Source organism: Frateuria flava (assembly GCF_017837635.1).
GTDB lineage: Bacteria > Pseudomonadota > Gammaproteobacteria > Xanthomonadales > Rhodanobacteraceae > Frateuria_A > Frateuria_A flava.
This window is the reverse complement of record NZ_JAGJRS010000021.1, coordinates 288,358-338,023: the sequence shown is the minus strand read 5'-3', so window position 1 is coordinate 338,023 and position 49,666 is coordinate 288,358. Positions and strand designations below refer to the sequence as shown.

Sequence of the window (49,666 nt, the reverse complement as noted above, 5' to 3'; positions counted from 1 at the left end):
TTGGAGACGTCTAAGGTATCGGTCAAGGAGAGCGGGCTCCACGGAAACCTACGAAGAACCTTTTTTTTCGCGCCACGCTTCATGAACAGCCTGGGACCTAGCCTGCGACGAGCTTGACCCGTGCGAAGTTGCGCTTGCCTACCTGCAGCACACCTTCGAATCCGACACCGAACACGTTCTGCGCATCCTCGACCACAGCCGCATCGATGCGCACCGCGCGCTCCTTGAGCTTGCGGTTCGCTTCGGAATTGCTGGCGGTGAGGCCCGCAGCCGTCAGCAAGGCCGGAAGACGAAGGCCTTCGGCAGGTACGGCGATCTCGCTGAGCGGCAACAAGGAAGTATCGCCCTCGCCACGCACCACCGCATGCCAGCCCGCGATCGCCTGTTCGGCTGCCCCCGCGTCATGGAAACGCGTGGCCAGTTCGCGGGCAAGCCGCAGCTTTGCGTCGCGAGGGTTGAGCGCACCGCTCCCCACCTCCTGCTTCATGCGTGCCAGCTCGCCGAGCGACACCTCGAAGCTGAGTAGTTCGAACCAGCGCCACATCAGGGTGTCATCGATCTTCATCGTCTTGGTGACGATGTCGATCGCCGGCTCGGCGATGCCGATGTAATTGCCGAGCGACTTGGACATCTTGTGTACGCCGTCCAGGCCCTCGAGCAGCGGCATGGTCAGCACCACCTGCGGCGGCTGGCCGTGGTGCTCCTGTAGAGCCCGCCCCATCAGCAGGTTGAACTTCTGGTCTGTGCCGCCGAGCTCGACGTCGGCCTTCAGCGCCACGGAGTCGTAACCCTGCACCAGCGGGTAGAGGAACTCGTGGATCGCGATCGGCTGCTGCCCGGCGAAGCGCTTGGAGAAATCGTCGCGCTCGAGCATGCGCGCCACGGTGTGCTGCGCGGCGAGCTTGATCATGTCGGCCGCCGACATCTTGCCGAACCATTCGGAGTTGAAGCGCACCTCGGTGCGCTCGCGATCGAGCACCTTGTAGACCTGCGCGGCGTAGGTTTCGGCGTTCTTCAGCACGTCCTCGGGGCTGAGCGGCTTGCGGGTGACGTTCTTGCCGGTCGGGTCGCCGATCATTCCGGTGAAGTCGCCGATCAGGAAGATCACCTGATGGCCCAGGTCCTGGAACTGGCGCATCTTGTTCAGCAGCACCGTGTGGCCCAGATGCAGATCCGGGGCGGTGGGATCGAACCCGGCCTTGATGCGCAACGGGCGCCGGCTCTTCAGGCGTTCGATCAGCTCTTCCTGCTTGATGACTTCGTCGGCGCCGCGGGCGATGGTCGCCAGCGCCTGCTCGAGCTCGCTCATGAGTGTCCTCTAATGCCGATCGGTCGACAGCCACAAGGGGCCGCCGTTCACAAAATGGCGTTAATTGTGCGTTAATCAGAAAACTAGCGCAAATGCTTGAAAGGAAAGGCGTTGACGCCCTTTATACGGGGCCGCTAAGGTACCCCGCCTGAGTACTTTGTAACGCGGGGCGAAGAGCATGGGTGAGGGCGACCGGATCGCGCGGGCGGCGCGCAAGCAGGCAATCCGCCGCAAGGCGCAGCGCCGCCACATGCATTTCTACGAGCGTTGTGCGCACTGGTCGTTCAGCCGCCTGGGCGAGTCCGAACCGCTGCGCTGGCATCGCGAACGCTGGATTCTTGCCGGTACCGCGCTGCTGTTGACTGCCCTTTCCGGATTCTTCCTGCCTGCCTGGGCCAGCGCTATGCGGCCCGACCCACAGCCGATGGCGCATACGCTGCTGCCGCTGACCCTGCCCAAGGCCGCGCCGATCGCCGCACCCGCCCGCGCGATGGAAGACTGGCACGTGGTGCAGGTGCAGCCCGGCCAGACGTTGTCCGACATCTTCCAGGACCAGGGCCTGACCCTGACCGACCTGCAGCGCGTCATGGAGGCGGCCGGCGCTGCCAAGGGCGCCTTTCACAATATCCGCCCGCACCAGGAATTCGACTTTCTTCTGGGCGGCGACGGCAGCCTCAAGGGCATCCGCTTCGACAAGGACGAGGCCAACCGCGCCGTGGTTCGCTTCGACGGCGACCACGCCTCGCTGGACATTCAGCCCCGCGCCATGGAAACCCGTGAGCACGTGGCGCACGGCACCATCACCAGTTCGTTGTATGCCGCCGCGGCTCGCGCCGGCATGAGCCAGGGCATGGTCGGCAAGCTGGCCGACCTGTTCAAGTACGACATCGATTTCGTGCAGGACCTGCGCGATGGCGACAGCTTCACGGTCATCTACGACGACGTGTACCGCGACGGCAGCTACTTTGCCGAGGGCGACATCGTGGCCGCGGAGTTCGTCAACCAGGGGCACCGTTATACCGCCTACCGCTTCAAGAAGGCCGACGGCCGCTACGGCTGGTTCAGCGAGGACGGTCGCCCGATCCAGAAGTCGTTCCTGCGCATTCCGGTGGATTTCACCCGTATCTCCTCGCGGTTCAGCGCCGGCCGCATGCACCCGATCCTCGGTCGCATGCGCGCCCACAAGGGTGTGGACTATGCCGCGCCCAGCGGCACGCCCATCCATGCCGCCGGCGACGGCGTCATCAAGTTCAAGGGCTGGATGCGGGGTTACGGCAACTTCGTGGTCGTGCAGCACAACAAGAACATCAGCACCGCCTACGGCCACATGTCGCGTTTCGCCAAGGAGCGCGTCGGCCAGCATGTCAGCCAGGGCCAGGTCATCGGTTACGTGGGCATGACCGGCCTGGCCACCGGCCCGCACCTGCATTACGAATTCCGCGTCAACGGTGTGCAGCGCGATCCGCAGACAGTGACCCTGCCCAAGCCGCAGCCGCTGCCGGCCGCACAGCTGGCCCGGTTCGAGTCACAGGTCGTGCGCCCCCAGCTGGCGCGCCTGAAGGCGATGGATGCCAACGTCAAGCTCGCCCAGCTGCGCTCGGCCACGCGCAACGACGATTGACGGTCGCTCTTGAGTACCGCGGATGATGCATCGGCCCTTTACCTGGGGCTGATCTCCGGCACCAGCGCCGATGGCGTCGACGTCGCACTGGTGTCCTTCGAGCAGGGCCTGCCGCAATTGCGTGCCGCCCTCACCCACCCCTGGCCCGAAGCCCTGCGCGAACGCGTATTGGCATTGGCGCAGGACCTCACTGCCTTCAACCTGGATAGCTTCGGCCGGCTGGATATCGCGGTCGGGCGCCACTTTGCCGACGCCGCGCGGGCGCTGCTTCAGACCAGCGGCACGGCCCCGTCCGCAGTACGCGCGCTCGGTTCACACGGCCAGACGGTGCGGCACCGCCCTGGCGGTGAGGCGCCTTTCACCCTGCAGATCGGCGATCCCACGGTCATCGCCGAAACCTGCAGGATCGATGTGGTGGCCGATTTCCGCCGCGCCGACGTGGCGGCGGGCGGCCAGGGCGCGCCGCTGTTGCCGGCAGTGCATGCCATGCTGCTTGGCCAGCCGGGCGCCTCCCGCGTGGTGCTGAACCTCGGCGGGATCGCCAACATCACGGTGCTCGGCCCGGAGGGACAGGTGCTCGGCTTCGACACCGGGCCTGCCAACGGTCTTCTGGATGCATGGTGTCTGGAGCAACGCGGCGAGCCGTTCGACCGCGATGGCGCCTTTGCAGCGGCCGGCAAGGTGGACGCACCTCTGCTCGAAGCCTTGCTGGCTGATCCCTATTTCACGCTGCCGCCACCCAAGAGTACCGGTCGCGAGCACTTCCACCTGGCGTGGCTGGTACGCCAGCCACGCGTGGCGCTGCTGTCGCCGGCCGACGTACAGGCTACGTTGCTGGAGTTGACCGCGCACACCGTGGCCGATGCGATCGAAGCTTGCGCGCCCACCGCGACGGACGTCCTGGTATGCGGCGGTGGCGTGCACAACTCCCGCCTGATGGCGCGTCTGGCCGAATGGCTGGCGCCGCGCCGCGTAGCGAGTACCGCCACGCACGGTATCGATCCGGACTACCTGGAAGCGGCCGCGTTCGCCTGGCTGGCGCGCCAGCGCGTACTCGGACTGCCGGGCAACCTGCCGGCCGTTACCGGCGCGCGCGGGCCGCGCGTGCTGGGCGCGCTGTACCTGGCTCCACGGGAATGATCGCGGCGGCCTAGCTCAGCTTGGCGACGCGCACGGGCGCCAGCTGCGTCGGACGGGCCAGCGACAGTGCCTGCAGGGCTTCCTGGAAAACCGCCTTTTCGGTCAGATCCCAATGCCCGCCCAGCACCAGACTGCCTGGATCGAACATGGTCTCGCTGGAAATCTGCCCGGCGGCGCTCAAGCCCAGGCCATGCCGCAGGGCGTGGAGTACGACGTCGTTGATGGACCAGTGGCGATCCTTCGCGAGCGTCTTGATCCGCTCGGCCATCAAGCTGTCGATATGGCGTATGACGAGGTCCGGCACGTGCGATCCCTCCAATCCGGCTCATGGGTCCTTGCGGGGGCATTGTGGCATTTTTCCAGATCGCGCGGCGGAGCCCGCTTTGCGCGACCGGCGGGCCACCGCGGGAGCGGGTGCCGGGCCGCGAGGCTTCCGCTGCCCTGCGCCGCGCACGTAGCATGGCGACCATGAGCACCCCCCCTCCCCGAGGCCTGCGCGCGCTGGTCGCCTCGCTTCACCCCTACCTGGAAGCGGCGCCGATCGGCGCGCTGTTGCTGGGCATTTCTTCCGGGTTTCCCTACGCGATGATCGGAGCGACCCTGACCACGCGGCTGGCCCAGCAAGGCATCGACAAGCGCAGCGTGACCGAGTTTTCGCTGGCGTTCCTCGTCTACAACCTCAAGTTCCTATGGGCGCCGTTGGTGGATCGGCTGCGCCTGCCGTTCCTTTCGCGGTTCGGTCAACGGCGTTCCTGGCTCTGGTTCTCCGCTGCGCTGGTGGCCGCGGCGGTCGCGTTTCTGGGGCTGACCGATCCGTCTTCCGATCTTGTGGCCACGGCGCTGGCGGCGATTCTCGTCGGTGTGGCCGGGGCGACCTTCGACATCGTCATCGACGCGTATCGCATCGAGATCCTCGAGCCGCGGCAGCTCGGCGTCGGCTCGGGCATGTCGCAGTACGGCTGGCGTATCGGCTCGGTCTGCGCCGGCGGGCTGGCGTTGCTGCTCGCCGGCCCCGCCGGGTGGACCCGCGCGTATCTGGCCTGTGCCCTGTTCGCGCTGCCAGCGGTCATCGCCGGCCTGTGGCTGGGCGAGCCATCGCGCCATCGCGCGCCGGTGCGGCTGCAGGGGTTGGCGGCGCTGCGCGAAACGGTGGTCGAGCCGCTGGCGGAGTTCTTCCGGCGCAGCGGCGCGTGGCTGGTCCTGCTGTTCGTGCTGCTGCACAAGATCGGCGACACGTTGGCCAACCTTACGGTGCGCCTGCTGCTGGACGATCTGTCCTTCAGCAACCAGGAGATCGCCACCTACGACGTCGGCTACGGTTTCGTCGCCTATCTGGTCGGCATTTTCGTCGGCGGCGCGCTCTACACGCGGCTGGGAATAAAGCGCTCGGTGCTGCTGAGCCTGGTGTTGATGGCGGTGTCCAACCTGTCCTTCGCCGCGCTGGCCCAGATCGGGCATAGCAATGCGATGCTCGCCTTCACCATCGGCTTCGAGAACATTGCCAGCGGTATCGGTGGCGTGGCAGTGGTGGCCTACCTGTCGGCACTTTGCAACCTCACCTTCACCGCGACCCAGTACGCCTTGCTGTCGGCCGCGGCCTCCGTGCTCGGCCGACTGATTACCGGCACCTCGGCCGGCGCGCTGATCGTGCAGATCGGCTACGTCGATTTCTACCTGTTTACGACCGTGGCCGCGCTGCCGGGCATCATCCTCTTCGCGTGGATGATGCGTACCGGCCTGGTCGACCGCGCCATCGCGGAAACGGACGTGCGGCGCAGCGCCTGACCGACGTCTTCAGTCGGCATAGTCGACCGTGTACGGCGCATGGTCGGAGAAGCGTTGCTCGCGGTAGACCGAGCAGGCGCGCATGCGCTCACGCAAGCCTGGCGTGCAGACCTGGTAGTCGATGCGCCAGCCGACGTTGTTCTCGCGCGCCCGCCCGCGGTTGGACCACCAGGTGTATTCGACCGCCTCGGGCTTGATCGCGCGGAAGCTGTCGACCCAGCCGCGGGTGTGGAAAAGCAGGTCCAGCCAGGCGCGCTCGGCCGGCAGACAGCCGGAATTCTTCTGGTTCGAGGTCCAGTTCTTGATGTCGTTCCTGGTATGGACGATGTTCCAGTCGCCGCAGATCACGTAGTCGCGACCGCTGTTGAGCCATTGATCGAATATCGGCGTCAGGAAGTCCATCACCTTGAACTTGAACTGCTGGCGCTCCTCCCCCGAGGAGCCCGACGGCACGTACAGCGAGACCACGGACAAGTTGCCGAAACGCGCCTCTATGTAGCGCCCTTCGCAATCGAACGGCTCCCAGCCCAGCTCGGTGAGCACCGCGTCCGGCTCGCGCCGCGCGTAGATCGCCACGCCGCTGTAGCCCTTCTTGCAGGTCGCATCGCGGTAGAAACAGTGATGGCCGTCCGGGCGGAACATCGCATCGGTGAGCTGGTCTTCCTGCGCCTTGGTTTCCTGCAGGCAGACCACGTCGGCCTGCTGCGTGCGCAGCCAGTCGAACACGCCCTTCGTGGCGGCCGAGCGGATGCCGTTGGCGTTGAGCGTGACGATTCTCATGCGAAAGCGGGCTCTGGGGATGGGGAACCCATGGATAATAGCGGCCGCTTCCCGAATCTCCATGCCGGCTATCCATGCAGCCCTATCAACGCGACTTCATCGAACTGGCGCTCGCGCGCGACGTGCTCCGCTTCGGCGAGTTCACTCTCAAGTCCGGCCGCCAGAGCCCCTATTTCTTCAATCTGGGCCGGATCGATTCCGGCGCGGCGCTGGCGCGGCTGGGCGAGGCCTACGCGGCTGCGCTGGTGCGCGCGCAGCTGCCGGTGGACATGCTGTTCGGCCCCGCCTACAAGGGCATCGCCCTGGCCGCCGCCACCGCCATTGCACTGGCGACGAGTCATGGCCGCGACCTGCCTTGGGCGTACAACCGCAAGGAGGCCAAGGACCACGGGGAAGGGGGCGTGCTGGTCGGCGCGCCGCTGGCCGGTCGCGTGCTGATCGTCGACGACGTCATGACCGCCGGCACCGCGGTGCGCGAATCGCTGGCCCTGATCCGTGCGCACGGCGCCACCCCGGCCGGCGTGCTGATTGCGCTGGACCGGCAGGAGCGTGGCCAGGGCGACCTCTCCGCCGCGCAGGAAGTGGCGCGCGACCACGGCATTCCGGTGATCGCCATCACTGGCCTTGACGAGGTGCTGGCCTATGCCGGCGAGCGTCCGGAACTGGCGTCCGAACACGCGCGCCTGCTCGATTACCGCAGCCGCTACGGCGTGTCCGCATAACCTTGAGTGGCGACCGGCGTCACAGGCCCGTGGGCGCCCTTCATTCACGCTGTAGGCGGTCGCCGCACGATGGCTATACTGCCCGCCAGGAGGGGGTATCCATGCGCAAGCTCGTTTACGCCGTTGCCACCATTCTGGCGACGACGGTCCTGACCGCCCATGCCCAGAAGGCCACAGGCGTCCGCTACCACTGGCGTGATGGCAAGGGCCTGTCGCACTACAGCGACAGCCTCACCGCCGAGGCGATGAAGTACGGCTACGACCTGGTCAACGACCAGGGTTACGTGGTGCGCCACGTCGAGCGCCAGCTGAGCCCCGAAGAACGCGCCGCGGCCGACAAGGTCGCCGCCGAGCGCGCCGCGCAGCGCCGCGCGGAAGAAGCGCGCCGGCGCGCGGACCTGCAGATGCTCAACGCCTACGGCGACGAGGTCTCGCTGAAGCAGGCACAACAGGCCGAGCTGGATAGCATCGACCAGCAGATCAACACCACGCGCCTGAACCTGCACAGCCAGGAAAAGACGCTCGCCGACCTGCTCGGCCGCGCGGCCGAGCTGGAGCGGGCCAAGGAAAAGGTGCCCAAGTACCTGGTCGACAGCATCGCCGACCAACGCAACGTGGTGTCCGGCCAGCGCGGCACACTGGAGCGGCTGCAGGATCGGCGCGACACGGCCGAGAAGGATGCCGCCCGGCAGCTGGAACACTACCGCGCGCTGAGAAAGGCCCAGGACGAACAGCGGCAGTAGAGGCCGCCCAGGTAAGCCCGGATCCCAAGGGTCCGGTGTGCATCCTGCGCAACCTCGGAGCGATCACCGTCGAGTCCGGATCAACGCTCCAGGGAAAACCTGTCGTAGCGAACCTGCGGGCGACCGGGCGTTTCCCACGGTCGCGCACAGGTACGCTTCTGACAGCAGCCCAAGGCAGGCGGCCGCGGCCGGCGCCGGAAGGTCAGAACGGCAGCTTCAACCCCGGATCGACCAGGAACAGCTGCTCGCGGAACGCCTGCTGGATGCGCTTGAGCGCGGCCGCGTTATCCGCATCGAAGCGCAGTACCAGCACCGGCGTGGTGTTGGATGCACGCACCAGGCCCCAGCCGTCCGGCCAGTCGGCACGCACACCGTCGATGGTGGTCAGCGTGGCGTCGCCGAAGGTGGCCTTTTCCTTGAACTTCTCGATGAAGCGGTAGTGCTCGCCTTCGTTGAGCTCGATCTTCAGCTCGGGCGTGGAGACGCCCTTGGGGCAGGTGGCGAAGATCTCCTCCGGCGTGCGCCCCTCGATGTCGCCGGCGAGGATTTCCAGTAGCCGCGCGCCCGCGTAGATGCCGTCGTCGAAACCGTACCAGCGCTCCTTGAAGAAGAAGTGGCCGCTCATCTCGCCGGCCAGTTCCGCCTGCGTCTCGCGCATCTTGGCCTTGATCAGGGAGTGCCCGGTGCGCCACATCAGCGGACTGCCGCCGGCCTCCAGCACCTGGCCCTTAAGGTGGCCGGTGCACTTGACGTCATAGATGATCGTGGCGCCCGGCTGGCGCGAGAGCACGTCGCGCGCGAACAGCATCAGCAGGCGGTCGGGGTAAATGATCTCGCCTTGCTTGGTCACCACGCCGAGGCGGTCGCCGTCGCCGTCGAAGGCGATGCCCAGGTCGGCACCGGTCTGACGCACCGCGTGGATCAGGTCTTCCAGATTGTGCGGATCGGACGGGTCCGGATGATGGTTGGGGAAGGTGCCGTCCACCTCGCAGTACAACGGCACCACCTCGCAACCGATACCTTCGATCACCTGCGGTGCCAGTGCGCCTGGAATGCCGTTGCCGCAGTCGACCACGACCTTCATGCGCCGCTCGGCCTGCACATCGGAAATGATCCGCTCGATGTAATCCGGCACCACGTCGACATGGCGCAGGCCGCCCTGGCCGCCCGCCTCCAGCGCGCCGCTGGCGATGCGCTGGTAGAGATCCTGGATCGCACCCTCCGACAGCGTCTCGCCGCCCACCACGATCTTGAACCCGTTGTAGTCCGGCGGATTGTGGCTGCCGGTCACCGCCACGCCGCTGCCGGTGTTGAAGCGATACGCGGCGAAGTACACCACGGGCGTCGGCACCGCGCCGACGTCGATCACGTCGATGCCCGCCTCGCGCAGGCCGTCGGACAACGCGCCGGCGAGTTCCGGCCCGGACAGGCGGCCGTCGCGGCCGACCACGATCTCGTTCAGCCCCTTCTCGCGCATGAGCGTGCCGATCGACTGGCCCAGCAGGCGCGCCACCTGCGCCGTGAGCGTCTTGCCGACCACGCCGCGCACGTCGTAGGCGCGGAAGATGCTCGGGTCGACGGCATCGGCCGGGCTCTGTACCGGCGGCATCGCGGCAGGGCGTGCCACCGGCGGCGCGGGCTCGTGCTTGGCGGGAACTACATCGGACACCATCATCTCCTCGGGTTGGGTTTCCAGGCGCGGGGCCGTCCGGCCACGCAGCCAAAACAGGTACAAGCCGCCGCCGATACCCAGCAGCGCCAGCAACGCGGCCAGCGGCCAGGCGCGCGGCAACAGGACAAAGGCGGCCGGCAACGCGGCGCGAACGCTGAACGCACTGCCCGGCACCGGCTTTGCCTCATCCTCCGCCTCGGCCGATGACGCGCCGCGAGACAGTAGGCTGAGCTCGCCACGATTGTCACCCTGGCGCAGGTCGATGCGACCACCACCGGGCGCAATGGACTCGAAACGGCGTTGCAGCGGCGTGAATGGCAATTCGACCCAGATCCACGCCTGCGGGCGCTGCACCGGCCCCAGCGGCTGCACGAGGCTCAGCCGACGCTGACCTCCCTCCGACACGGTCTGCATGGGCAGGCTGTCGTCGGCCTGGGCGGCCATCAGTTGCGCCGCCTTGGCGTAACCGAACTCGCGGTAATTGGCGTGCAGCACCTCGTCCAGGCTTCCGCTGTACACCTCCACGTCCAGCGCCTGCGGCAACCGTGCGCGCAGCGCGTCGGCCAGTTGCGCGCGATCGCCCTGCAGGGTGGCCGGGTCGAGCGTGGCGACCGCCTGCGCGACCTGCTTGCGCTCGCCCGCGATCTCCGCCGCCAACGCGCGCACCGCCTCGTCGCGTGCAGCGTGAACGCGAGCCACCGCGCCGCTTTCGCTGGCAATCAGCCAGGTCTGCCAGGCGCAGAACAGGCCCAGCAACAGCAACAGCGTGCCGCCGGCCAGCGGCAGCAGTTGCTGCCACGCCGCGCCGTCGCCACGCCCCCTCGTGATATGTCTTGCCATCTCGCCCCCACCGATCGCAACGTCAGTTGATGCCTGGCTTCACTTGATGCCGGTCGAGCCGAAACCACCCGCGCCGCGTGCGGAAGGCGCGAACTCCTCCACCACCCGCAGCCGCGCCTGCGCCACCGGCACCAGCAACAGCTGGGCGATGCGGTCGCCCACGCCGATGGTGTACGGGGCGCTTGCGCGATTCCAGCAGGAAATCATCAGCGGCCCCTGGTAATCGGCATCGATCACGCCGACCAGGTTACCCATCACCAGCCCGTGTTTGTGCCCCAATCCCGAGCGCGGCACGATCAGCGCGCACCAGTTGGGGTCCCCGATGTGAATGGCGATGCCACTGGGCACCAGCGCGCTTTCGCCCGGCGCGAGGGTGAGCGGCGTGTCGATCGCCGCGCGCAGGTCCATGCCCGCGCTGCCGGCGGTAGCGGCCTCTGGCAGCGCAATGGTGTCACCCAGGCGTGGGTCCAGAATCTTCAGTTCGACGTCGATCATGGCTTTGCGGCCCGGTAACGCATGCCCACGCACTGGACCAGCCGCGCGGCCAGCTCACGCTTGGAGGCGCGTGGCAGTTCCTCGCTGCCGCCGGGCCAGTACAGACTCAGCGCGTTGTCGTCGGCCTCGAAGCCAAGGCCGGCGCCGACGCGGTTGGCGGCGATCATGTCCAGGCCCTTGCGGCTGAGTTTGTCCTGCGCATACGCCGCCACGTCGTGCGTTTCGGCAGCGAATCCGACCAGGAACGGATGCGGGTGCGTGGCCGCCAGGTCCTTGAGGATGTCCGGGTTTTCGGCCAGATCGAGCACCAGCGGCGCGCCATCGTGCTTCTTGAGCTTGCGCTCGGCCACCTGGGCGGGGCGGTAGTCGCCCACCGCGGCGGCACCGATATAGATGTCGGCCGTATCGGAAGCGGCCAGCACCGCTTCGCGCATCTTCGCGGCGCTGCGCACATCCACGCGGCGCGCCACGCCAGCGGGCGTGGGCAGGCTGACCGGGCCGGCGACCAGGGTCACCTGTGCGCCGGCGGCCGCCGCCGCCTCGGCCACGGCAAAACCCATGCGGCCGGAACTGCGATTGCCGATGAACCGCACCGGATCGATGTCCTCATAGGTCGGCCCGGCGCTCACCAGCACGCGCAGGCCGGCCAGCGTGGCGCTGCCGAAGGACCCGGCCAGCGCATCGCGCAGTTCGATCGCTTCGAGCATGCGTCCCGACCCGATGTCGCCACAGGCCTGCTCGCCCGCGGCCGGCCCCAGCACGATCGCCCCGCGTGAGCAGAGCGTGGCCAGGTTGGCCTGCACCGCCGCATGCGCCCACATCTGCTGGTTCATGGCCGGCGCCAGGTATAGCGGTGCCGCGCTGGCCAGGCACAGCGTGGTGAGCAGGTCGTCGGCGTGGCCGTGCGCGAGGCGAGCCAGGATATCGGCGCTGGCCGGGGCGATCAGCACCCGCTCGGCCCAGCGCGCCAGCTCGATGTGGCCCATGGCCGCTTCCGCGTTCTCGTCCCATAGCGAGACCCGCACCGGCTGGCCGGAAAGCGCCTGGAACGTGGTCGCGCCGACGAAATGCGTCGCCCCCTCGGTCATCACCACGCGCACTTCGGCACCCTGCTCGCGCAGCCGGCGCACCAGTTCGCAGGACTTGTAGGCGGCGATACCCGCACAGACGCCGAGCAGGATGCGACGTTGGGCAAGACTCATGTAGGACGGGCCTGACAATCGGGCGGAGCGCTAGCTTACCGGATTCATCAAGGGTCACTGCTGCCGCCAGTCGCACTCCGACGGGCACGATCGACCGGATGAGCATCCGTCACTGGCCCAGCGGCGAACGTCCGCGCGAAAAGCTGCTGCAGCACGGCAGCGCCACCCTTTCCGATGCCGAACTGCTGGCCGTCCTGCTGGGCAGCGGCGTGCCCGGCAAGGACGCCATCACCCTTGGTCGCGAGCTACTCACCGAAGCCGGCGGCCTCGGTGCACTGCTCGGTCGCGCCGACGGTCCGGTACCCACGCCCGGCCTGGGGCCGGCCAAGCGCGCGCGCATCGTCGCCGCGCTGGAACTGGCCCGCCGCAGCCTGGCCGAACAGCTGCAGGCCTTGCCCAGCCTCGGCAGTCCGCGCGACAGCGGCGAGTACCTGTCCGCCCGCCTGCGCCACCTGCCCTACGAAGTCTTCGGTTGCCTCTATCTGGACAATCGTCATCGGGTGCTGGCGTTCGAGGAGTTGTTCCGCGGCACCGTCGACGGCGCCAGCGTGCATCCACGCGAAGTGGTGCGCGCCTGCCTCAAGCACAACGCCTGCGCCGTGATCTTTGCGCACAATCATCCCAGCGGGGTGGCCGAGCCGAGCGCGGCCGACCGGGCGATCACCCGTGAGTTGCGCGAGGCACTGCAACTGGTCGGTGTGCGCGTGCTCGACCATCTGGTCATCGGCCACGGCACGCCGGTGTCGATGGCCGAGCGTGGCATGATCTAAGCCGTTCGGACTGCTCGTAAAAAAAGCGGCGCGCCAGGGAAGCGCGCGCCGCTGGGGAACGTACCCGCCGGGGGAGAAGGCGGGTACGGAGCGAAGCATGGCACCGGGCAGTGACGGGGCGATGACAGCCAAGGGCCTTGACAGTCGCGAAATCATGCCAAACCAGTTATGCACAGCGCGGCAGGATCGGGCTTGCCAGCCCGGAGTTGCAGACGCGCCTAAATAGCTTGTGCAAGCCATTGTTTTTAAAAGCTTGAGTTCTTTACAAGCCGGTTGCGCGGCACCTTCCGCTCCCATCACGACCGCGCGCCATCGCTTTCCCCACAGACTTATCCACAGACTTGTCCCGGCCGCGCGCTGGCTGCAGCCATGTCGCCGGCTGCCCGCAACCTGCGGCCGTCGCCGGAGGCCTGAAGGGCCGGCCCGGCGCCTCTGCTAGGATTGGCGGTTCCCATCGCCTATCGATTCCTCGCCGTGAAACAAGCGCTGCGCGACCTGCTGCTGCAGGCCATCCGGACCCTGCAGGACCAAGCCGTCCTGCCCGCCGACCTCGAGCTCCCACCGTTCGTAGTGGAGCGCGCACGCAGCCGCGAGCACGGTGATTTCGCCACCAACGTGGCGATGCTGCTGGCCAAGCCGGCGCGCGCCAAGCCGCGCGAGCTGGCCGAGAAGCTGGTCGCGGCGCTGCCCGCCAGTGCGCTGGTGGAGAAGGCCGAGATCGCCGGCCCAGGCTTCATCAACTTCTTCCTCAGCGCGGGCGCGTACCACGCCGAGGTGCGGCGCATCTTCGCCGAAGCTGACGCCTACGGTCGCAACACCGCGGGCGCGGGCACCACCGCGGGCGTGGAATTCGTCTCGGCCAACCCGACCGGCCCGCTGCACGTGGGCCACGGCCGCGCCGCGGCGATCGGCGACTGCCTGGCCCGGCTGCTGGAGGCGACCGGCTGGGACGTCAAGCGCGAGTTCTACTACAACGACGCCGGCGTGCAGATCCAGAACCTGGCGATCTCCGTGCAGGCACGTGCGCGTGGGCTCGCTCCGGGCGACGCCGGCTGGCCGGAAGACGGCTACCGCGGCGACTACATCGCCGACGTGGCGCGCGGCTACCTGGCCGGGGAATCGGTGGTTGCCGACGGCCACACCGTCACCGGCGCGAAGGACCCCGAGGACCTTGACGCCATCCGCCAGTTTGCCGTGGCGGCCCTGCGCCGCGAGCAGGACCTGGACCTGAAGGCCTTCGGCGTCGGCTTCGACACCTACTTCCTGGAGTCCTCGCTCTACACCGACGGCAAGGTGGACGAGACCGTGCGCGAGCTCGTCGCCCACGGCCACACCTACGAGGAAGGCGGCGCGCTGTGGCTGCGCACCACCGACTACGGTGACGACAAGGACCGCGTGATGCGCAAGTCCGACGGCACCTACACCTACTTCGTGCCCGACGTGGCCTACCACCGCTCCAAGTGGCAACGCGGCTACACCCGCGCGATCACCGAGCTGGGCTCGGACCACCATGGCTCGCTGGCCCGCGTGAAGGCCGGCCTGCAGGCGCTCGACTGCGGCATCCCCAAGGGCTGGCCGGAGTACGTGCTGCACCAGATGGTGACCGTCATGCGCGGCGGCGAGGAGGTGAAGATCTCCAAGCGCGCCGGCAGCTACGTCACCCTGCGCGACCTGATCGACGAGGCCGGCCGCGACGCCACGCGCTACTTCCTGATCTCGCGCAAGGCCGACTCGCAGCTGGTGTTCGACATCGACCTGGCCCGCTCGCAGTCCAACGACAACCCGGTCTACTACATCCAGTACGCCCATGCGCGGGTGTGCTCGGTACTGCGCCAGGCCGGCGAGAAGGGCTTTGCCGTCGACCTCGAGCAAGGTCTGGCGGAGCTGGCGCGGCTGGACAACGAGCACGAGCAGATCCTGCTCACCGAGCTGTCCAAATACCCCGAGATCGTCGACGCCGCCGCCGCCAACCTCGAGCCGCACCTGCTCGCCGGCTGGCTGCGCGAACTGGCCAATGCCTTCCACACCTACTACAACTCGCACCAGTTCCTGGTCGAGGACGGTGCGTTGCGCAACGCGCGCCTGGCGCTGGTGGTGGCGACAAGGCAGGTCTTGAAGAACGGACTGGGCCTGCTGGGCCTGTCCGCCCCGGAGAGCATGTAATGGCAGCACGCAAAGGCAAGGGCCGGCAGGCCGTACGCAACCGCAAGGGCGGCTTCCCCGCCTGGGGCTGGGCGGTGATCGGCATCGCGGTCGGCGTGGTGGTGATGGTGGCGCTGACCCGCCACTCGATGCTGCCGATGGCGCCCAGCGGTCCGCAACCCAACCCGCAGGCGACCGCGCAGGGCGATGGCGACAAGGGCCTGGCGCCGGCCGAGAGCGCGCCGAAAAAGCCCCAGTACGACTTCTATTCGGTGCTGTCGGAGAAGGAAGTCCGCATTCCCGATGACCAGATCAGCGCGCAGGCGCGCGCCGAACAGCAGCAGAAGCAGCAAGCGGCCCAGCAGGCCGCGGCCGCGGCCGCAGCCGCGCCGCAGCAACAGGCCGCCAACGCCAACGCGCCGGCCGCGGTCACCGAGAACATCCAGGCCGCGCCCGCCTCCGCGGTCCCGCCGCCGGCCGCCGGCAGCGGTTACCTGCTGCAGGTCGGCGCTTTTCCGAACGCGGCCGACGCCGAAGCGCTGAAGGCCAAGCTGGCGTTGCAGGGCTTCGTCGCCAACGTGCAGACCGTGCAGGTGGGCAGCCAGACCTTCCACCGCGTGCGGCTGGGACCGTATCGCTCCGCCACGGAGCTGGAGTCGGTGCAGAACCGCCTGGCTGGTGCCGGCTACAAGGCGATCGCGCTGAAGGAAGGCCGCTGAGATGAGCACCAGGGTTGCCTGGATCACCGGCGCCACCTCCGGTTTCGGCGCCGCGACCGTCGACCGCTTCGTGGCGGGCGGCTGGCGCGTGGTCGCCAGCGGCCGCCGTATCGAGCGCCTGCAGCGGCTGGTCGATCGCCATGGCGCCGACCGCGTGCATCCGCTGGCGTTCGACATCCGCGACGAAGCGGCGATGCGCGCGGCGCACGCGGGCCTGCCCGCGGACTTCGCAGCCATCGACCTGCTGGTCAACAACGCCGGCCTGGCGCTCGGCACGGTGCCGGCGCAGCAGGCGGAGCTTGCGCAGTGGAAGCAGATGATCGACACCAATGTCACCGCGCTGGTGACGTTGACCCGGCTGCTGCTGCCCACGCTGATCGAGCGACGTGGCGCGATCGCCAACATCAGCTCCACCGCCAGCACCTACCCCTACCCGGGCGGCAACGTGTACGGCGGCACCAAGGCGTTCGTCTCGCAGTTCTCGCTGGGCCTGCGCGCGGACCTGCACGGCACCGGCGTGCGCGTGACGTCGGTCGAGCCGGGCATGGCCGAGACCGAGTTCACCCTGGTGCGCACCGGCGGTGACCAGGCCGCCTCGGACAAGCTGTACGCGGGCGCCCAGCCGATCACCGCCGGCGATATCGCCGACACGCTGTGGTGGATCGCCAACCTGCCGGCGCACCTCAACGTCAACCGCATCGAGCTGATGCCGACCAGCCAGTCCTTCGGCGGCTTCCAGGTGCACCGCGAATGACCGCGGGGTGGGCTTGAGGCCGCCCGCAACGTCGCGGGAAGAGCCGGTGGGCTGAAGCCCACCCTACGCGTCATCGCCAGTAGCGATCGCCGCACGCCCTGCAGGAGCCCACCCTGTGCGCGACCGGCGGCGCCGTGCGTCCCGGTGCTTCGGAGCTGGCGACTGTTACTGCATATGCCAGCCGTGGCTGACCACCAGGCTCTGGCCGGTCAGCGCGGCGCTGGGGAAAGTGGCCAGGAACAGCGCCGCCTGCGCGACGTCTTCGAGCGTGGTGAACACGCCATCGACGGTGTGCTTGAGCATCACGTTGCGGATGACCTCTTCCTCGCTGATGCCCAGCTCCTTCGCCTGCTCCGGAATCTGCTTCTCCACCAGCGGCGTGCGCACGAAACCCGGGCAGATCACGTGCGAGCGCACGTTGTGCGGTGCGCCCTCCTTGGCCAGCGTGCGGGCCAGGCCGAGCAGGCCGTGCTTGGCGGTGACGTAAGGCGCCTTGAGCACCGAGGCCTCGTGCGAATGCACCGAGCCCATGTAGATCACGATGCCCCCGCGGTCGTCCTTGTACATATGCCTGAGCGCCGCGCGGGTGGTGAGGAAAGCACCGTCCAGGTGGATCGCCAGCATCTTCTTCCAGTCGGCAAGGGCGAAGCTCTCGATCGGATTGACGATCTGCACGCCGGCGTTGGAGATGAGGATGTCCAGATGACCAAACGCCTGCACCACCGCCTCGGTGCCGGCGTCCACGGCGTGTTCGTCGGTGACGTCCATCGCCACGCCCATGGCACGGCCGCCTGTCGCGTTGATCTGCGCCGCGGCTGCCTCGGCCGCCTGCAGGTTGATGTCGGCGATCGCCACGCTCGCGCCTTCGCGCGCGTAGCGCTCGGCGATGGCCTTGCCGATACCACTGGCAGCGCCGGTGATGAGGGCGACCTTGCCGTCGAGACTGGCCATGGGTGTGCTCCGCAGGGGGGAGCCTGGATTGTAGGCCGCGCACCGTCGGGCGCCATCAGACCTTGGTGCAGGGCGCCGATTCCCTGCCGGAGCGCCCTGGGCGCGACCGGATGATCCGCGGTCGCGCCCAAGGGCGCTCCTGCAAGGCGAACGCGCGTGGATGCAGCAGATCAGTCGGCGAGGTAGGTGTAGGCGGTGAGGCCGGCGTCGAGGTCGCGGTAGAGCGCCTCGGCACGCTCGCCCTCGATGCCGGCCGCCGAGATGCGCTCGCGGTAACTGCCCCGCAGCGCCGCCAGGTCGTAGCCGACGTAGTCGAGCATTATGTCCGTGGTGTCGCCGCGGCGCACGTGGTCGAACACGTAGCCCTCGCCGTTGGCGCGCACGTTCACCGCATCGGTGTCGCCGAACAGGTTGTGGATGTCGCCGAGCGTCTCCTGGTAGGCACCAACCATGAACAGCCCCAGGCAGTAGTCCTCGCCCGCACGGAGACGATGCAGTGGCAGGCTCACGTCCACGCCCTCGGCGTCGACGTAGTGGTCGATGCGCCCGTCCGAATCGCAGGTCAGGTCCACGATCACGCCGCGCCGCGTCGGCGCTTCGTCCAGCCGCGTGACCGGCACGATCGGGAAGATCTGGTCGATCGCCCAGATGTCCGGCACCGACTCGAACACCGAGAAGTTGAGGAAATACTTGTCGACCAGCTTTTCGTCCAGCTCGTCCAGCAATGTCCGGTGCGCGCGGTCGGCCGGCGACAGCCGCCCGCGCACCGCATTGGCGATCAGGTAGAACATCTCGTCCAGCCGCGCACGGTCGGCCAGGCTGAGCTGCCCCAGTGCGTACAGCGACTGGCCCTCGGCCAGGTGGTGCTGGGCCTCGTGGTAGAGCTCCAGCGGCGGGCGTTCGTCCAGCGCGGCATGCACCTCGCGCAGGTGGCGCAGCACGGTGGGTTCACCCTCGCACGGGGGCGGCAACGCACCGGTGGGCACTTCCTCCACCTCGGTCACGTCGGACACCAGCACCGCGTGGTGCGCGGTCATCGCGCGGCCGGCCTCGGTGAGGATGTGCGGCGCGGGCAAGCCCTCGGCGGCGACCGCATCGGCGAGCGACTGCACGATGGTCAGCGCGTACTGCTCCATCGAATAATTGATCGAATTGTGGCTGCGCGAGCGCGAACCCTCGTAATCCACGCCCAGGCCACCGCCGACGTCGACGATGTCCAGCGGCACGCCCATGCGCGACAGCTCGACGAAATAGCGCGTCGCCTCGCGCATGCCGTTGGCGATGTCGCGCACATTGGATATCTGCGACCCCATGTGGAAGTGCTGCAGGCGAAGCGTGTGCTTCAGGCCGGCCTTGTCCAGCGCGTCCACCAGCTCGAGTACCTGCACCGGCGACAACCCGAACTTGCCCTTGTCGCCGCCGGTGTTCTGCCACTTGCCGGCACCGATCGAGGCCAGGCGCACGCGCACGCCAAGCAGCGGCTCGACGTCCAGCGCCTTCGCCTCGGCGACCACGTGCTCGAGCTCGGAGAGCTTCTCGATCACGATGAACACGCGCAGGCCCAGCTTGCGCCCGATCAAGGCCAGGCGGATGTATTCGCGGTCCTTGTAGCCGTTGCAGATCACGATCGAGTTCGGCCGCGCCAGCGCCAGCACCGCCATCAGTTCGGGCTTGGAGCCCGCCTCCAGTCCGAAGCCCTGGCTGCCGGCGGCGACCAGCTCCTGCACCACGCCACGCTGCTGGTTGACCTTGATCGGGAAGATCGCGGTGTAACCGCCGGCGTAACCGGTTTCCCCGATCGCGCGGGCGAACGCGCCCTGCATGCGCTTGAGACGATCGGCGAGGATGTCCGGAAAGCGCACCCATAGCGGCAGCCGCAGGCCCTGCGCCTTCGCCTGTTCGACGATCTGCGGCAGCGACAGCGACGGGCCGTTCGCGCCGCGCGGGCGCATCACGATGCCGCCGGCGGCGTCGATGTCGACGTAACCGTCGCTCCAGTAGGGCACCGCATACAGTTGGCGGGCGTCGTCGACGGTCCAGGACGTGGACATGGCAAGGGTCTCCTTCGAGGCAAACGGATCCATGCACGTCGCAGCGGCGAGCCTTGACGCATTGCTCGATCGAGCGGAAGGCCTGCCGGCCGGAAGCCTCGCACGCCGCGGGGCCGGTCAGGCTTCGTGGGCGGCTGGTGGCCACCCGGGGCCGCATTGTAGCGGCGGCCGGCGGCAACAGGGGGTCAACGCGCACATTGCGTGCGCACGGTTGCCGCTACAATGCCGCTCCTTTTCACGTCTCCCCATGCAGGACAGCACCATGTCGCAACTCAGCTGGTTCACCGAAGCCCACCAGGCCTCCGGCTCTTCCATCGGCTTCCGGGTGGAAAAGCTGCTGCATGCGGAGAAGACCCCGTTCCAGACCATCGAGATCTACCAGACCACCGACTGGGGCAACCTGATGGTGATCGACGGCTGCGTGATGCTGACCAGCCGCGACAACTTCCTCTACCACGAGATGATGACCCACCCGGCGCTGTTCACCCATGCGCGCGCCAAGCGCGTGGTGATCATCGGCGGCGGTGACTGCGGCACGCTGCGCGAAGTGCTCAAGCACGAGGAAGTCGAGCACGCCGCGCAGGTGGAGATCGACGAACGCGTCACGCGCCTGGCCGAGCAGTACTTCCCCGAGCTGTGCGAGTCCAACGGCGATCCGCGTGCCGAGCTGCTGTTCATCGATGGCATCAAGTACATGGCCGAGGCCGAGCCCGACTCGCTGGACCTGATCATCGTCGACTCGACCGACCCGGTCGGACCGGCCGAGGGCCTGTTCAACGCCGCCTTCTACGCCAGCTGCCACAAGGCGCTGCGCCACGGCGGCATCCTGGTGCAGCAAAGCGAATCGCCGCTGGCGCACCTGGACCTGATCAAGTCGATGCGCTCGGCGATGCGCACCTCCGGCTTCGGCGCGGTCAAGACGCTGACCTTCCCGCAGCCGTGCTACCCGACCGGCTGGTGGAGCTGCACGATGGCGCGCAAGGGCGCGGACCTGTCCGGCTTCCGCGAGCGCGGCGCGATCAGCAAGGGTTTCCCGACCCGCTACTACAACGCCGACACCCATCGCGCGGCGCTGGCGCAGCCGGAATTCATGCGCGAGTCGCTGGGCGAGTAAGCCCACCACCGCGAGCCCCTGTAGGAGCCCACTTGTGGGCGATGCTGTTCTGTTGATGGATCAGAGCCACGGTATCGCCCACAAGTGGGCTCCTACGAAAAGCGGGCGCGCGGCTCAAAACATCTTCTGCCGCACCTTCGGCAGCAGCACCAGCACCAGCGTGGCGATCGGCCCGAGCACCAGCGACAGCAGGAACCACAGCAGGCCGCTGCGGTTCTTGCCCTGGGCCAGGCCGGCATTGATCAGCGCCAGCGTGCCCCAGCCGACGAACCACGGCGCGGCCTGGGCGTCGGCCAAACTGGAAAACTGATTCACGGCATCTCTCCGGTCGTTGCGACGGTGCACGCAAGCGCGCGTCGGGGAAGCGACCATGCTAACCATCCCCACCCGCCCGTGCGCATCGCGTCGACCGGCGGATCAGGCTGGCTTAATCCTTGCCGGCTATGCTGCCGCTTCATTTGGCTCCAAGGAGAACGCGATGCCGGGACTGCGTCAACTCGCCCTTGCCCTGATCTGCACGATCGGCGCCGGCATCGCCGCTTCGCCCGCGCTGGCGAAGCAGCCCAAGGCCGCTTCGGCGCAGCAAGCACGCACCAAGGCGCTGATCGCCTTCCAGCGCGACCTGGTCAGCGTGCTGGCGCCGCGTGCCGATGCGCTGCCCCTGCTCGGTGCCGCGCTGCTCGCACGACCACTGCCCGAGCAGCCCAAATGGAACGACTTCCACAGCCTCATCGAACGCGCCGTGGCCGCGCCCGGGCATGGTCCGGCCGAACGCTGGGTCCAACTGGCCGACTGCGATGCGAAGGCCGACGCCTGCCCCAACGCCGACGCCCTCGCCGCGCTGGTCGCGCAAACCCCCGACAACGCCGCCGTGTGGCTGCTCAAACTCGGCCAGGACCTGCACAACGGCAAGCACGACGACGCCCGCACCGACCTCGCCCAGGCGGCCCGGGCCAAGCTCTACGACGACTACACCGGCACCAGCCTGCAGGCGCTGGCCCATGGCGTGAGCACGCTGCCGCCCCCGGAAGCCACCCTCGATCCGCAGGCCGGCGCAGGCGCCGCCGGGGTGCAGGCAATGATCGTGTTCGGCATCGCCGGGGCGCAGCCGCAGCCGGGACTACAGGCCACCGCGGAACTCTGCGAGGCGGCCGGTGAGGATCAGGCACTGGCCGCCGATTGCCGCCAGCTCGGCAAGACGCTGGAATGGGCCTCCAGCCCGCTGGCACGCTCGCTCGGCCTGCATCTGCGCGAAGTGCTCGCCGCTGACGAGGGCGAGCGCGAACACGCCCAGCGCGAGCGACGCGACCTCGTCTGGCAGGTGCAGCAGTTCACCCGGCTCGCCGCGAAGGCACAGGCCGACAGGGCCCAGGCCCAACACCTGCTGTCGCTCGCCCGCCACGGCGGCACCGAAATGAGCCTGATGCTGGCGGCGCTGCGCGATGCCGGCGTGTCGATCACGGCCCCGGCCGACTGGACGCCGCATTCGGCAAAGAACGGGGAAACCCGTACCGGGAGTGCCGAGCGCACCCGACGCTAAAACGCCCGGACCCGGGGCGCGACCGGCCCCGTTCCCCGTTCCCCGTTCCCCGTCCACAAGCTACCCTTGCCCCAACCTTTGGCGAACAGGGGCAGTCCGATGCTGACGGTGCTGGTGGCATGCAGCAAAGGCGGTTGCGGCAAGAGCACGCTGGTCACGCAACTGGCCTCGCACTGGGCACAGGAAGGCAAGCGCACGGCGATCGTCGATACCGATCGCCAGGGCTCGAGCTATCGCTGGGCCACGCTGCGGCCCGAGGGCATGCCGGGCGTGCTCGGGCTGGAGGGCCGTCGTGGCCTGCACAAGCTGCCACCGGATACCGAGCGCGTGCTGATCGACACGCCGGCCGGCAGCACCGGGCGCGAGCTCGAACCGCTCCTCGAGGCCGCCAACGCGGTACTGGTGCCGGTGTTGCCCTCTTCGTTCGATCTGCACGCCACGCTCGGCTTCCTCGACCAGCTCGCCACCGTGCCGCGGATCAGGCGCGGCAAGCTGCCCGTGGCGCTGATCGGCAACCGCCTCAAGCCCTGGACCCACGCCAGCCAGGACGCGCTGGCGCAACTGGCCGAATCCTCCGCCTTTCCGGTCATCGCCGAGTTGCGTGACAGCCAGGCTTACGTACTGCTCACGTCACTGGGCAAGGGCATCTTCGACTATCACTCCGAACAGGTGCGCAGCCAGCAGCAGGACTGGCTGCCGCTGCTGCGCTGGCTCAAGCGCCAACAATGAGGATTGCCATGCAGGAACTGATTCTGTTGCGACACGCCGAAGCCAACCCCGCGGCCGGCGGTGGCGATGACCACGACCGCTCGCTCAGCCCGCGCGGCGAGCAGGAGGCGCTGGCGGCCGGCCGCTGGCTTGCCTCCCACGGCGCGCGTCCGGACCGGGTGCTGTGCTCGCCCGCCCTGCGTACCTGCCGTACGGCGGAATTGGCGATGCGCGCGTTGACGCCGGACGCGCCGGTCGGCGTGGCCGGCGAGATCTACGAGGCCACGCCCGGCGAGCTGCTGGCCCTGCTCGACCAGCACGCCGATGCGCGCTGCGTGATGCTGGTCGGGCACAACCCGGGCATCGAGCGGCTGGTCGCGCTGCTGGTAGAGGGCCGTTCGGACGAATTCCGCGGCATGCCCCCCGGCGGTCTGGCGGTGCTGCACCTGCAGGGAGCGCTGGAGCCGGGCAACGCACGGCTGGATGCATTCTGGTCGCCCTGATGCGCCTGCACGTCGCCGCCGCGTTGCTGGCCGTGGCATTCACCGCACACGCCTCGCCATCGCACGTGTGGCATATCCAGAGCCCTCCCTCGCACGTCGACTTCGGCGTGCGCCTGCTCTGGCTGCATACGGTCCACGGACGTTTCGAGACGATCAGCGGCACGGTCGAGCCGCAGGCGGGCGACCGCGTGGTAGTCGATGCGCGCATCGCGCTGGACAGCCTGTCGATGGAATCGCCACGGCTTCGCCGCTGGGTCCTCGACGAGGAGTTCTTCGACGCCGCGCAATACCCGATCCTGCATTTCGTCTCCATGCCGGTGTCGCGTCGTGCGCTCGATAGCGGCGGCGCGCTGGACGGCCAACTCACCGTGCGCGGCGTGACTCGACCGGTGCGCTTCGAGCTGCTACCGGCGCACTGCACCGCCGATGCCTGCACGATCGAGGCCCGCGGGGAACTCAGACGCAGCGATTTCGGCATGACCGTGCATCGCGCCGTGCTGTCCGACCACGTGCAACTGGCGCTGGCGATCGCTATCGCGCGCGCGCCCGACTGAGTGCGCCAGCTCGTCCGCCGACCGGCGGGCCACGACGACCTCGACCTACACGGCGAGCCCCGTATCATGCGCGCCATGTCGCTGCGCCACCTTGCCCTTCTCGTCCTGTTCGCCGCCACCGCACTGCTCGATGGCTGCACGCTCCCGCGTGCGCAGATCCGCCGCGCCGACGCCGTGGTCGCGGCCACCGCGCCGGCCGCCTCCGCGTGCGACCGCGCCGACCACTGCGCCCAGCCCTCGCCCCTGCTCGACGCGGCGCGGCAGGCACTGGCCGCCTCCACGCCTGCCAACCCGCGCCATCGGGTGGCGTTGCTCGATGACAGCGAGCCGGCGCTGGTGGCGCGGCTGGACCTGATCCGCGGCGCCCGCCGCTCGATCGACGTGCAGACTTACATCTGGGATCAGGACGACGTCGGTCAGCTGGTGCTGGACGAACTGGTGCGCGCCGCGCGCCGCGGCGTGCAGGTGCGCATTCTGGCCGACCAGCTGTCCTCCTTTGGCGACGTCGCCCTGCTCGACCGGCTCGCCCGGGCCAGCCGCAACCTCAAGGTGCGGCTGTACAACCCGACCTTCCACGAGGCGAGCACCTCGCCGCTGGAGTGGGCCGCGGGCATCGCCTGCTGCTTCTTCAAGTTCAACCAGCGCATGCACAACAAGGTGATGCTGGTGGACGACACCATCGGCATCACCGGCGGGCGCAACTACCAGGACCGCTACTTCGACTGGGACGACGACTTCGACTACGTCGATCGCGACGTGCTGGTGGGAGGCCCGGCCGCGCAGGCGATGGCCCGCAGCTTCGCGCTGTTCTGGCGACACAAGCGCTCGGTGCCGCTGACCCACCTGCGCGACGTCAACCGGCACATCCTCGACCACCCGGCGGCCCCGGGCTGGCCCGCACCGGCATACGAACACCCGCAACGCGTCTACCGGGTCGAGCAGGAGGCCGGCGATGCGGCATGGCTGCGCGCCCACGTGCTGGCCGACAGCCTCGAAACCGGCGCGGTGGATTTCTTCAGCGACCTGCCAGCCAAGACCGACCAGCCGCTGCGACGGCAGGCGCGCCAGTTCACCGCCCATGTCATGCAGATGGTCGGCGCGGCGCGCCACGAGGTGGTGCTGCAGACGCCTTACCTGGTGTTGAGCCGGCGCGCGCGGCGCATCTTCGAGCGCCTGCACCAGGAAACTCCGCCGCCGCGCATCGTGGTGTCGACCAATTCGCTCGCTTCCACCGACGCCTTCGCGGTCTATGCGGTGTCCTACAAGCACCGCAAGCGCTATCTCAAGGACTACGGCTTCGAGATCTACGAATTGAAGCCGCACGCCGCCGATCCGGCCGCGGCCAACGCGCGCGCCAGTCTGGAATGGATCGGCGAGGGCGAGCACGCCAGCGGCGACCCGGCGCATGACGCCTCGCAACGCTACGTGGGTACCGAAAGCCACGGCCTGCTCGGCAGCCACGGCAGCAGCCAGCGCCCCGCGCCACTGGTGAGCGAGGGCCGGCGCTTTGCCCTGCATGCCAAGTCGATTGTGGTGGACGACCGCTTCGCAATGGTCGGCTCGCACAATTTCGACCCGCGCTCGGACCACTACAACACCGAGGCCGGCGTGATCGTCTACGACCGGCGCTTCGCCGAGCAGTTGCGCCGCTCGATCCTGCGCGATACGCAGCCGCAGAACGCCTGGGTCATCGCCCCGCGGCGGCCGGTGGTGCCGGTGCTGACCAAGCTCAACCAGGCCATCGGCGACTTGTCCGAAAGCCTGCCGCTGTTCGACTTCTGGCCCTACCGCTACGCCACCAGCTACCAGCTCAAGGCCGGCTGCGCGCCGATGCAGCCAGGCGACCCGGCGTTCTACAGCTGCTACGAACCGGTGGGGGATTTCCCCGATGTGGCGCTGTCGCCAAAGCTGATCTACACCCGCTTGATCACTGCCTTCGGCTCGAGCGCAAGCGGGATTCTGTAACCTCTTGCTCCTTGTCTGCACCCGGGGCGAGGGGGGCGAGCCTCGCGGGGGCGTTTCCCACCGTGAGATCGGGTTGTCGTTGTTGCGTTGCCTTTTGGTGCCTTTGCTGGCCGAGTGCGAAGCGCTTCCGGGCGCCGACAGGCGATCGGAAGCCCGCGGCAGACGAGCCAGGTCGCGGAGGGGCCACGCAAGAGCGACAACCAGCGCATCCCTGGAACAGGAGGCCATCCCGCGAGCCCCGGCCCCTCACCCCAACCCTCTCCCCGGAGGGGAGAGGGAGCCAGGTGCGGCTCTCACGCACACAAGCCCGCCAGTCCTCTCGCCTCAGCTGCCGGGCGCCGACAGGCGATCGGAAGCCCGCGGCAGACGAGCCAGGCCGCGAGGAAAGCCCGGGCGGACGGGGAGCAGGCTCTCCCCTTAGGATCGGAGCAATCGGGGAGCGGTCTACGGCGGAGTGCCCGGGGCGCGGCTGTCGAAGCGCATCGGCAGTTCGCCGCGCACGCCGTTTTCGCCTGCCGGCACGGCGAAGCGCCAGCCGCGCACGGTCGCCAGCGCATGTGCATCGAGCACCGGGTCGCCACTGGACCGTGCGACGCCGGCGGACGTCACCCGACCACTGCCGTCAGTGGCGATATCGAGCAACACGCGGCCATCGAGATGGCCGCGCAGCGCCGCCCAGGCCGAGGGGCCGGGCGGGGTGTCGAGCGGGACCAGTTCCACGGGCGCCTTCGCTGCCGGATGCGTCACCGGTTCGGGCAGCGCGCCCACCACGCGCGGGGCGGCATGCGAGCGATGGCGGACCGGCGCACGCTGCAGCCGCGGCACCACGTGCGCCGCCGCGCGTGGCGGCGGGCCGGTCCAGTCATCGGTGAAGCCGCTCAGCCCGTCGGTGCCGGCGATGCCGATCAGCAGGGCGATGAAACTCAGGCCGGTGGTGACGCGCAGGCGCGGCATGGCGACACGCTCGGGCTCAGCGCTCCAGGATCGCCACCACGCCCATGCCGCCGGCGGTGCACACCGAGATCAGGCCGCGGCCGCTGCCCTTCTGCACCAGTTCCTTGGCCAGCGTGGCGACCAGCCGCGCGCCGGTGGCGGCGAACGGATGGCCGACGGCCAGGCTGGAGCCGTGCACGTTGAGTTTGGCCGGGTCGATGCTGCCCAGCGGCGCATCCAGGCCGAGCCGGTTGCGGCAGTAGTCGGCGCTCTCCCAAGCGCGCAGCGTGCACAGCACCTGCGCGGCGAAAGCCTCATGGATCTCGTAGAAGTCGAAGTCCTGCAAGGTCAGGCCGTTGCGCGCGAGCAGGCGCGCGACCGCCACCGTCGGCGCCATCAGCAGGCCCTCGCCGTGCACGAAGTCGACCGCGGCGACCTCCGCATCACGCACCCAGGCCTGCACCGGCAGGCCACGTCTGGCGGCCCAGTCCTCGCCGGCGAGCAGCACCGCCGCGGCGCCGTCGGACAACGCGGTCGAGTTGCCGGCGGTAAGCGTGCCGTGGCCGGAGCTGCGGTCGAACGCGGGCTTGAGCGTCGCCAGCTTTTCCAGGCTGGTGTCGGGCCGCAGGATGTTGTCACGCCTGACGCCGCGGAAGGGCACCACCAGGTCGTCCATGAAACCGGCGTCGTAGGCGGCGGCGAGCTTCTTGTGGCTCTCCAGCGCGAGCTGGTCCTGCGCCTCGCGGCCGATATGCCACTCGCGCGCCATCTTCTCGCAGTGGTCGCCCATCGACATGCCGGTGCGCGGCTCGGCCACGCCCGGGAAGGAGGGTTTGAGTTCCGCCAGCGAGAACCCGCGCGTGGCCGCAGCGAGCTTGTCCTGCCAGCCCCTGGCGCGGTTGATCGACAGCAACCGCTTGCGCAGGCGCTCGCCGTAGACGATCGGCACGTCCGACGTGGTGTCGGAGCCGGCCGCGATGCCGGCCTCGATCTGGCCCACCGCGATCTTGTTGGCCACGATGATCGCGTTGTCCAGCGACGTGCCGCAGGCGCGCGCGGTGGTGATCCCCGGCGTGGTCGGGGCCAGGCCCGAACTCAGCAGCGCCTCGCGCGCCAGATTCCAGTCCGACGCATGCTTGATCACCGCGCCCAGCGCGACTTCGCCCAGTTCCACGCCGTGCAGGCCATAGCGTTCCACCAGCGCGCCGAGCACCTTGACCGACATGCCGAAGTTGCCGACGTCGGCGTAGGCGGTGTTGTTGCGGCAGAACGGGATGCGCACACCGCCGATCACACCGACGCGCTTGGTGGTTTTTTCCATGTCCGGGGCGGTCCTGGAGCCTTCGAATCTCCACAGGCTAACCCGCACGCCGATGCGGCGGAAGCCCAAAAGCGTGAACGCCGGTGCGCTCCGTATAATTGGCTGTTCTGTGCCGTTTGGAAACCCGATGGATGCGCAACCGCTGATCGCCCTGCCCGCGGTGCTCGCACTGGAGTGGCTGCCCGGCCAATCGCCGGCCGCCATCACGCTCAGCCGTGACGATGCGGAGGCGCTGGCCGCGCTGGTCGCCGACGACCTGCACGCACTGCTGCCGCGCATCGGCGAGGCGCGGCTCGCGCTGGCCGGCGCGCTGTTCGATCCGGTCGAGCTGCTGCGCCCCGGCTTTCCCGTATGGGCCACGCTGGACGAGCTGGCCCGCCGCGTGCCGCGCGGCCACCTGGAGAACGTGGTCGCCTTCGGCAGCCACCAAGGCCAGATGCCGGCGCAGACGCTGGTGCCCGAGCCGGGCCACGCCGGCGGCGCGCTACGCCTGCTGCCGCTGTCGGTACTGGCGACCGAGGCGCTCGCCGGGGACCTGGCCCAGGACATCGAAGTGCAGCTGGTCGGCCGCGGCGAAGCCGGCGCGCGCACCGCCGACTGGCTGATGCGAACGCTCGGCGTACAGCTCGAGCACGCCCGTTACCTGAGCCGCAACGACCTGCTTGCGCTCACCTGCGTGCAGTACGAACACGTCAATCTTGCCCCGCTGTGGACCCTGCTCGAAGCGGCGTTGCTCACGCCCTACCAGGGCGAATCCACGCTCAGTGCGCGCGGCCTGCCGCTGCGCTACGCCGACGGCGCCGTGCACGCCGGTTCGCCCGCCGCCTGGCTGGCCGGCCAGGCGGGTAATGCGGCCGAGCGCGCGCACGCCTTTGCCGGGCTGGTGTTCGAATTGCGCCAGTACGCCGCGCTGCTGCAGGCGCACCACCTGCCGTTGCAGCTCGAGCAGGGCGAGGCCGGCCAAGGCTGGCTGCTCGAAACCCTGGCCGACCCGGACCCGACGCTGCCGCCACCCGAACTGCTCGCACACGAGGCGCCGGGGCTGGGTACCGTGGCCATCACGGCCACCCAGGCCGGCGCCGATGGCCAGCCGCGCCTGCTCGCGCACGGCTACCCGCTCGCGCCGCAGGCGTTGGGCCCGCTGGTGGCCGTGCTTGCCGCCCGCTACGGCATCGAGCCGTCGCTGCAGGCGCTCGGCGGCGTGGTGCCGGGCGCGGACGGCCTGGGTGCGCCCGTAGCGGCGCGGCACTGAGCTCTCCGGAACCGGCATCGCCCTTGCAGGGAACGCGCGTAACCGTCGGATAGCCTTTTCGCCAAGCGTCATTCCCACGAAAGCGGGCATCCCGCCTGCTGGTGCGCCAGGGGCAAAATGGCCTCCCGCTTTCGCGGGAACGCCGCCCCTGGCGGTTCTTCGAGCTTCCCTGCAGGAGGGGAACTGGGTGCGGCGGAGGGCATCCGGGCGGCGCGCCCCCTGCACCTTTTTCGGCCTTCCGCTTCTGGCATCCATCTGGCGGCAGGCGCATGATGGGCCCGGAGCCGGGGGTAGCGCTCAGGGGGAGTGCCATGACCCAACCCCTTTCACCGGACGGATTGGCCGCACCGCCCGACGACGACGACCAGTCCGTCAGGAACTGGCCCGAACACGTACTGCGTGGCATACCCGCGCTGATCCTCTACGTCGATCCCGACCTCACCGTGCGTCTCGCCAACCAGCCCCCACGGCGCTGGCTGGGCGTGCCGGCCGAGGGACTGGCCGGCCGCGCGGTCGGCGAGCTGCTCGACGAGGCCAGCGCAGCGCGCGCGATCGAGGCCCTGCAGGCGGCACTGGGCGGCCAGCCGCGTACCGTCGAAGGCGTGCTGTTCTCCGGCCGCGCGCACCGCTACATGCACGCCAGCTTCCAGCCCGACGCCGATGAGGAGGGCCGCGTGCACGGCGTGTTCGGGGTGTTCATCGACATCACCGAGCGGCACGCGCTGGAACTGAAACTGCGCGAGAGCGAGCAGCGCTTCTTCGGCGCCTTCCAGCACGCCGCCATCGGCATGGCCCTGGTGCGCCCGGACGGTCGCTTCCTGCGCGTGAACGAGGCGGTCTGCCGCATGCTCGGCTACAGCGAGGAGGAATTCCTCACCCTGAGCATCGCCGACGTCACCCATCCGGACGACTACGGCAACGACATGGCGCAGCTGACGGACATGCTCGCCGGCCGTACCGACGCCTACCAGATGGAGAAGCGCAACCTGCACAGAGATGGCCACGTCGTGCATTTCCAGCTCAGCACCTCGCTGGTTCGCGATGAGCACGGCAAGCCGCTGTACTTCGTCTCGCAGGTGGAGGACATCAGCCAGCGCAAGCAATTCGAGGAAGCCTTGTTCCGCGAGCGCGAGCTGGCCGAGGTCACGCTCAATTCCATCGGGGACGCGGTGATCGCCGCCGACCTCGACATGCGGGTGACCTCGCTCAACCCGATCGCCGAGGGCCTCACCGGCTGGACCGCCGCCGAGGCGCGCGGCCGCCCGATGGACGAGGTGTTCCGCCTGCGCGATGCGCGCACCGGCGCGACGCTGGAAAACCCGTTGCGCGGGGCGATCGAGCGCAACGCCATCGTCGACCTGGAAGGCAAAGCGGTGCTGCTGCATCGCAACGGCTTCGAAACGCCGATCGAGGACTCGTCCGCGCCGATCCACGACCACGCCGGCCATGCCATCGGTGGCGTGCTGGTGTTCCGCGACGTCAGCGAGACCCGCGCGCTCGCCCTGAAGATGATCCACCTGACTCAGCTCGACACGTTGACCGGCCTGCCCAACCGCAGCCAGGTGCAGGGCCAGATCGAACAGGCGGTGATCGCCGCACGCCGGCGCCAGCAGCGCTGCGCGCTGCTCTACATCGACATCGACCACTTCAAGCAGATCAACGACCAGCACGGTCCCGCCAACGGCGACCGCGTGCTGCGTGCGTTTGCCGCGCAACTGCGCCAGGCGCTGCACGACGAGGACATCCTGTGCCGCCACCACGGCGACGAGTTCGTGGTGCTGCTGCCGCAGGTGGAGGCGCCCGGCCAGGCCGCCAGCGTGGCGCAGCGGCTGATCGCCTATGGCGAGCGCACCACCGTGCCCGGCCTGCCCGAACTGTCGCTGCGCATGTCCGTCGGCATCAGCCTGTGCCCGGACGACGCGGCCGATGCCGACCAGCTGCTGCGCAACGCCGACAGCGCCATGTACGAGGTCAAGGTCGCTGGACGGCGCAGCTACCGCTTCTTCACCGCCTCGATGAACGAGCGCGCCTCGCTGCGCCGGCGCATCGAGGCGGAGCTGCGCCTGGCGATCGCGCGCGAGGAGTTGTCGCTGTATTACCAACCCAAGGTCGATGCCATCGACGGTCACATCGTCGGCGCCGAGGCGCTGCTGCGCTGGTTCGATGCCGAGGGCAACGAGCGCTATCCAACCGAGCAGTTCGTCGCGGTGGCCGAGGACGTGGGGTTGATCGTGCCGGTCGGCGCCTGGGTGCTGCACGAAGCGTGTCGTCAGGCCGACGTGTGGCACCGCCAGCACATGGGCGTGCCGATCGCGGTCAACGTCTCGCCGCTGCAGTTCCAGCACGCCAACTTCCTGGCCGAGCTGCGGACCGTGCTGGACAACTGCACGCTCGATCCGGCGCTGCTGGAGCTGGAACTGACCGAGCGCACCGTGATGGCCGGCGGCGATGCCACCATCGCGCTGCTCCAGCGCATCAAGCGCTGCGGCGTGCGGCTGTCGCTGGACGACTTCGGCACCGGCTACTGCAGCCTGTCGTACCTGAAGCACTTCCCGGTCGATGCGCTGAAGATCGACCGCGCCTTCGTGCGCGACGTGGAGAGCGACCCGGACACTGCCGCGATCACCCAGGCGATCATCGCGATGGCGCGCAGCCTGGCCAAGACGGTGGTGGCCGAAGGCGTGGAGACCGAAGCCCAGGCCGCGTACCTGCGCAACGCCGGCTGCGAGCAGCTGCAGGGCTTCCTGTTTGGCGCGCCGATGGACGCGACCGCATTCGGCAAGCTGCTGGCCGAACAGCACCTGCGGCGCTGGGCCACGGATCGCCCCGGATCGTAGGGTGGGCTTCAGCCCACCGTCCGGCCGCCGCAGGACGAGGGTGGGCTGAAGCCCACCTGGTGCCTACGTTCGCGGCAGGCCTTCTTCGTACATGAAGTAATGGCACGGTTCCATGCCGAGTTCGGCGTAGGTGCGCTGCGCGCGCTGGTTCTCCGTCTCCACGTACAGCCGCAGCCCGACCGCGCCGGCGGCCCGCGCCTGGTCGCGCACCGCCGCGTACAACGCGCGGAACACGCCGCCGCGGCGCGCCTGGGGCACCACGTAGACGCTCTGGATCCACCAGAAGTCGCCGCAGCGCCAGTCGCTCCATTCGTAGGTGACGAGCAGGCTGCCGACCGCCGCGCCGTCCCGTTCGGCGACCAGGTAGAAGCCGCGGCGCGGCGCGTCGAACACGCCCTCGACGCCGCGCGCGAGCACCGTGCGGTCAAGCGTCCTGGCTTCGGTCTCCTGCGCCATGGCCGCGTTCCAGTCGACCAGGTTGGGGATGTCGGCACGGGTGGCGGGGCGGATGGTGAGGGCTTCAGGCATGGGGCCTCCAAGGCAGACGGGGATTATCGATCAAGGGCGCGGCGCCGGGCCGGGTTTCCCGCGAGCCCCGCCCCTCACCCTGCCCTCTCCCCGATGGGGAGAGCGTTCAAAGGCTCGCGCACCCTGCAAGGCGCCGCAGACTGCGCTCTCTCCCCCCCGGGGAGAGGGCAGGGGTGAGGGGCCACGCTCGCCTCGGACCTGCTATCGAGAGCGCTTGCGCGACGCCCCCAGCTTGCGGGTAAGCGTATTGCGCCCGACCCCCAGCGCCGCCGCCGCATGCTGCCGATGCCCGCCGTGCGCCGCCAGCGCGGCTTTCAGCAAGGTCCGGTCGAGCGCCTCGCGGGCACGCGCATGGATGTCCACCTCGCCGCGCGCGAGCGCCTCGCTCGCCCATGCGTGCAGCGCACCGGTCCAGTCGCCGGCGGCGATCGGCGCCGCCGCCGTGCCCAGTTCGGCGGCCTGGATCTCCGCTCCGGGTGCGATCACCGCCAGGCGCCGGCACAGGTTCTCCAGCTCGCGCACGTTGCCCGGGAAGTCGCGCTGCTCCAGCGCCTTGAGCGCCGCGCGCGCGAACCGCTTGGGCGGCAGCTTGAGCTCCTGCGCGGCGGCGGCCAGGAAGTGCCTGGCCAGCAGCGGGATGTCGGCACGGCGCGTACGCAACGGTGGCAGTTCGATGCGCACCACGTCCAGCCGGTGCTTCAGGTCCGCGCGGAACTGCCCGGCCGCCACGCGGGCGTCGAGGTCCTGGTGGGTGGCCGCGACGATGCGCACGTTGCCGCGGATCAGCTCGCGCCCGCCGACGCGGTAGAACTCGCCGCCCGCCAGCACGCGCAGCAGGCGCGTCTGCAGCGCCAGCGGCATGTCGCCGATCTCGTCCAGGAACAGCGTGCCGCCTTCGGCCTGCTCGAAACGCCCGGCCACGCGCCGCGCCGCCCCGGTGAAGGCGCCGGCCTCGTGCCCGAACAGCTCGCTCTCCAGCAGCTCGCTCGGGATCGCCGCGGTGTTGAGCGCGACGAACGGCTTGCCGCGGCGTGCGCTTTCCTCGTGCAGCGCGCGCGCGACCAGTTCCTTGCCGGTGCCGGTCTCGCCGGTGACCAGGACGTTGAGGTCGCTCGCCGCCACGCGGCCGATCAGGCGGAACACCTCGCGCATCGGCGCGCTTTCGCCGAGCAGCGCGTGCGTGGGCGTGAGGGCCGGCGACGGTGCCGCGGCCGGCTGCTCGGCGAGCGCGCGGCGTGCCACCTCGACCGCATGATCCAGATCGAACGGCTTGGCCAGGTAGTCGACCGCGCCGGCGCGATACGCGGCCGCGGTCGTCGCCACGTCGGTAAAGGCGCTCATCACGATCACCGGGCCGATGCCCCGGGCGTGCAGTTCGGCGAGCAGGCCCAGGCCGTCCTCGCCGGGCATGCGCACGTCGGTGAGCAGCAGGGCGGGGCGTGCCTCGCGCAGTGCCTCGCGCACCGCCGGGACGTCGCCGAATTCGCGCACGGCCAGGCCGGCCTCGCGCAGCGCTTCGGCAAGCACGTAGCGGATGCTGCGGTCGTCGTCGACGATCCACACGTCACGGTTCATGGCAGTCGGCTCGTTCAATGCAGGGGCCCTCTTGCCGGCGATGCTGCCAGCCCGGCGTCACCAGGAGACCGCACGCGGATCCCTGCCCAGGGTTCAACAGTCACGCGGCTCATGCGTGCTCCAGCGGAAGCCACAGGGTGAACGTGGTGGCGCCCGGCGGGCCGGCGTGGCGCAACTCGCCGCCATGTTCGTGCGCGATCTCGCGCGCCATCGCCAGGCCCAGGCCGGTGCCATCGGTGCGACCGGACACCAGCGGCTCGAACAGCGTGTCGCGCAGGACGATGGGGACGCCGGCACCGTCGTCGATCACGTCCAGCCGCAGGGCGGTACGCAGCACGCGTTCGCCCAGCCGCACCCCATGTTCGGCACGCGTGCGCAGGATCAGCTGGCGCGCGCCCGCTTCGCGCGCATTGCGTGCCAGGTTGAGCAGGAGTTGCTGCAGGCGATCGGCATCGCCGCGCAGTTCCGGCAGGCTCGGGTCATAGTCCTGCCGGATCGCCAGCGGCGAAGGCTCGGCCTCCAGCAGCGCGACGACCCGCTCCAGCACCGCGTGCAGGTTGATCACGTCCTGCGGCGGCGCGCCGGCCGGACGCAGCAGGCGGTCGGCCAGCGCGGCCAGCCGGTCCGCCTCGGCGATCACCATGCCGGCCAGCGCCTTGAGCTCGGCCTCGCCGACGCGCCGCTGCAACAGTTGCGCCGCGCCGCGCAGGCCGGCGAGCGGGTTCTTCACCTCGTGCGCAAGGCCGCGCAGGCTGGCCGAGACCGGGGAGTTTTCGGCCGCCGGCGGCGCGAGCACGTGCACCTCCAGCAGCAGGTGTTCGGCATCGAGCGGCTGCAACGACACGTCGAGCCGGCGCTCCGGTGTGCCCAGGCGCAGGTCGCGCCATTGCACGGCGCGTTGTTGCTCACGCGCGCGGGACGCCTGCGACGCCACCGCCGGCTCGCCCAGCAGCGACGCCAGCGGCTGGCCGATGGCGCGTCGCGGGCCCAGGTCCAGCGCCTGGGCCAGCGCCGGGTTGAGCCAGGCCAGACGAAACTGGGCATCGACCAGGCCCAGCCCGGTCGTCGCCTGTTCCGCCCATGCGCGCCAGTCGGCCTCGTTCATTGCACCATGATGGGCGTTGCGCCCTCATGGGGCAATGCGGGTCGGATGGGGTCACGATCTCCGGTGCGTTGCGGCCTGCCCGGCCAACAGCGCTGTGCACGGCGCGCCGCGATCATCGTGTTCGCCTGTCTCCACGCGCCCGCCGCCGCCCTTGCCGGGTACGCGCCGAACGACCGCGCGGATGCATGCCCTGCTGCGACGACGACGACGGTTCGGCCACCGCCGCGCGCGTAGGGTCGGCACTGGGCAATCGGGGGAGGACACGCCATGACCCAACTGATCGTCTGCTGCGATGGCACCTGGAACACCCTGGAGCACACCGACCAAGGCCTGCCCGCGCCCACCAACGTGGCCAAGCTCTACAACGCCGCCGAGAAGGACGAGCAGCAGCTGGCCTATTACCACCCCGGCGTGGGTACCAACGGCGGCTGGCTCGACCGCGTGGTCGGCGGCGGCACCGGCGCCGGGCTGGAGCGCAACATCATGAGCGCCTACCAATGGCTCGCCGTGCGCTACGAGGCGGACGACCGGATCTTCCTGTTTGGCTTCAGCCGCGGTGCGTACACCGTGCGCAGCCTGGGCGGGATGCTCGCGCACAGCGGCCTGCTGGACCTGTCCGACCCGACGCTGGCACCGGCCGAGGTGTGGTCGCGCGTGCAGCAGGTATTCGAGGCCTACCGTGCCGGCATGCCGTTCGCCAACGCAGGCGGCTGGGCCTTCCACGGCGTGCCGCCCGGGCGACCGACGTCGGGCTCCATCGGCGTGCACTTCATGGGCGTGTGGGACACCGTCGGGGCGCTGGGCATACCGCTGGAGCTTTCCGTGCTGCGCTTCATCGGCGATCCGCGCCGCTACCAGTTCCACGACACCAAGATCAGCCTGATGATCGCCAACGCCCGCCATGCCGTGGCGATGGACGAGCGCCGCGCGGATTTCATGCCCACGCTGTGGACGAACATCCGTCGGCCCGACCGGGTGCACCAGGTGTGGTTCCCCGGCGTGCATGGCGACGTCGGCGGCGGTTACGCGCAGGCCGGACTGTCCGACATCGCGCTGGCCTGGATGCTCGACGAAGCCGCCGCCTGTGGCCTGCGCCTGCGCGATAACACGCGCGCGCAGCTTCGCCCCGATCCGCAAGGCGTGCTGCACGACTCGCGGCAGGGCCTGTTCAAGCTCGGCCGCAACCAGCCGCGCGCGGTGGCGCAGGTGGCCAGGAACTGCGTGCTGGCCGGGCTGGTGCATCCCAGCGCGCTCGCGCGACAGGCCGACCCGCCGCTCGCGCAGGGCGACTACTGGCCCACACGCGTGCTCGCCGCCGGCGAGCGGACGACGCTGGACGTGTTCGCCTCGACCCACTGGAACATCACCGGGCTGTACCTGGAGGCCGGCGTCACCTACCGCTTCGACGCCGCGGGCGAGTGGCTCGACGCGGGCGCCAAGTTCTCCCCCGCCGGCGGCGAAGTGGATGGCCACCACGCCTCCGACATCGCCCGCCTGGCGGCGACGGCATTGGGCTCGGTGGAACACGTGTTCAACACCGCCAGTCATGGCGATAGCGACTTCTGGTTCACCCGCCGCGTGGAGTCCGCACCCTGGTGCGCGCTGGTCGGCTTCGTCGCCAACGGCGAAGGCGACGCACGCGGCGAGACCTTCGTGATCGGCAACGGCTGCCACTTCACCCCGGCCGCCAGCGGCTACTTCTACGCCTACGCCAACGACGCCTGGCAGGCCTATGCCAACAATCACGGCAGCGTGGCGCTGACCGTCGCGCGCCCGTGAGGAGCCCGATCAGCGCGTGCTGGACCCGCTTGCGGGCGATGCCCGTCGTGTGCGGGCGTGACAATCGCATCGCCCGCGCGCGGGCTCCTGCAAGGGGCGCACATGAGAACGGGCGCCGAGGCGCCCGTTCCTTTTCCGCATCCGGGATGACCGATCAGATCGCGTAGTACATCTGGAACTCCAGCGGGTGCGTGCTGGCGCGGTAGGCGGTCACTTCCTTCATCTTGACCTCGATGTAGGCATCGATGAAGTCGTCGGTGAACACGCCGCCGGCCTTGAGGAACTCGCGGTCCTTGTCCAGCGCGTTGAGCGCCTCGTCCAGGCTCGCGCACACCTGCGGGATGTTCTTCTCTTCTTCCGGCGGCAGGTCGTACAGGTCCTTGTCGGCCGGCGCACCCGGGTCGATCTTGTTGATGATGCCGTCCAGGCCGGCCATCATCAGCGCGGTGAACACCAGGTAGCCTGAGTTCATCGGATCGGGGAAGCGCACCTCGATGCGGCGGCCCTTCGGGCTGGACACGTACGGGATGCGGCAGCTCGCCGAGCGGTTGCGCGCCGAGTAGGCCAGCATCACCGGCGCCTCGAAGCCCGGCACCAGGCGCTTGTAGCTGTTGGTGGTCGAATTGGCGAAGGCGTTGATCGCCTTGGCGTGCTTGAAGATGCCGCCGATGTACCACAGCGCCATCTGCGACAGGCCGCCGTACAGCTCGCCGGCGAACAGGTTCTGCCCGTCCTTGGCCAGCGACTGGTGCACGTGCATGCCCGAGCCGTTGTCGCCGACGATCGGCTTGGGCATGAAGGTGACGGTCTTGCCGTTCTGGTGCGCCACGTTCCTGATGACGTACTTCATCGTCATCAGCTCGTCGGCCTTCTTCACCAGCGTGTTGAACTTCACGCCGATCTCGCACTGGCCGGCGTTGGCCACTTCATGGTGGTGCACCTCGACCACCTGGCCGAGCGACTCGAGCACCTTGCACATGTCCGCGCGCAGGTCGCCCAGCGAGTCGACCGGCGACACCGGGAAGTAGCCGCCCTTCACGCCCGGACGGTGGCCGGTGTTCTGGCCGTCGTACTTGTAGCGCGACGACCAGGCCGCCTCTTCGGAGCCGATCTCGTAGAACACGCGGCCCATGTCGTTCTGCCAGCGCACCGAGTCGAAGATGAAGAACTCCGGCTCCGGGCCGAAGAAGGCGGTGTCGGCGATGCCGGTGGACTTGAGGAACGCCTCGCCGCGCTTGGCGATCGAGCGCGGGTCGCGGCCATAGGCCTGCATGGTCGACGGTTCGAGCACGTCGCAGTGCAGGATCAGCTGGGTGTGGGCGGAGAACGGATCCAGGTGCGCGGTGTCCGGATCGGGCAGCAGCACCATGTCCGACTCGTTGATGCCCTTCCAGCCCGGGATGGAGGAGCCGTCGAACATCTTGCCGTCCTCGAAGGTCGACTCGTCGATGGCGTGCGCCGGGAAGGTGACGTGGTGGTGCTTGCCGAGCATGTCGGCGAAGCGCAGGTCGACGAACTCGACGTCGTGTTCGGCGATCAGGTCGAGCACTTTCTGGGCGGTCATGGGCGAGCCTCGGAACGGGATAGAGATGCGGGCGTTACTGCAATGCGCGTGCCAGCGCCCATTCCCGTCGGTGCCGGCCGCCATGGCGCTGCGGAGCGGGATCGCGGTCGCGCACGGGTACGCTCCACGGAGGCGATTGCACCATTCCAGCCCTGACGATTGCACCTGAATGGCACAAACCGGCCTCACGCCGCCGTGTCCGCTTCCCCGTAAGCTATGCCGCTTTACCGATCCACCGGAGAGCCCTTAGTGAGCGACCTGATCCGCGTCATCCTGCTCGGCATCATCGAGGGCATCACCGAATTCCTGCCGATCTCCTCGACCGGCCACCTGCTGATCGCCGAGCAGCTCGGCCTGGGCGAGCGCTCGGACCTGTTCAACATCGGCATCCAGGCCGGCGCGATCCTGGCGGTGACGCTGATCTACTGGAAGCGGCTGTGGCAGCTGCTGACCCAATGGCGCGAACCGTCCAACCGCGACTACCTGGCCAAGCTCACGGTCGCGTTCCTGATCACCGCGGTGCTGGGGTTCATCGCGGTCAAGGCCGGCTTCACCCTACCCGACACGGTCACGCCGATCGCGTGGGCACTGGTCATCGGCGGCTTCTGGATGATCGGCGCCGAAGCGGTGGCGGCACGCCGGCCGGACCGGCGCGAGGTGACCTGGACGGTGGCGGTGCTGGTCGGTTTCGCGCAGATGCTGGCCGGCGTCTTTCCCGGCACCTCGCGCTCGGCCGCGACCATTTTCGCCGCGCTGCTGGCCGGCACCAGCAACCGTGCCGCGGCCACCGAGTTCGCTTTCCTGGTCGGCATCCCGACGATGTACGCGGCCACCGGCTACGAGCTGCTCAAGGTGGTGAAGAACGGTGGCGCGGTGCACGAGGACTGGAGCGCACTGATCGTCGGTTTCGTGGTGTCGGCGATCGTCGCCTTCGCTGCAGTGAAGTGGTTGCTCGGCTACATCCGCACGCACCGCTTCACGCCGTTCGCGATCTACCGCATCGCGCTGGGCGTGGCCTTGCTGCTCTGGCTGCCGACCGGCGTCTGAGCTTTCCCGCGGCGATCAGCCCGGCGGCCCCGCGATCAGCTGGACCGGGCTGTCCAGCGCAACCGCCTCGCCCACCGGGCCGGAGCCACCAGCCGACGCGCCAGCAGCTTGCCTGCCGGCCTCGGTCGTAAGCGCTTCGCTACGGCTGATCGGGTTCAACGCGTAGACGAACGGCAGCTGGATCCGGGTCGCCACCGGCTGGCCGTCGACAAGCTCCGGCTGCGCGTGGGCGTGCCGCAGGACCACCTCGGCGGAGGTGATGAACGCGCCGGGATTGGGGTGGTTGATGCGGTGGCTGGCCGCGTGGATGTCGCCCAGCGTGCCATCCGGGTGCACGATCGCCTCCATCACGATCGTCCCCTGCCCACGCTGGCGAAGCTCGTTGATGGGGTAGGCGGGCGGTTGCGTGAGGATGAGCTTGGGGCCGTTCGAACGATAGACCGCACGCAGCCCGTAGTTGCCGTCCGCCTGCTGCACCACCTGCACCACGAGGCGCACATAGGTGCGCGCGGTCGCCGCATGCCCGTCGCGCACGGGCGGCTTGAAGCGCCAGCGCGCGATCGCCTGCCGTGCCGGCCCCGCAAGGGTCGCGGGCACCTCGCCGGTGAGCTCCATCGCCGTGATGTGGCCATCGACGCCGACGTCCAGCGCCGCCTCGGCACGGTACTCACGCGCGACCGCTGCGTCGGCCGCCGCAGCGCGTGCCTGGATGGCACCCGCGGCGAGCAGCACGCACAGCAGCCATGTCGCCACCCTGCCCCTGCCGTCACGCTGGCCAGCGGCCCTTGCGTCCGCGCCTGGCGCGGTGGCGGACATACGGCCCATCGGACTCATGCCTTTCTCCTGTCGTGCATGGCTTCCGCAGCCGCGCGCGGAATGCCTGTCAATGGAATGCCCGACGCCGCGCGTCATCTCAACCGCGGGGGCCGGGCGGCAGCGGCTGCACCGGACTGTCCAGTGCGATGGCCTGGCCCGCCAGATCCGGCGACTCGCTGGCCGGCGCCGCGGGCTGAGCCGCCGACGCATCGGCCCTGGCCTCGCCGACATCCGATGGGCTCGCCGTCCGGAAGGCGATCGGGATCCGCACGCGGGTGGCGACCGGTTTGCCATCGACAAGCTCGGGCAGCGCGCGGCTGTGCCGTACTGCCTCTTCCACCGCACGTGCGAACGCCTTTCTTGCAAGCGGACTGCTGAAATCGGAGGCGACCAGCGCGGGGTCGGTCAGGCTTCCATCCGGTTGCACCACCGCCGCCATCGTCAGGCTGCCGCCGCCCTGCTCCATGGGCCAACGCGGCGCCTGGAGCGCAAGGGCGGGTCCATTCTTGATGAAGGACACCGCTACACCGTAGGTGCCGTCCAGGCGCTTGACCAGGTCCAGGTCGACCCATGCGTAGGTGCGGGCGGTGACGGGCTGTCCGGCGCGCACGGGCGGCTTGAAACGCCAGCGCCTGATCGACGCCCGGGCCGGCTCACCCAGCACCGGGGGAAGGGTCGCGGGCAGATCGACCCGGGCCACCTGGCCCGCCGCATCGACGTCCAGCCCGGCCTGCAGGTGATACGTCCGGACGACCTGTCCATCGGCTGCGCGTGCCGTCCACCCGGGCACCACGAGCACCGCCAGCCATACCGCTCCCCTCGCCAGCCTCGCCCTCATCCCTGCGCCCTCCCCGGCCCGTACCTGCCGCCGCAGCCTACACCGGGAAGGCGTGGGCGGCGACGGGTGGGAGGGCCGCATGTCGCCCGGCCCCCACGCCTTGCGCACGCCCGGTGTGCCTACCATCGCCGCGCGCCGGCCACCCCGGCCGGCGGTCCACGGCGGCGTCTCCATGGCAGCAGACAAACCTCCAAGCCTGATGCGGTCGCGAATCATGCTGGCGACGGGTTTCGTCTTGTTGACCTCGTTGCTGGCCGGGGCCTATGTGCTGGCCGCGGCACGCGAGGCGGAGATGGAACAGCAGCAGCACATCCAGGCGGTGCGTGCCTCCCTTCGCAGCACGATGCTGACGATCCAGGGCGCCGAAACCGGGCAGCGGGGGTACCTGCTGACTGGTGACAAGGCTTACCTGGCGCCGTACGCCCGCTCCCGCGCCCAACTGACGGCGTTGATGCAGACGCTCGACCAGCAGGTCGAGGATCCGCACCGGCGTCGCGATCTGCCCGAACTGCGTGCGCTGATCGCGGGCAAGCTGGCCGAGCTGGCGCAGACGCTGTCCTACTACGACCGTGGCGACCACGCGGCGGCAGTGGATCTGGTCCGGTCCAACCTGGGCATGCAGCTGATGGAGCGCATCCGCACGCTGGTGGGGGCGATGCTGGTCGACTGCGACCGCAGCATCGTCGCCGAACAGGCGCGCGAGCGCCTGCTCTCGCGCTGGGTGCTAACCGGCGCCTCGGCCTCCGCGCTGGCGATCCTTGGACTGGCCATGCTGACGTTGCGCGAGATGTCACGACGCCACCGCATGATGATGCGGGTGCGCGACGAACTGCTCGCCTCGAGCGAGGCGCTGCGGCGAAGTACCGAACGCCAGGCGATGCTGGAAGAAGCGGTGCGCCAGTCGCGCAAGATGGAAGCGCTCGGCGCGCTCACCGGCGGCATGGCGCACGACTTCAACAACATGCTCGCGGTGGTGATGGGCAACCTGGAGCTGCTCAAGGCGCGCCTGGCGCGCGGCAACCACGATGTCGGCCGCTACGTCGGCTACGCACTGGAGGCGACCCGCCGCGCCGGCGAACTCACCCAGCGCCTGCTGGCCTTCGCGCGCAAGCAGCCGCTGCACGCGGTGCTGGTGGCGACCAGCGACGTGGTGGCCAGCACCACCGAGGTGATCCGCCGCACGCTCGGCGGCATCTACAGCGTCGAACTGCAGCAGTCACCGGACCTGTGGAAGACGCGGGTGGACGTCAATCAGCTGGAAAGCACGCTGATCAACCTGGCGGTCAATGCGCGCGACGCCATGCCTGAAGGCGGCCGGCTGACCGTGCAGACGGCCAACGTGTTCCTTGACGAGGACTTCGCCAGCGGCCGCCCCGACGTGGCCAGCGGCGCCTACGTGATGATCGCGATGACCGACACCGGCCACGGCATGACGGCCGAGGTCCGGCGCAAGGCGTTCGAGCCGTTCTTCACCACCAAGGCGGCCGGCAAGGGCACCGGCCTGGGGCTGAGCCAGGTGTACGGCTTCATCAAGCAGTCCGGCGGACACGTGGACATCGAGAGCGAGGTGGGCAGGGGCACCACCATCCGCCTCTATCTGCCGCGTGCCGACGGCGAGGCCGCGACCGGGCCGGCGCGCGCCGACCGCGCGACCGGCGGGTTGCCGCGCGGCGACGGCACCACGCTGATCCTGCTGGTGGACGACGACATCGGCGTGCGCGTGTTCGCGGCGGAGGCGCTGACCGAACTGGGGTACCGCGTGCTCACCGCGTCCAGTGGCCACGACGGGCTGGCCGTGCTCGACGCCCATCCGCAGATCAATCTGTTGCTCACCGACGTGGAAATGGCGCAGCTGACCGGCTGGGAGCTGGCCGACATCGCGCGGCAGGTGCGGCCGGGCCTGAAGATCCTGCTGATGACCGGCTTCACGCGCGACGCCACCGAGGGCGTCGGCGAGCGCATCCCCGGTGCCGGGCTGTTGCGCAAACCGTTCACGCTGGAAGAGCTGGCGCACCGCGTGCATGCCTTGCTCTCGGGCGGCCCGCACCCGCCCCCGACCCACCCCTTCGAAGCCTGACGGCGATCGGCGCCTGCCTCACCACACGGCCGAAGTTATCCCGCGAACCCGGCCATGCGCTCTTCGAGTTCGGTGGCGCGGTCGGCGTCCATCTCGATCACGCAGGCGGCCATGCCCATGTCGATCTCTTCCCGCCCGCAGCGGGCATCGCGCCAGCGCAACCAACGCTCCTGTTCGTCGTCCAGTGGCGCCCGCCGCGACGGGCCCATGCGCGACGCAAGCCGCCGGTAGGCCTGGTCCAGGCGGAGGTGTTGATACGGGTACTCGGCGCGGATGCAGGCGACAGCGTCATCCGCGTCGCGCCCGCGCTTCAGGCAAGCCATGTACGTCGGACGCAGCTTGATCCGCATGAGGGCGGCGTCGAGGGCGACATCGCTGGCCGGCATCGGATAGGCCGGCCAGCGGTCGGCCGCGTGCGCCACAGCCCAACCCAGACCAAGGAGGCACGCGCAAAGCGATGCCCTTGTAGCGAAATGATGCACGGCGTTCTCCCAAAGGCAGTCGGGCCCGTCAGGGCGGCCCGGGAGCCTCTCGCACGCCGGTTGGCGTTGTCTGTCAGCCCTCGCCGCGTCCAGCGGTCAGGCAGCCGCGGCCGGCACGCCCTGCTTGACCGTTCCCGCCGCCACGGGCGCCCGGAACTGCGGCTCGTTGGTCCGCTCGAAGATTTCGCGCACCCATTCGATGAAAGCCTGCACGCGGGCGGAGAGGTGCTTCTTCTGCGGATAGACGATCCACACCGGCTTGCCGGTGGAGCGGGTGTCGGTCATCACCAGCTGCAGCTTTCCCCAGTCGAGCATGCAGGCGACCATCATGTGCGGCGCCTGGGTGATCCCCAGCCCCGCGGCCACCGCCTGGATCACCGACTCGGCGTCGTTGATCAGCAGGTGCCCGTCCACGTCGACCGCGATCGGCCCGTTGGCGCCGTCGAACATCCACTGCCGCGGGCGGCCGTTGGGATAGACGTAATTGATGCAGCGGTGCTGCTTGAGATCGTCGATCGTCTGCGGCGCGCCGTAGCGGGCCAGGTACGCCGGCGAGGCGCACACCACGTTGCGCAGGTAGCCGATCTTGCGCGCGATCAGGCTGGAGTCTTCCAGCTCGCCCACGCGGATGGCGCAGTCGATGCCCTCGCCGTTCAAGTCCGCTGGCAGGTCGCTCATCGACAGCTCCAGCCGGATATCCGGATAGCGTTGCTCGAACTCGGCCAGCCGCGGGATCAGCGCCGCGCGCCCCACCGCCAGCGACACCGCCACGCGCAGCTTGCCGACCGGCTTGCGGTTGGCGTAGCCGAGCGCCTCGGTCGCTTCGGCCAGGTCGGCCAGAATGTCCTTGCAGCGCGCATGGAACACCGCGCCGTCGTCGGTCAGCCGCAGCGAGCGGGTCGAGCGGAATAGCAGGCGCGCGCCGAGGCGTTCTTCCAGCCGGGACACCGCGCGGCTGACGCCCGAGGGGGTCATTCCCAACTGTGCGGCAGCGGCGGCAAAGGTCTTGGCCTCGACCACGCGGACGAAGGCAGAAATTGCTGCGAAGTCTTCCATCGAGCCCACTCCAGGGTAATTCGTGACTCGGCGGCACGATTGCATTGCACCAAGCCCCGGTTTTCTATACCGGCAAGTGTACCTATTCTCCCGGGCCTTCGCCGGTTCTGTACCGACCGGTGCACTAATTTAGACGCGGGAGCGCATGATGAAAAAGCGATGGATCCTCTTGAGCCTGGCCGTGGCGGTCGCGGCCGGCAGCTGGGCGCTGCTCGGCAGCCAGGGCGAAAGCCACGCGCAGGACACCGGCGCGCCGCCGCCGCCCGCGGTCACCGTGGCGCAGACGCTGGTGCGCCCGGTCAGCGACACCGATGCCTTCACCGGCCGCCTGCAGGCGGTGGACACCGTCGACGTGCATCCGCGCGTGAGCGGCTACGTCACCGCCGTGCACTTCAAGGAAGGCGCGCGGGTGCGCAAGGGCGAACTGCTGTTCACCATCGACCCGCGGCCGTACCAGGCCGAAGTCGATCGACTCGCCGCCACCCTCGAGCAGGCGCGCGCCGAGCAGAAGCTCGCCGCCTCCAACGCCGAGCGGGCGAAGAAGCTGCTGGCGCAGCACGCGATCTCCACCCAGGAGGCCGATCGCCTGGCCACCGCGGCGGCCAGCGCGAAGGCGCAGGCGTCGGCCACCGGCGCGGCGCTGGACGCGGCCCGGCTGGACCGCAGCTTCACCGAAGTGCGTGCGCCGATCGACGGCCGCGTGAGCAACGCGCGGATCACGCCCGGCAACCTGGTGACGCCCGCCGACGTGCTGACCCGCGTGGTCAGCGTCGACCCGGTGTATGCCTATTTCACCGTCGACGAGCACGCGTACCTGAAGCTCGACCAGCTCCGTCGCGAGCGCGGCGTGGCACCGCAGGTGGCGATGGGCCTGGTGGATGAAGAGGGCTACCCGCATGCCGGCCGCATCGACTTCGTCGACAACCAGCTCGACGCCGACAGCGGCACGATGCGCCTGCGCGCGGTGTTCGACAACGACGATGGCCGCTACACGCCGGGCCTGTACGTACGTCTGGAACTGCGTACACCCAGCAGCAAGCCGCGCGCATTGATCGACGAGCGCGCGGTCGGCACGGACCTGGGCAACAAGTTCGTTTACGTGCTTGAGCCGGACCACAAGGTCGCCTACCGCAAGGTCACGCTGGGGCCGCTGGCCGACGGGCTGCGCGTGGTCACCGCGGGCCTCACCGCCAAGGACGTGGTGGTGGTCAACGGCCTGCAGCACGTGCGGCCGGGAATGGAGGTCAGCCCCACGCGGGTGGCGATGGAGAGCCGCAGCCTGGACGCCGATCGCCAGCTTGCCGGCGTCGGTGGCAGCGCAGTGAAGGTTGCCTCGCGCAAATAACGCCATGACTCCCTCCCCTGCTTGCAGGGGAGGGTTGGGGAGGGGTGCTCTTCGTCATAAGGGCGAACCCCCTCCCAGCCTCCCCCTGCAGGCAGGGGGAGGAGCACATCAGGGAAACCCAAGCAATGAAACTCGCCCAATATTTCGTGGAGCGCCCGATCCTGGCCGGCGTGCTGTCGGTGCTGATCGTGATCGCCGGCGCGATCGCGCTGTTCAAGCTGCCGATCGGCGAATACCCGGAGGTGGTGCCGCCGACGGTGGTCGTGCGCGCCACCTATCCCGGCGCCAACCCCAAGGTGATCGCCGCCACCGTCGCCACGCCGCTGGAGGAACAGATCAACGGCGTCGAGGGCATGCTCTATACGTCCTCGCAGGCCACCAGCGATGGCGCGATGACGCTGACGGTCACCTTCGCGCTCGGCACCAACCTGGACAACGCCCAGGTGCAGGTGCAGAACCGCGTCGCGCAGGCCCTGCCGCGATTGCCCGAGGAAGTGCAACGGCTCGGCGTGACCACGCAGAAAAGCTCGCCCGACCTGACCATGGTCGTGCACCTGATCTCGCCCGACCAGCGCTACGACATGCTGTACCTGTCCAACTACGCGCGGCTGCACATCAAGGATCAGCTCGCGCGGCTGGACGGCGTGGGCGACGTGCAGCTGTTCGGTGCCGGCGAGTACTCGATGCGCGTGTGGCTGAACCCGGAGAAGCTGGCGATGCGCGGGCTGACCACCGGCGACGTGGTCAATGCGATCCGCGAGCAGAACGTGGACGTCGCGGCCGGTTCGCTCAATGCGCCGCCGGCGCCCAACGGCGCGGCGTTCCAGCTCAACATCAACACCCGCGGCCGCCTGGTCACCGAGGACGACTTCGCCAACATCGTGCTGCGCACGACGAAGGATGGCGCAGTCACGCACCTGCGCGACGTGGCGCGGGTCGAACTGGGCTCGAACAACTATGCGCTGCGCAGCCTGCTGGACAACAAGCCGGCGGTGGCGATGCCGATCTTCGCCCGCCCGGGTTCCAACGCGATCCAGATCTCCGACGAAGTGCGCGCCACCATGGCGCAGCTGAAGGCGGACTTCCCGCAGGGCGTCGACTACAGGATCGTCTATGACCCGACCGTGTTCGTGCGCGGCTCGATCGAGGCGGTGGTGCACACGCTGTTCGAGGCGATCGCGCTGGTCGTGCTGGTGGTGATCCTGTTCCTGCAGACCTGGCGCGCCTCGATCATCCCGCTGGTGGCCGTGCCGGTGTCGCTGGTGGGCACCTTCGCGGTGATGTACCTGGCCGGTTTCTCGCTCAACGCGTTGTCGCTGTTCGGTCTTGTTTTGGCGATCGGCATCGTGGTGGATGACGCCATCGTGGTGGTGGAGAACGTCGAGCGCCACATCGAGCACGGGCTCAAGCCGAAGGAAGCCACGCGCCGCGCGATGACCGAGGTGACCGGGCCGATCGTGGCCACCGCCCTGGTGCTGTGCGCGGTGTTCATCCCGGCGGCCTTCATCAGCGGCCTGACGGGCGAGTTCTATCGCCAGTTCGCGCTGACCATCGCCATCTCCACCGTCATCTCGGCGTTCAACTCGCTGACCCTGAGCCCGGCGCTTTCCGCGCTGCTGCTCAAGGAGCGCGGCGTGCCGAAGGACCGCTTCAGCCTCCTGCTCGAGCGCGGCTTCGGCTGGCTGTTCCGCCCGTTCAACCGGATGTTCGTCAGCGGCGCGGACCGCTATGTCGGCGGCGTGCGGCGTGTGCTCGGCAAGGGCGCGCCGGCGCTGGTGATCTACGGCGCGCTGGTGGCGCTGGGCGTATTCGGCTTCGTCCACGTGCCGGCCGGCTTCGTGCCTTCGCAGGACAAGCAGTACCTGGTCTCCTTCGCGCAGTTGCCCGATGCAGCGTCGCTGGATCGCAGCGAGGACGTGATCCGCCGCATGAGCGCCATCGCGCTCAAGCAACCGGGCGTGGAGAGCGCGGTGGCGTTCCCGGGCCTGTCGATCAACGGCTTCACCAACTCGCCCAACAGCGGCATCGTGTTCGTCACGCTCAAGCCGTTCGAGGAACGCACCGATCCGGCGCTGTCGGCCGGCGCCATCGCCGGTGCGCTCAACCAGAAATACGCTGCGATCCAGGACGCGTACATCGCCGTGTTCCCGCCACCGCCGGTGATGGGCCTGGGCACGATCGGCGGCTTCCGCATCCAGATCGAGGACCGCGCCGAACAGGGCTTCGAGGAACTGTTCAGGCAGACCCAGAACCTGATCGCCAAGAGCCAGCAGGTGCCGGCACTGGCGGGGCTGTTCTCCAGCTACCAGGTGAGCGTGCCGCAGATCGACGCCGAGGTGGACCGCGAGAAGGTCAAGGCCGAGGGCGTGAACCTGGCCGACGTCTACCAGACCATGCAGGCCTACATGGGTTCGCTCTACGTCAACGACTTCAACCGCTTCGGGCGCACCTACCAGGTCAACGTCTCGGCCGAGCCGGGCTTCCGCCGCGAGCCAGAGGACATCCTTCGGTTGAAGACGCGCAATGCCGCGGGCGAGGCGGTCCCGCTGGGCTCGTTCGTGCAGGTGCACCAGGGCGTCGGTCCCGACCGCGTGCAGCACTACAACGGCTATCCCACCGCCGAGATCAACGGCGGCCCGGCGCCGGGCTACAGCTCGGGCCAGGCGCAGGCGGCGATGGAGAAGCTGGCCCGCGACAACCTGCCCAACGGCATGAGCTTCGAGTGGACCGAGCTGACCTACCAGCAGATCCTGGCCGGCAACACCGCGGTGCTGGTGTTCCCGCTGTGCGTGCTGCTGGTGTTCCTGGTGCTGGCCTCGCTGTACGAGAGCCTGACCCTGCCGCTGGCGGTGATCCTGATCGTGCCGATGGTGCTGCTGTCCGCGATCGCCGGCGTGTGGCTGTCCGGCGGCGACAACAACATCTTCACCCAGATCGGTCTGATCGTGCTGGTGGGCCTGGCCTGCAAGAACGCCATCCTGATCGTGGAGTTCGCCCGCGAGGCGCAGATCCACGACGGGCTGGACCGCCG

41 protein-coding genes (1 of these 41 cut by a window edge) are annotated in these 49,666 nt (G+C 69.1%); 22 read left to right on the top strand and 19 right to left on the bottom strand.

Annotation, left to right across the window (positions count from 1 at the left end):
• Positions 1-97: 97 nt before the first annotated feature.
• The gene (gene tyrS / locus J7I44_RS11960) at positions 98-1,309 is read right to left on the bottom strand and encodes a tyrosine--tRNA ligase (protein ID WP_209620926.1); all 1,212 of its coding nucleotides are present in this window, start codon (positions 1,307-1,309) and stop codon (positions 98-100) included.
• A 178-nt stretch (positions 1,310-1,487) separates the two neighbouring features.
• On the opposite strand from tyrS, the gene J7I44_RS11955 reads away from it, so the two are divergent.
• Both J7I44_RS11955 and J7I44_RS11950 read left to right on the top strand, forming a co-directional pair.
• Positions 1,488-2,930 (top strand): OapA family protein, encoded by a 1,443-nt coding sequence (locus J7I44_RS11955; protein ID WP_209620923.1) that lies wholly within the window; start codon positions 1,488-1,490, stop codon positions 2,928-2,930.
• 9 nt (positions 2,931-2,939) lie between these two features.
• Positions 2,940-4,070, top strand: a complete 1,131-nt coding sequence (locus tag J7I44_RS11950) for an anhydro-N-acetylmuramic acid kinase (RefSeq protein WP_209620920.1) — start codon at positions 2,940-2,942, stop codon at positions 4,068-4,070.
• 10 nt (positions 4,071-4,080) lie between these two features.
• Here J7I44_RS11950 and J7I44_RS11945 read toward each other — a convergent pair whose 3' ends face one another.
• Entirely contained in the window at positions 4,081-4,374 is a 294-nt protein-coding gene (locus J7I44_RS11945) for a hypothetical protein (protein WP_209620917.1), read from the bottom strand.
• A gap of 164 nt (positions 4,375-4,538) precedes the next feature.
• Here J7I44_RS11945 and J7I44_RS11940 point away from each other — a divergent pair, with 164 nt between their 5' ends.
• Entirely contained in the window at positions 4,539-5,855 is a 1,317-nt protein-coding gene (locus J7I44_RS11940; RefSeq protein WP_209620914.1) for an AmpG family muropeptide MFS transporter, read from the top strand.
• A 9-nt stretch (positions 5,856-5,864) separates the two neighbouring features.
• Here J7I44_RS11940 and J7I44_RS11935 read toward each other — a convergent pair whose 3' ends face one another.
• Positions 5,865-6,635 (bottom strand): exodeoxyribonuclease III, encoded by a 771-nt coding sequence (locus J7I44_RS11935; protein ID WP_209620911.1) that lies wholly within the window; start codon positions 6,633-6,635, stop codon positions 5,865-5,867.
• Positions 6,636-6,709: 74 nt separating this feature from the next.
• On the opposite strand from J7I44_RS11935, the gene pyrE reads away from it, so the two are divergent.
• Both pyrE and J7I44_RS11925 read left to right on the top strand, forming a co-directional pair.
• Complete coding sequence (gene pyrE, locus J7I44_RS11930) at positions 6,710-7,357, top strand: orotate phosphoribosyltransferase (protein ID WP_209620908.1); 648 nt, start codon at positions 6,710-6,712, stop codon at positions 7,355-7,357.
• A 101-nt stretch (positions 7,358-7,458) separates the two neighbouring features.
• On the top strand, positions 7,459-8,100 hold the full coding sequence (locus tag J7I44_RS11925; protein ID WP_209620906.1) for a hypothetical protein: 642 nt from the start codon (positions 7,459-7,461) through the stop codon (positions 8,098-8,100).
• 202 nt (positions 8,101-8,302) lie between these two features.
• Here the strand turns inward: J7I44_RS11925 and J7I44_RS16870 are convergent, their stop codons facing one another.
• Genes J7I44_RS16870 through coaBC form a run of 3 tightly spaced genes read right to left on the bottom strand, consistent with a single transcriptional unit; the run spans position 8,303 to position 12,309 of the window.
• Positions 8,303-10,612 (bottom strand): phosphomannomutase/phosphoglucomutase, encoded by a 2,310-nt coding sequence (locus tag J7I44_RS16870; protein WP_245188115.1) that lies wholly within the window; start codon positions 10,610-10,612, stop codon positions 8,303-8,305.
• A gap of 39 nt (positions 10,613-10,651) precedes the next feature.
• On the bottom strand, positions 10,652-11,107 hold the full coding sequence (gene dut, locus J7I44_RS11915) for a dUTP diphosphatase (protein ID WP_209620904.1): 456 nt from the start codon (positions 11,105-11,107) through the stop codon (positions 10,652-10,654).
• Complete coding sequence (gene coaBC / locus J7I44_RS11910) at positions 11,104-12,309, bottom strand: bifunctional phosphopantothenoylcysteine decarboxylase/phosphopantothenate--cysteine ligase CoaBC (protein WP_209620901.1); 1,206 nt, start codon at positions 12,307-12,309, stop codon at positions 11,104-11,106. The genes dut and coaBC overlap by 4 nt, the downstream gene beginning before the upstream one ends.
• Before the next feature lie 98 nt (positions 12,310-12,407).
• Between coaBC and radC the strand changes: the two genes are divergently transcribed.
• From radC to J7I44_RS11890, 4 genes are all read left to right on the top strand, one after another.
• Entirely contained in the window at positions 12,408-13,079 is a 672-nt protein-coding gene (gene radC / locus J7I44_RS11905; protein WP_209620899.1) for a RadC family protein, read from the top strand.
• Positions 13,080-13,553: 474 nt separating this feature from the next.
• A complete protein-coding gene (gene argS, locus J7I44_RS11900; RefSeq protein WP_209620897.1) occupies positions 13,554-15,242 on the top strand; it encodes an arginine--tRNA ligase in 1,689 nt (562 codons plus the stop codon).
• Complete coding sequence (locus J7I44_RS11895; protein WP_209620895.1) at positions 15,242-15,940, top strand: SPOR domain-containing protein; 699 nt, start codon at positions 15,242-15,244, stop codon at positions 15,938-15,940. The genes argS and J7I44_RS11895 overlap by 1 nt, the downstream gene beginning before the upstream one ends.
• Position 15,941: 1 nt before the next feature.
• Positions 15,942-16,694, top strand: a complete 753-nt coding sequence (locus J7I44_RS11890; RefSeq protein ID WP_209620892.1) for an SDR family NAD(P)-dependent oxidoreductase — start codon at positions 15,942-15,944, stop codon at positions 16,692-16,694.
• Positions 16,695-16,859: 165 nt separating this feature from the next.
• Here the strand turns inward: J7I44_RS11890 and J7I44_RS11885 are convergent, their stop codons facing one another.
• Positions 16,860-17,645: a 3-hydroxybutyrate dehydrogenase gene (locus J7I44_RS11885; protein ID WP_209620889.1), complete on the bottom strand. Its 786-nt coding sequence runs from the start codon at positions 17,643-17,645 to the stop codon at positions 16,860-16,862.
• A 170-nt stretch (positions 17,646-17,815) separates the two neighbouring features.
• Positions 17,816-19,696 (bottom strand): biosynthetic arginine decarboxylase, encoded by a 1,881-nt coding sequence (speA, locus tag J7I44_RS11880; RefSeq protein WP_209620887.1) that lies wholly within the window; start codon positions 19,694-19,696, stop codon positions 17,816-17,818.
• 262 nt (positions 19,697-19,958) lie between these two features.
• Here speA and speE point away from each other — a divergent pair, with 262 nt between their 5' ends.
• Complete coding sequence (speE, locus tag J7I44_RS11875; RefSeq protein ID WP_209620884.1) at positions 19,959-20,810, top strand: polyamine aminopropyltransferase; 852 nt, start codon at positions 19,959-19,961, stop codon at positions 20,808-20,810.
• Positions 20,811-20,924: 114 nt separating this feature from the next.
• On the opposite strand, the gene J7I44_RS11870 is transcribed toward speE, so the two are convergent.
• Positions 20,925-21,125: an antitermination protein NusB gene (locus J7I44_RS11870; RefSeq protein WP_342451973.1), complete on the bottom strand. Its 201-nt coding sequence runs from the start codon at positions 21,123-21,125 to the stop codon at positions 20,925-20,927.
• A gap of 163 nt (positions 21,126-21,288) precedes the next feature.
• On the opposite strand from J7I44_RS11870, the gene J7I44_RS11865 reads away from it, so the two are divergent.
• From J7I44_RS11865 to J7I44_RS11845, 5 genes are all read left to right on the top strand, one after another.
• Positions 21,289-22,350, top strand: a complete 1,062-nt coding sequence (locus J7I44_RS11865) for a hypothetical protein (RefSeq protein WP_209620881.1) — start codon at positions 21,289-21,291, stop codon at positions 22,348-22,350.
• 99 nt (positions 22,351-22,449) lie between these two features.
• Complete coding sequence (locus tag J7I44_RS11860) at positions 22,450-23,079, top strand: ParA family protein (RefSeq protein ID WP_209620879.1); 630 nt, start codon at positions 22,450-22,452, stop codon at positions 23,077-23,079.
• Positions 23,080-23,087: 8 nt separating this feature from the next.
• Positions 23,088-23,561 carry a SixA phosphatase family protein gene (locus J7I44_RS11855; protein ID WP_209620877.1) on the top strand — a complete coding sequence of 158 codons (474 nt, stop codon included), beginning with the start codon at positions 23,088-23,090 and terminating at the stop codon, positions 23,559-23,561.
• Positions 23,561-24,115: a YceI family protein gene (locus J7I44_RS11850; RefSeq protein ID WP_209620874.1), complete on the top strand. Its 555-nt coding sequence runs from the start codon at positions 23,561-23,563 to the stop codon at positions 24,113-24,115. Before J7I44_RS11855 ends, J7I44_RS11850 begins: the two co-directional genes overlap by 1 nt.
• Positions 24,116-24,190: 75 nt before the next feature.
• Positions 24,191-26,080 (top strand): phospholipase D-like domain-containing protein, encoded by a 1,890-nt coding sequence (locus J7I44_RS11845; protein WP_245188138.1) that lies wholly within the window; start codon positions 24,191-24,193, stop codon positions 26,078-26,080.
• A 444-nt stretch (positions 26,081-26,524) separates the two neighbouring features.
• Here J7I44_RS11845 and J7I44_RS11840 read toward each other — a convergent pair whose 3' ends face one another.
• Together J7I44_RS11840 and J7I44_RS11835 are read right to left on the bottom strand one after the other, a co-directional pair.
• The gene (locus J7I44_RS11840) at positions 26,525-27,034 is read right to left on the bottom strand and encodes an energy transducer TonB family protein (RefSeq protein WP_209620868.1); all 510 of its coding nucleotides are present in this window, start codon (positions 27,032-27,034) and stop codon (positions 26,525-26,527) included.
• A gap of 16 nt (positions 27,035-27,050) precedes the next feature.
• Positions 27,051-28,334 carry an acetyl-CoA C-acetyltransferase gene (locus J7I44_RS11835; protein ID WP_209620865.1) on the bottom strand — a complete coding sequence of 428 codons (1,284 nt, stop codon included), beginning with the start codon at positions 28,332-28,334 and terminating at the stop codon, positions 27,051-27,053.
• A 127-nt stretch (positions 28,335-28,461) separates the two neighbouring features.
• On the opposite strand from J7I44_RS11835, the gene J7I44_RS11830 reads away from it, so the two are divergent.
• On the top strand, positions 28,462-29,586 hold the full coding sequence (locus J7I44_RS11830; protein WP_209620862.1) for a hypothetical protein: 1,125 nt from the start codon (positions 28,462-28,464) through the stop codon (positions 29,584-29,586).
• Positions 29,587-29,897: 311 nt separating this feature from the next.
• A complete protein-coding gene (locus J7I44_RS11825) occupies positions 29,898-32,423 on the top strand; it encodes a sensor domain-containing protein (RefSeq protein ID WP_209620859.1) in 2,526 nt (841 codons plus the stop codon).
• Between the two features lie 63 nt (positions 32,424-32,486).
• Here the strand turns inward: J7I44_RS11825 and J7I44_RS11820 are convergent, their stop codons facing one another.
• The 3 genes from J7I44_RS11820 to J7I44_RS11810 all read right to left on the bottom strand — a co-directional run bounded on the left by J7I44_RS11820 (position 32,487) and on the right by J7I44_RS11810 (position 35,631).
• Positions 32,487-32,951 carry a GNAT family N-acetyltransferase gene (locus J7I44_RS11820; RefSeq protein ID WP_209620856.1) on the bottom strand — a complete coding sequence of 155 codons (465 nt, stop codon included), beginning with the start codon at positions 32,949-32,951 and terminating at the stop codon, positions 32,487-32,489.
• 201 nt (positions 32,952-33,152) lie between these two features.
• On the bottom strand, positions 33,153-34,526 hold the full coding sequence (ntrC, locus tag J7I44_RS11815; RefSeq protein ID WP_209620852.1) for a nitrogen regulation protein NR(I): 1,374 nt from the start codon (positions 34,524-34,526) through the stop codon (positions 33,153-33,155).
• Between the two features lie 109 nt (positions 34,527-34,635).
• Positions 34,636-35,631, bottom strand: a complete 996-nt coding sequence (locus J7I44_RS11810; RefSeq protein WP_209620848.1) for a two-component system sensor histidine kinase NtrB — start codon at positions 35,629-35,631, stop codon at positions 34,636-34,638.
• Between the two features lie 267 nt (positions 35,632-35,898).
• On the opposite strand from J7I44_RS11810, the gene J7I44_RS11805 reads away from it, so the two are divergent.
• Complete coding sequence (locus J7I44_RS11805; protein WP_209620845.1) at positions 35,899-37,410, top strand: DUF2235 domain-containing protein; 1,512 nt, start codon at positions 35,899-35,901, stop codon at positions 37,408-37,410.
• 154 nt (positions 37,411-37,564) lie between these two features.
• Here the strand turns inward: J7I44_RS11805 and glnA are convergent, their stop codons facing one another.
• Positions 37,565-38,974, bottom strand: a complete 1,410-nt coding sequence (glnA, locus tag J7I44_RS11800) for a type I glutamate--ammonia ligase (RefSeq protein WP_209620842.1) — start codon at positions 38,972-38,974, stop codon at positions 37,565-37,567.
• A 249-nt stretch (positions 38,975-39,223) separates the two neighbouring features.
• Between glnA and J7I44_RS11795 the strand changes: the two genes are divergently transcribed.
• A complete protein-coding gene (locus J7I44_RS11795; protein ID WP_209620839.1) occupies positions 39,224-40,021 on the top strand; it encodes an undecaprenyl-diphosphate phosphatase in 798 nt (265 codons plus the stop codon).
• 15 nt (positions 40,022-40,036) lie between these two features.
• On the opposite strand, the gene J7I44_RS11790 is transcribed toward J7I44_RS11795, so the two are convergent.
• Both J7I44_RS11790 and J7I44_RS11785 read right to left on the bottom strand, forming a co-directional pair.
• Entirely contained in the window at positions 40,037-40,855 is an 819-nt protein-coding gene (locus J7I44_RS11790) for an energy transducer TonB (protein WP_209620838.1), read from the bottom strand.
• Positions 40,856-40,934: 79 nt separating this feature from the next.
• Complete coding sequence (locus J7I44_RS11785) at positions 40,935-41,675, bottom strand: energy transducer TonB (RefSeq protein ID WP_209620836.1); 741 nt, start codon at positions 41,673-41,675, stop codon at positions 40,935-40,937.
• A 199-nt stretch (positions 41,676-41,874) separates the two neighbouring features.
• Here J7I44_RS11785 and J7I44_RS11780 point away from each other — a divergent pair, with 199 nt between their 5' ends.
• A complete protein-coding gene (locus J7I44_RS11780) occupies positions 41,875-43,752 on the top strand; it encodes a CHASE3 domain-containing protein (protein WP_209620834.1) in 1,878 nt (625 codons plus the stop codon).
• A gap of 35 nt (positions 43,753-43,787) precedes the next feature.
• Here the strand turns inward: J7I44_RS11780 and J7I44_RS16985 are convergent, their stop codons facing one another.
• Entirely contained in the window at positions 43,788-44,234 is a 447-nt protein-coding gene (locus J7I44_RS16985) for a lysozyme inhibitor LprI family protein (RefSeq protein ID WP_209620832.1), read from the bottom strand.
• A 96-nt stretch (positions 44,235-44,330) separates the two neighbouring features.
• Positions 44,331-45,290 carry a LysR family transcriptional regulator gene (locus tag J7I44_RS11770; protein WP_209620829.1) on the bottom strand — a complete coding sequence of 320 codons (960 nt, stop codon included), beginning with the start codon at positions 45,288-45,290 and terminating at the stop codon, positions 44,331-44,333.
• A 148-nt stretch (positions 45,291-45,438) separates the two neighbouring features.
• Here J7I44_RS11770 and J7I44_RS11765 point away from each other — a divergent pair, with 148 nt between their 5' ends.
• Positions 45,439-46,635 (top strand): efflux RND transporter periplasmic adaptor subunit, encoded by a 1,197-nt coding sequence (locus tag J7I44_RS11765; RefSeq protein ID WP_209620826.1) that lies wholly within the window; start codon positions 45,439-45,441, stop codon positions 46,633-46,635.
• A gap of 125 nt (positions 46,636-46,760) precedes the next feature.
• A protein-coding gene (locus J7I44_RS11760; protein ID WP_209620824.1) for an efflux RND transporter permease subunit crosses the window boundary here: on the top strand, positions 46,761-49,666 show its 5' portion. It continues 283 nt past the right edge of the window; 2,906 of the gene's 3,189 nt are visible here — the first part of the coding sequence; the start codon lies at positions 46,761-46,763; its stop codon lies beyond the right edge, outside the window.

Bases quoted from the DNA above. Each gene is read 5' to 3' on its own strand.
- J7I44_RS11810 (WP_209620848.1), bottom strand. From the start codon at position 35,631: ATGAACGAGGCCGACTGGCGCGCATGGGCGGAACAGGCGACGACCGGG.
- J7I44_RS11780 (WP_209620834.1), top strand. From the start codon at position 41,875: ATGCGGTCGCGAATCATGCTGGCGACGGGTTTCGTCTTGTTGACCTCG.
- J7I44_RS11770 (WP_209620829.1), bottom strand. From the start codon at position 45,290: ATGGAAGACTTCGCAGCAATTTCTGCCTTCGTCCGCGTGGTCGAGGCC.
- J7I44_RS11840 (WP_209620868.1), bottom strand. From the start codon at position 27,034: ATGCCGCGCCTGCGCGTCACCACCGGCCTGAGTTTCATCGCCCTGCTG.
- coaBC (WP_209620901.1), bottom strand. From the start codon at position 12,309: ATGAGTCTTGCCCAACGTCGCATCCTGCTCGGCGTCTGTGCGGGTATC.
- J7I44_RS11825 (WP_209620859.1), top strand. From the start codon at position 29,898: ATGACCCAACCCCTTTCACCGGACGGATTGGCCGCACCGCCCGACGAC.
- J7I44_RS11835 (WP_209620865.1), bottom strand. From the start codon at position 28,334: ATGGAAAAAACCACCAAGCGCGTCGGTGTGATCGGCGGTGTGCGCATC.
- tyrS (WP_209620926.1), bottom strand. From the start codon at position 1,309: ATGAGCGAGCTCGAGCAGGCGCTGGCGACCATCGCCCGCGGCGCCGAC.
- ntrC (WP_209620852.1), bottom strand. From the start codon at position 34,526: ATGAACCGTGACGTGTGGATCGTCGACGACGACCGCAGCATCCGCTAC.
- J7I44_RS11865 (WP_209620881.1), top strand. From the start codon at position 21,289: ATGCCGGGACTGCGTCAACTCGCCCTTGCCCTGATCTGCACGATCGGC.
- J7I44_RS11890 (WP_209620892.1), top strand. From the start codon at position 15,942: ATGAGCACCAGGGTTGCCTGGATCACCGGCGCCACCTCCGGTTTCGGC.
- J7I44_RS11805 (WP_209620845.1), top strand. From the start codon at position 35,899: ATGACCCAACTGATCGTCTGCTGCGATGGCACCTGGAACACCCTGGAG.
- J7I44_RS11955 (WP_209620923.1), top strand. From the start codon at position 1,488: ATGGGTGAGGGCGACCGGATCGCGCGGGCGGCGCGCAAGCAGGCAATC.
- J7I44_RS11850 (WP_209620874.1), top strand. From the start codon at position 23,561: ATGCGCCTGCACGTCGCCGCCGCGTTGCTGGCCGTGGCATTCACCGCA.
- radC (WP_209620899.1), top strand. From the start codon at position 12,408: ATGAGCATCCGTCACTGGCCCAGCGGCGAACGTCCGCGCGAAAAGCTG.
- dut (WP_209620904.1), bottom strand. From the start codon at position 11,107: ATGATCGACGTCGAACTGAAGATTCTGGACCCACGCCTGGGTGACACC.
- J7I44_RS11790 (WP_209620838.1), bottom strand. From the start codon at position 40,855: ATGAGTCCGATGGGCCGTATGTCCGCCACCGCGCCAGGCGCGGACGCA.
- J7I44_RS11845 (WP_245188138.1), top strand. From the start codon at position 24,191: ATGTCGCTGCGCCACCTTGCCCTTCTCGTCCTGTTCGCCGCCACCGCA.
- J7I44_RS11940 (WP_209620914.1), top strand. From the start codon at position 4,539: ATGAGCACCCCCCCTCCCCGAGGCCTGCGCGCGCTGGTCGCCTCGCTT.
- speE (WP_209620884.1), top strand. From the start codon at position 19,959: ATGTCGCAACTCAGCTGGTTCACCGAAGCCCACCAGGCCTCCGGCTCT.
- J7I44_RS11785 (WP_209620836.1), bottom strand. From the start codon at position 41,675: ATGAGGGCGAGGCTGGCGAGGGGAGCGGTATGGCTGGCGGTGCTCGTG.
- J7I44_RS11765 (WP_209620826.1), top strand. From the start codon at position 45,439: ATGAAAAAGCGATGGATCCTCTTGAGCCTGGCCGTGGCGGTCGCGGCC.
- J7I44_RS11885 (WP_209620889.1), bottom strand. From the start codon at position 17,645: ATGGCCAGTCTCGACGGCAAGGTCGCCCTCATCACCGGCGCTGCCAGT.
- J7I44_RS11935 (WP_209620911.1), bottom strand. From the start codon at position 6,635: ATGAGAATCGTCACGCTCAACGCCAACGGCATCCGCTCGGCCGCCACG.
- J7I44_RS16870 (WP_245188115.1), bottom strand. From the start codon at position 10,612: ATGGCAAGACATATCACGAGGGGGCGTGGCGACGGCGCGGCGTGGCAG.
- J7I44_RS11860 (WP_209620879.1), top strand. From the start codon at position 22,450: ATGCTGACGGTGCTGGTGGCATGCAGCAAAGGCGGTTGCGGCAAGAGC.
- J7I44_RS11925 (WP_209620906.1), top strand. From the start codon at position 7,459: ATGCGCAAGCTCGTTTACGCCGTTGCCACCATTCTGGCGACGACGGTC.
- J7I44_RS11895 (WP_209620895.1), top strand. From the start codon at position 15,242: ATGGCAGCACGCAAAGGCAAGGGCCGGCAGGCCGTACGCAACCGCAAG.
- glnA (WP_209620842.1), bottom strand. From the start codon at position 38,974: ATGACCGCCCAGAAAGTGCTCGACCTGATCGCCGAACACGACGTCGAG.
- J7I44_RS11830 (WP_209620862.1), top strand. From the start codon at position 28,462: ATGGATGCGCAACCGCTGATCGCCCTGCCCGCGGTGCTCGCACTGGAG.
- pyrE (WP_209620908.1), top strand. From the start codon at position 6,710: ATGCAGCCCTATCAACGCGACTTCATCGAACTGGCGCTCGCGCGCGAC.
- J7I44_RS11820 (WP_209620856.1), bottom strand. From the start codon at position 32,951: ATGCCTGAAGCCCTCACCATCCGCCCCGCCACCCGTGCCGACATCCCC.
- speA (WP_209620887.1), bottom strand. From the start codon at position 19,696: ATGTCCACGTCCTGGACCGTCGACGACGCCCGCCAACTGTATGCGGTG.
- J7I44_RS11855 (WP_209620877.1), top strand. From the start codon at position 23,088: ATGCAGGAACTGATTCTGTTGCGACACGCCGAAGCCAACCCCGCGGCC.